The 56,687-nt window shown below is 67.6% G+C and carries 53 protein-coding genes (1 of these 53 running past the window's edge); 25 read left to right on the forward strand and 28 right to left on the reverse strand.

The window, feature by feature from the left end:
• From QZM72_RS29305 to QZM72_RS29330, 6 genes are all read left to right on the forward strand, one after another.
• Positions 1–5,684, forward strand: a 5,684-nt coding sequence (locus QZM72_RS29305) for a YadA-like family protein (RefSeq protein WP_301739803.1), incomplete at its 5' end; no start/stop codon positions are given.
• Positions 5,685–5,835: 151 nt separating this feature from the next.
• The gene (locus tag QZM72_RS29310) at positions 5,836–6,567 is read left to right on the forward strand and encodes an OmpA family protein (protein ID WP_301739805.1); all 732 of its coding nucleotides are present in this window, start codon (positions 5,836–5,838) and stop codon (positions 6,565–6,567) included.
• 110 nt (positions 6,568–6,677) lie between these two features.
• Complete coding sequence (locus tag QZM72_RS29315; RefSeq protein ID WP_301739806.1) at positions 6,678–8,870, forward strand: Ig-like domain-containing protein; 2,193 nt, start codon at positions 6,678–6,680, stop codon at positions 8,868–8,870.
• A 259-nt stretch (positions 8,871–9,129) separates the two neighbouring features.
• On the forward strand, positions 9,130–9,276 hold the full coding sequence (locus tag QZM72_RS29320) for a hypothetical protein (protein ID WP_301739807.1): 147 nt from the start codon (positions 9,130–9,132) through the stop codon (positions 9,274–9,276).
• Entirely contained in the window at positions 9,273–11,615 is a 2,343-nt protein-coding gene (locus QZM72_RS29325; RefSeq protein WP_301739808.1) for a type I secretion system permease/ATPase, read from the forward strand. The genes QZM72_RS29320 and QZM72_RS29325 overlap by 4 nt, the downstream gene beginning before the upstream one ends.
• Positions 11,612–12,862, forward strand: coding sequence for an HlyD family type I secretion periplasmic adaptor subunit (locus QZM72_RS29330; RefSeq protein WP_301739809.1), 1,251 nt, complete (start codon positions 11,612–11,614; stop codon positions 12,860–12,862). Before QZM72_RS29325 ends, QZM72_RS29330 begins: the two co-directional genes overlap by 4 nt.
• On the opposite strand, the gene QZM72_RS29335 is transcribed toward QZM72_RS29330, so the two are convergent.
• Positions 12,849–13,157 carry a hypothetical protein gene (locus QZM72_RS29335; protein WP_301739810.1) on the reverse strand — a complete coding sequence of 103 codons (309 nt, stop codon included), beginning with the start codon at positions 13,155–13,157 and terminating at the stop codon, positions 12,849–12,851. The genes QZM72_RS29330 and QZM72_RS29335 overlap by 14 nt on opposite strands.
• 46 nt (positions 13,158–13,203) lie before the next feature.
• Between QZM72_RS29335 and QZM72_RS29340 the strand changes: the two genes are divergently transcribed.
• Positions 13,204–14,466, forward strand: coding sequence for a TolC family protein (locus QZM72_RS29340; protein ID WP_301739811.1), 1,263 nt, complete (start codon positions 13,204–13,206; stop codon positions 14,464–14,466).
• Positions 14,467–14,511: 45 nt separating this feature from the next.
• Positions 14,512–15,420 (forward strand): hypothetical protein, encoded by a 909-nt coding sequence (locus QZM72_RS29345; RefSeq protein WP_301739812.1) that lies wholly within the window; start codon positions 14,512–14,514, stop codon positions 15,418–15,420.
• A gap of 65 nt (positions 15,421–15,485) precedes the next feature.
• Here the strand turns inward: QZM72_RS29345 and slmA are convergent, their stop codons facing one another.
• Genes slmA through argB form a run of 3 tightly spaced genes read right to left on the reverse strand, consistent with a single transcriptional unit; the run spans position 15,486 to position 17,805 of the window.
• Positions 15,486–16,151: a nucleoid occlusion factor SlmA gene (slmA, locus tag QZM72_RS29350; RefSeq protein ID WP_301739813.1), complete on the reverse strand. Its 666-nt coding sequence runs from the start codon at positions 16,149–16,151 to the stop codon at positions 15,486–15,488.
• The gene (locus QZM72_RS29355; protein ID WP_301739814.1) at positions 16,118–16,909 is read right to left on the reverse strand and encodes a pyrimidine 5'-nucleotidase; all 792 of its coding nucleotides are present in this window, start codon (positions 16,907–16,909) and stop codon (positions 16,118–16,120) included. Before QZM72_RS29355 ends, slmA begins: the two co-directional genes overlap by 34 nt.
• The gene (gene argB / locus QZM72_RS29360) at positions 16,906–17,805 is read right to left on the reverse strand and encodes an acetylglutamate kinase (RefSeq protein WP_027785735.1); all 900 of its coding nucleotides are present in this window, start codon (positions 17,803–17,805) and stop codon (positions 16,906–16,908) included. The genes QZM72_RS29355 and argB overlap by 4 nt, the downstream gene beginning before the upstream one ends.
• A 294-nt stretch (positions 17,806–18,099) precedes the next feature.
• Between argB and QZM72_RS29365 the strand changes: the two genes are divergently transcribed.
• From QZM72_RS29365 to QZM72_RS29375, 3 genes are all read left to right on the forward strand, one after another.
• On the forward strand, positions 18,100–18,324 hold the full coding sequence (locus tag QZM72_RS29365; protein WP_011546466.1) for a cysteine-rich CWC family protein: 225 nt from the start codon (positions 18,100–18,102) through the stop codon (positions 18,322–18,324).
• Positions 18,325–18,415: 91 nt separating this feature from the next.
• Positions 18,416–19,846: an ATP-binding protein gene (locus QZM72_RS29370; RefSeq protein ID WP_301739815.1), complete on the forward strand. Its 1,431-nt coding sequence runs from the start codon at positions 18,416–18,418 to the stop codon at positions 19,844–19,846.
• A 13-nt stretch (positions 19,847–19,859) separates the two neighbouring features.
• Complete coding sequence (locus QZM72_RS29375; RefSeq protein ID WP_021156278.1) at positions 19,860–20,402, forward strand: response regulator transcription factor; 543 nt, start codon at positions 19,860–19,862, stop codon at positions 20,400–20,402.
• A 76-nt stretch (positions 20,403–20,478) separates the two neighbouring features.
• Here the strand turns inward: QZM72_RS29375 and hslU are convergent, their stop codons facing one another.
• The 8 genes from hslU to dapF form a co-directional block, all read right to left on the reverse strand.
• Positions 20,479–21,822, reverse strand: a complete 1,344-nt coding sequence (hslU, locus tag QZM72_RS29380) for an ATP-dependent protease ATPase subunit HslU (protein WP_089468725.1) — start codon at positions 21,820–21,822, stop codon at positions 20,479–20,481.
• Positions 21,823–21,832: 10 nt separating this feature from the next.
• The gene (hslV, locus tag QZM72_RS29385; protein ID WP_047899301.1) at positions 21,833–22,369 is read right to left on the reverse strand and encodes an ATP-dependent protease subunit HslV; all 537 of its coding nucleotides are present in this window, start codon (positions 22,367–22,369) and stop codon (positions 21,833–21,835) included.
• 237 nt (positions 22,370–22,606) lie between these two features.
• Positions 22,607–23,023, reverse strand: coding sequence for an RNA polymerase-binding protein DksA (gene dksA / locus QZM72_RS29390; RefSeq protein WP_006477498.1), 417 nt, complete (start codon positions 23,021–23,023; stop codon positions 22,607–22,609).
• Positions 23,024–23,518: 495 nt separating this feature from the next.
• On the reverse strand, positions 23,519–24,694 hold the full coding sequence (locus tag QZM72_RS29395) for a GTP-binding protein (RefSeq protein WP_301739857.1): 1,176 nt from the start codon (positions 24,692–24,694) through the stop codon (positions 23,519–23,521).
• 103 nt (positions 24,695–24,797) lie between these two features.
• Entirely contained in the window at positions 24,798–26,012 is a 1,215-nt protein-coding gene (locus QZM72_RS29400) for a class I SAM-dependent rRNA methyltransferase (RefSeq protein ID WP_301739816.1), read from the reverse strand.
• A gap of 50 nt (positions 26,013–26,062) precedes the next feature.
• Complete coding sequence (gene xerC / locus QZM72_RS29405; protein WP_301739817.1) at positions 26,063–26,983, reverse strand: tyrosine recombinase XerC; 921 nt, start codon at positions 26,981–26,983, stop codon at positions 26,063–26,065.
• 13 nt (positions 26,984–26,996) lie between these two features.
• A complete protein-coding gene (locus QZM72_RS29410) occupies positions 26,997–27,722 on the reverse strand; it encodes a DUF484 family protein (RefSeq protein WP_301739818.1) in 726 nt (241 codons plus the stop codon).
• A gap of 37 nt (positions 27,723–27,759) precedes the next feature.
• On the reverse strand, positions 27,760–28,704 hold the full coding sequence (dapF, locus tag QZM72_RS29415) for a diaminopimelate epimerase (protein ID WP_301739819.1): 945 nt from the start codon (positions 28,702–28,704) through the stop codon (positions 27,760–27,762).
• Positions 28,705–29,055: 351 nt separating this feature from the next.
• On the opposite strand from dapF, the gene QZM72_RS29420 reads away from it, so the two are divergent.
• Both QZM72_RS29420 and QZM72_RS29425 read left to right on the forward strand, forming a co-directional pair.
• A complete protein-coding gene (locus QZM72_RS29420) occupies positions 29,056–29,334 on the forward strand; it encodes a type II toxin-antitoxin system RelE/ParE family toxin (RefSeq protein WP_226211800.1) in 279 nt (92 codons plus the stop codon).
• A 13-nt stretch (positions 29,335–29,347) separates the two neighbouring features.
• Positions 29,348–29,734, forward strand: a complete 387-nt coding sequence (locus tag QZM72_RS29425) for a HigA family addiction module antitoxin (protein WP_301739820.1) — start codon at positions 29,348–29,350, stop codon at positions 29,732–29,734.
• Here QZM72_RS29425 and lpxL read toward each other — a convergent pair.
• Complete coding sequence (gene lpxL / locus QZM72_RS29430; RefSeq protein ID WP_089468718.1) at positions 29,677–30,561, reverse strand: lauroyl acyltransferase LpxL; 885 nt, start codon at positions 30,559–30,561, stop codon at positions 29,677–29,679. The genes QZM72_RS29425 and lpxL overlap by 58 nt on opposite strands.
• A 265-nt stretch (positions 30,562–30,826) precedes the next feature.
• On the opposite strand from lpxL, the gene metK reads away from it, so the two are divergent.
• Positions 30,827–32,014, forward strand: coding sequence for a methionine adenosyltransferase (gene metK, locus QZM72_RS29435; protein WP_006482984.1), 1,188 nt, complete (start codon positions 30,827–30,829; stop codon positions 32,012–32,014).
• Between the two features lie 111 nt (positions 32,015–32,125).
• On the opposite strand, the gene QZM72_RS29440 is transcribed toward metK, so the two are convergent.
• A complete protein-coding gene (locus QZM72_RS29440; protein ID WP_301739821.1) occupies positions 32,126–32,467 on the reverse strand; it encodes a hypothetical protein in 342 nt (113 codons plus the stop codon).
• Positions 32,468–32,819: 352 nt separating this feature from the next.
• Here QZM72_RS29440 and QZM72_RS29445 point away from each other — a divergent pair, with 352 nt between their 5' ends.
• Positions 32,820–33,593, forward strand: a complete 774-nt coding sequence (locus tag QZM72_RS29445) for a phytanoyl-CoA dioxygenase family protein (protein ID WP_301739822.1) — start codon at positions 32,820–32,822, stop codon at positions 33,591–33,593.
• 198 nt (positions 33,594–33,791) lie between these two features.
• On the opposite strand, the gene QZM72_RS29450 is transcribed toward QZM72_RS29445, so the two are convergent.
• Positions 33,792–33,998 carry a DUF3185 family protein gene (locus QZM72_RS29450; protein ID WP_152860788.1) on the reverse strand — a complete coding sequence of 69 codons (207 nt, stop codon included), beginning with the start codon at positions 33,996–33,998 and terminating at the stop codon, positions 33,792–33,794.
• A gap of 193 nt (positions 33,999–34,191) precedes the next feature.
• On the opposite strand from QZM72_RS29450, the gene mgrA reads away from it, so the two are divergent.
• Entirely contained in the window at positions 34,192–35,235 is a 1,044-nt protein-coding gene (gene mgrA, locus QZM72_RS29455) for an L-glyceraldehyde 3-phosphate reductase (protein ID WP_089468714.1), read from the forward strand.
• 106 nt (positions 35,236–35,341) lie between these two features.
• Here the strand turns inward: mgrA and QZM72_RS29460 are convergent, their stop codons facing one another.
• The 3 genes from QZM72_RS29460 to QZM72_RS29470 form a co-directional block, all read right to left on the reverse strand.
• On the reverse strand, positions 35,342–35,527 hold the full coding sequence (locus QZM72_RS29460; RefSeq protein ID WP_006482800.1) for a hypothetical protein: 186 nt from the start codon (positions 35,525–35,527) through the stop codon (positions 35,342–35,344).
• Between the two features lie 351 nt (positions 35,528–35,878).
• Positions 35,879–36,766, reverse strand: a complete 888-nt coding sequence (locus QZM72_RS29465; protein ID WP_301739823.1) for a DMT family transporter — start codon at positions 36,764–36,766, stop codon at positions 35,879–35,881.
• Between the two features lie 122 nt (positions 36,767–36,888).
• A complete protein-coding gene (locus QZM72_RS29470) occupies positions 36,889–37,218 on the reverse strand; it encodes a hypothetical protein (RefSeq protein WP_301739824.1) in 330 nt (109 codons plus the stop codon).
• Positions 37,219–37,585: 367 nt separating this feature from the next.
• On the opposite strand from QZM72_RS29470, the gene QZM72_RS29475 reads away from it, so the two are divergent.
• Together QZM72_RS29475 and QZM72_RS29480 are read left to right on the forward strand one after the other, a co-directional pair.
• Positions 37,586–37,798: a hypothetical protein gene (locus QZM72_RS29475; protein ID WP_089468712.1), complete on the forward strand. Its 213-nt coding sequence runs from the start codon at positions 37,586–37,588 to the stop codon at positions 37,796–37,798.
• A gap of 39 nt (positions 37,799–37,837) precedes the next feature.
• A complete protein-coding gene (locus QZM72_RS29480) occupies positions 37,838–38,860 on the forward strand; it encodes a serine/threonine protein kinase (RefSeq protein WP_301739825.1) in 1,023 nt (340 codons plus the stop codon).
• A 75-nt stretch (positions 38,861–38,935) separates the two neighbouring features.
• Here the strand turns inward: QZM72_RS29480 and QZM72_RS29485 are convergent, their stop codons facing one another.
• Positions 38,936–40,378: a coniferyl aldehyde dehydrogenase gene (locus QZM72_RS29485; protein ID WP_301739826.1), complete on the reverse strand. Its 1,443-nt coding sequence runs from the start codon at positions 40,376–40,378 to the stop codon at positions 38,936–38,938.
• 725 nt (positions 40,379–41,103) lie between these two features.
• On the opposite strand from QZM72_RS29485, the gene QZM72_RS29490 reads away from it, so the two are divergent.
• Complete coding sequence (locus QZM72_RS29490; RefSeq protein ID WP_301739827.1) at positions 41,104–42,744, forward strand: GMC family oxidoreductase; 1,641 nt, start codon at positions 41,104–41,106, stop codon at positions 42,742–42,744.
• 27 nt (positions 42,745–42,771) lie between these two features.
• Here QZM72_RS29490 and QZM72_RS29495 read toward each other — a convergent pair whose 3' ends face one another.
• Genes QZM72_RS29495 through fliF form a run of 6 tightly spaced genes read right to left on the reverse strand, consistent with a single transcriptional unit; the run spans position 42,772 to position 49,597 of the window.
• Positions 42,772–44,142, reverse strand: a complete 1,371-nt coding sequence (locus tag QZM72_RS29495) for a flagellar hook-length control protein FliK (RefSeq protein ID WP_301739828.1) — start codon at positions 44,140–44,142, stop codon at positions 42,772–42,774.
• Between the two features lie 31 nt (positions 44,143–44,173).
• Entirely contained in the window at positions 44,174–44,632 is a 459-nt protein-coding gene (gene fliJ / locus QZM72_RS29500; RefSeq protein WP_089468707.1) for a flagellar export protein FliJ, read from the reverse strand.
• Positions 44,633–44,637: 5 nt separating this feature from the next.
• Entirely contained in the window at positions 44,638–46,179 is a 1,542-nt protein-coding gene (gene fliI / locus QZM72_RS29505) for a flagellar protein export ATPase FliI (RefSeq protein ID WP_301739829.1), read from the reverse strand.
• Complete coding sequence (gene fliH, locus QZM72_RS29510; protein WP_089468705.1) at positions 46,173–46,856, reverse strand: flagellar assembly protein FliH; 684 nt, start codon at positions 46,854–46,856, stop codon at positions 46,173–46,175. The genes fliI and fliH overlap by 7 nt, the downstream gene beginning before the upstream one ends.
• Positions 46,849–47,844 (reverse strand): flagellar motor switch protein FliG, encoded by a 996-nt coding sequence (gene fliG / locus QZM72_RS29515; protein ID WP_050014223.1) that lies wholly within the window; start codon positions 47,842–47,844, stop codon positions 46,849–46,851. Before fliG ends, fliH begins: the two co-directional genes overlap by 8 nt.
• Complete coding sequence (fliF, locus tag QZM72_RS29520) at positions 47,834–49,597, reverse strand: flagellar basal-body MS-ring/collar protein FliF (protein WP_301739830.1); 1,764 nt, start codon at positions 49,595–49,597, stop codon at positions 47,834–47,836. Before fliF ends, fliG begins: the two co-directional genes overlap by 11 nt.
• Before the next feature lie 248 nt (positions 49,598–49,845).
• Here fliF and fliE point away from each other — a divergent pair, with 248 nt between their 5' ends.
• From fliE to QZM72_RS29550, 6 genes are all read left to right on the forward strand, one after another.
• On the forward strand, positions 49,846–50,190 hold the full coding sequence (fliE, locus tag QZM72_RS29525; protein ID WP_006486991.1) for a flagellar hook-basal body complex protein FliE: 345 nt from the start codon (positions 49,846–49,848) through the stop codon (positions 50,188–50,190).
• A 238-nt stretch (positions 50,191–50,428) separates the two neighbouring features.
• Complete coding sequence (gene fliS, locus QZM72_RS29530; RefSeq protein WP_089468702.1) at positions 50,429–50,863, forward strand: flagellar export chaperone FliS; 435 nt, start codon at positions 50,429–50,431, stop codon at positions 50,861–50,863.
• Entirely contained in the window at positions 50,860–51,192 is a 333-nt protein-coding gene (locus tag QZM72_RS29535; RefSeq protein ID WP_089468701.1) for a flagellar protein FliT, read from the forward strand. The genes fliS and QZM72_RS29535 overlap by 4 nt, the downstream gene beginning before the upstream one ends.
• A gap of 127 nt (positions 51,193–51,319) precedes the next feature.
• A complete protein-coding gene (locus QZM72_RS29540) occupies positions 51,320–52,675 on the forward strand; it encodes a flagellar hook-length control protein FliK (protein WP_301739831.1) in 1,356 nt (451 codons plus the stop codon).
• A complete protein-coding gene (locus QZM72_RS29545) occupies positions 52,672–52,989 on the forward strand; it encodes an EscU/YscU/HrcU family type III secretion system export apparatus switch protein (RefSeq protein ID WP_301739832.1) in 318 nt (105 codons plus the stop codon). Before QZM72_RS29540 ends, QZM72_RS29545 begins: the two co-directional genes overlap by 4 nt.
• Before the next feature lie 269 nt (positions 52,990–53,258).
• The gene (locus tag QZM72_RS29550; RefSeq protein ID WP_301739833.1) at positions 53,259–53,993 is read left to right on the forward strand and encodes a PepSY-associated TM helix domain-containing protein; all 735 of its coding nucleotides are present in this window, start codon (positions 53,259–53,261) and stop codon (positions 53,991–53,993) included.
• Positions 53,994–54,057: 64 nt separating this feature from the next.
• Here the strand turns inward: QZM72_RS29550 and QZM72_RS29555 are convergent, their stop codons facing one another.
• From QZM72_RS29555 to QZM72_RS29565, 3 genes are all read right to left on the reverse strand, one after another.
• The gene (locus QZM72_RS29555) at positions 54,058–55,083 is read right to left on the reverse strand and encodes an XdhC family protein (RefSeq protein ID WP_089468806.1); all 1,026 of its coding nucleotides are present in this window, start codon (positions 55,081–55,083) and stop codon (positions 54,058–54,060) included.
• A gap of 209 nt (positions 55,084–55,292) precedes the next feature.
• Complete coding sequence (locus tag QZM72_RS29560) at positions 55,293–55,796, reverse strand: hypothetical protein (RefSeq protein ID WP_089468698.1); 504 nt, start codon at positions 55,794–55,796, stop codon at positions 55,293–55,295.
• A gap of 543 nt (positions 55,797–56,339) precedes the next feature.
• Positions 56,340–56,687 carry the end of an amino acid permease gene (locus tag QZM72_RS29565; RefSeq protein WP_089468697.1) on the reverse strand. Its footprint extends 1,059 nt past the window's final position, so the window shows 348 of its 1,407 coding nt (coding positions 1,060–1,407); its start codon lies off the right edge, out of view; the stop codon is at positions 56,340–56,342.

A 56,687-nucleotide genomic window follows, 5' to 3' on the forward strand; every position in this document is an offset into this window, starting at 1 on the left:
GCGAGGATGGCAAGACGCTGGCCGCGGTGACGTACGACAAGAACGCGGACGGCACGCCGAACTACAAGTCGGCCACGCTGGCGGGCGAAGGCGGCACGAAGCTGTCGAACGTGAAGGCCGGTACGGCAGACATGGACGCAGTGAACGTGTCGCAACTGAAGTCGTCCGGCTTGATCGGCGAGGATGGCAAGACGCTGGCCGCGGTGACGTACGACAAGAACGCGGACGGCACGCCGAACTACAAGTCGGCCACGCTGGCGGGCGAAGGCGGCACGAAGCTGTCGAACGTGAAGGCCGGTACGGCCGATGCGGACGCGGTGAACGTGTCGCAACTGAAGTCGTCGGGTCTGATTGGCGACGACGGCAAGTCGTTGGCTGCGGTGACGTACGACAAGAAGGCAGACGGTACGCCGAACTACAAGTCGGCGACGCTGGCGGGCGAAGGCGGCACGATCCTGTCGAACGTGGCGGACGGCAAGGCCGACAAGGACGCGGTGAACGTGTCGCAGTTGAAGTCGTCGGGCTTGATCGGTGACGACGGCAAGTCGGTTGCCGCGGTCACGTACGAGAAGAATGCGGACGGTACGCCGAACTACAAGTCCGTGAAGCTGGCGGGCGAAGGCGGTACGACGCTGTCGAACGTGAAGGCAGGCAAGGCCGATGAGGACGCGGTGAACGTGTCGCAGCTGAAGTCGTCGGGTCTGATCGGCGACGACGGCAAGTCGGTCGCCGCGGTGACATACGACAAGAAGGCAGACGGTACGCCGAACTACAAATCGGCCACGCTGGCGGGCGAAGGCGGCACGATTCTGTCGAACGTGGCGGATGGCAAGGCCGACAAGGACGCGGTGAACGTATCGCAACTGAAATCGACGGGCCTGATCGGTGACGACGGCAAGTCGCTGGCCGCGGTGACGTACGACAAGAACGCGGACGGCACACCGAACTACAAGTCGGTGAAGCTGGCGGGCGAAGGCGGTACGACGCTGTCGAACGTGAAGGCGGGCAAGGTCGACACGGACGCGGTGAACGTGTCGCAACTGAGGTCGGCGGGCTTGATCGGCGAGGACGGCAAGTCGGTCGCCGCGGTCACGTACGAGAAGAACGCGGACGGCACGCCGAACTACAAGTCGGTGAAGCTGGCCGGTGCAGGCGGCACGGTTCTGTCGAACGTGGCGGATGGCAAGGCCGACAAGGATGCGGTGAACGTGTCGCAACTGAAGTCGTCGGGCCTGATCGGCGAGGACGGAAAGTCGCTGGCCGCGATCACGTACGACAAGAACACGGACGGCACGACGAACTACAAGTCGGCGACGCTGGCCGGCGAAGGCGGTACGACGCTGACGAACGTGAAGGCTGGCCAACTGTCGGCGACGAGCACGGACGCGGTGAACGGCTCGCAACTGTTCGCGACGAACGAGAGCCTGGGCAAGCTGAACGACGCGTTGGAGAACGGCGGTGTCATCGACGGTACGACCGGTGAATCGCTAGCGGTGGTGTACGACAGCACGTCGAAGGACAAGGTGACGCTGGCCGGCGGCAAGACGGGCACGATCCTGTCGAACGTGCAGGCCGGTACGGCCGACCTGGACGCAGTGAACGTGTCGCAGTTGAAGTCGTCGGGCCTGATCGGCGAAGACGGCAAGTCGATCGCCGCGGTGACGTACGACAAGAACGCGGACGGCACGCCGAACTATGGTTCGGTGACGCTGGGCGGCGGGAAGTCGACGGGCCCGGTGACGCTGTCGAACGTGGCGGCCGGTGTGGCCGGCACCGATGCCGTCAACGTCGACCAGTTGGACGATATGTATGACAGGCTCACCAACGGCGCGATCGATCTCAAGTACATCAAGGTCAAGTCGGCAGGTCTCAAGGCAGTTGCGAACGGCAATGAATCTGTCGCGATCGGTTCGAGCGCGTTTGCAAGCAAGCCTTTTACGCTGGCTTTGGGTTCGGGTTCGCGCGCGACCGGCGACCATTCGGTTGCAATCGGTGCGAACTCCGTCGCCGACGAGGACTTCACCGTGGCGGTCGGCGACACGAGTCAGCAGCGCCGAATCGTCCACCTCGCCGATGGCATCGACGCAACGGATGCCGTCACGATGCAGCAGCTGACCGATGCGATGAAAACCGCCAATACGAACATCGATCAGAAGATGCTGCGGATGACGCGTGACGTCGAATCGAAGCCAGGCACCTTCGTTGCGATCGAAGGGATGGGTGCGGACGGCACCATGCCGAACGTGGCATCGATTGGCGGTGCGGATCCGACGCTCGGAACGGCCGCGGCCATCGGCGTAGGGAGCGCCGCGGGCGGGCTCGATGCGGTCGCGATCGGTCTGCAGGCGGGCGCCCTTTCGGCGAGCTCGGTTGCGCTCGGCAGCTTTGCGCAGACGGGGGTCGATCAACCGTTCTCGGTCGCGATGGGCAGCATGGTCACGACGAACGGCGCCGGTGCGCTCGCCATCGGTTCCCACGCGAAGGCCAATGCGGAAAACGCGGTGGCGGTCGGTAACAACGGCGTGATGGCCGTTGGCAAGAGCTCGATTGCCCTGGGCGACAAGGCGACGACGCTGAGCGGGAGTGTGAACGGCATCGCCATCGGCACGAACGCGAACGTGGCCAAGAACGTGGCTGACGCCGTCGCGCTCGGCGCGAACGCGAAGGCGACTCAGTCGAACAGCATCGCGCTGGGTGCCGGCTCGCTCGCGGATCGTGCGAATGCGCTGTCGATCGGCTCGGCAGGCGCCGAGCGTCAGATCATCCACGTGGCGAAGGGCACGCAGAACACCGACGCGGTGAACCTCGCGCAGCTCAAGGGTCTCGCGGACGTGGTCGGCGGCGGTACGGGCTTCGACGCGAACGGCGACGTGACCGCGCCGACGTACACGATCGACGGCAAGGAGTACCACAACGTCAACGACGCGCTGCAGGCTGCGGCGAAGAGTGGCAGTGATGGCGGTAACGGCACGGATCCGAATGCGGTCGCCTATGACGGTGCGCAGAAGGACTCGGTGACGCTGGCCGGCCAGAACGGTACGACGTTGTCGAACGTGGCGGCGGGCAAGGCCGACATGGACGCGGTGAACGTGTCGCAGCTCAAGTCGTCCGGCCTGATCGGCGAGGACGGCAAGTCGGTTGCCGCAGTGACGTACGAGAAGAACGCGGACGGCACGCCGAACTACAAGTCGGTGAAGCTGGCGGGCGAAGGCGGCACGGTTCTATCGAACGTGGCGGCGGGCAAGGCCGACACGGACGCGGTGAACGTGTCGCAGCTGAAGTCGTCGGGCTTGATCGGTGACGACGGCAAGTCGATTGCCGCGGTGACGTACGACCGTAACCTGGATGGCACGACAAACTACGGCTCGGTGTCGCTGGGCGGCGGGAAGTCGGCGGATCCGGTGACATTGTCGAACGTGGCCAAGGGTAAGGCTGGCACCGACGCGGTGAACGTCGATCAACTGACGGACGCAATCCGCGACGTGGAAGGAGGCATGAACCCGCTGGCGATGGCGTACGACAGCGTGAGCAAGGACACGGCGACGCTGGGCGGCCAGAGCGGCACGACGCTGTCGAACGTGAAGGCCGGTACGGCCGACATGGACGCGGTGAACGTGGCGCAGCTGAAGTCGTCGGGCCTGATCGGCGAGAGCGGCAAGTCGCTCTCGGCCGTGACTTATGACACGCACGCCGACGGCACCACGAACTTCGCGTCGGTGACGTTCGGGGGCACGAACGCCGGTATCCCTGTCGCATTGCATAACATCGCAAACGGCAAGGCATCGACGGACGCGGTCAACGTGTCGCAGCTGAAGGGCGTGACCGATGCAATCGGTGGCGGCCTGGGCATCGACGCGGACGGCAAGATCACCACGCCGGTGTATACGGTCGACGGCAAGGATTACGCGTCGGTCGGCGATGCCATCAAGGCGCTCGAGCAACGTGACGGCGGTTCCGGCAACGGCACGGACCCGAACGCGGTCGCCTATGACGACGCCACCAAGGCATCGGTGACGTTGGCGGGCGCGAAGGGCACGGTGATTCGCAACGTCGCGGACGGCTCGCTGGCGCTGGACAGCACCGAGGCAGTCAACGGTGGCCAGATGAATTTCGCGTTGTCCAGCATCGCGGACAGTCTCGGCGGTGGCGCCAAGTTCGATCCGGTGACCGGCGATATTTCGGCGCCGACGTATGAATTGACCGGGGCGGACGGGTTCAAGGACACGTACGACAACGTCGGCGATGCGTTCACACATGTCGACGAGCGTATGAACGAGAGCGCGAAGCAAATCGAGACGCTGGCTCAGGGCGTCAAGAACGCGGTTCGGTACGACGACGACAACCACACCTCCGTCACGCTCGGTGGCGTGGGTGCGGCGGCGCCGGTCAAGCTGAAGAACGTCGCGGACGGTACCGACGAAACCGATGCGGTCAACGTGCGGCAGTTGCGCTCGGCCGGCCTGGTCGGTGAAGACGGCAAGCTGCAATCGGCGGTCGTGTACGACAAGAACGACGACGGCACCACGAACTACGGCTCGTTGACGCTCGGCGGCAAGGGTGCCGCAGCACCGGTCGCACTGCATAACGTGGCGGCGGGTACGGCCAAGACGGATGCGGTGAACGTCAGCCAGTTGAGTGGCGTGACCGATGCGCTCGGCGGCGGTGCCAAGATCGACGAGACCACCGGCGAGATCGTTGCGCCGACCTACAAAGTGGATGACAAAACTTTCCACAATGCAGGCGACGCGCTGACGAACATCGACAGCCGGGTCACGCAGATCCAGAACAATCTCGGTGAAGCCACGAAGCTGGTCGGCGCGGTCGCGTACGACAAGAACGGCGACGGCACCGTGAATTGGGGCAAGGTGACGCTTGGCAACGGCTTGTCGACGGGGCCGGTGGTGCTGACGAATGTCGCGGACGGCAAGACCCAGTACGACGCCGTGAACTACGGCCAGTTCTCGAAGCTGGAAGGGCGCGTCAACGATATCGACGAACGTCTGACCGTGGCAACCAAGCCCGGTGACGACAACAACGGCGGTTCAGGCAAGAACGGCAACGACCTGATCAGCGGCACGGGCGGCAGCGGCAAGGATAGCGGTGAAGTCGTCGCCGCGAAGCCGGGCACCGGCAACGGCAACATCGCTGTCGGCTCCGGGTCGCAGATCGCCGATGCCAAGAACAACGGCACGGCAATCGGCGCCGGCTCGAAGGTGCAAGCGGACGACGGCACGGCGCTCGGCCACGGTGCGACCGTGTCGTCCAGCGCGACCAACTCGGTTGCGCTGGGCAGCGGGTCGAAGGCAACCGAAGCCAACACCGTGTCGATCGGCTCGGACGGCCACGAGCGCCGGCTTGTCAATGTCGCGGACGGCATCAAGAAAACCGATGCCGTCAACAAGGGGCAGCTCGACCGGGCGATCGGCGGGATGCAAGGTCAGATCAATGACATGGCGCGCAATGCCTACTCGGGTATTGCGGCAGCCACGGCGTTGACGATGATTCCGGGTGTCGATCCGGGCAAGACCTTGTCGTTCGGTGTGGCCGGTGCGTCGTACAAGGGCTATCAGGCGGTTGCGATGGGCGGTGAAGCGCGCATCACGGAAAACCTGAAGATGCGTGCCGGCGTCAGCCTCAGCAGCGGCGGCAACACCTTCGGTGCAGGTGCGTCGTATCAGTGGTAAAGCGGCAACGCGGGCCGTTCGGCCCGCGCCGTCACCCCCTGCGTGGCCGAGCGGGCGCTTGTCGTCCGCCACGCCACGCACCACGCCACACGACCAGCTTCATTTCCATCCGTCAATTTCCAGGAGTCCGCCTCGAGCGGACCGAATCATCATGAATAAACCACAACACTTCGTCCGTCGGGGTCTGCTCGGCGCATTCGTCGTCGTGCTGAGCGCATGCACGACGCAATCGGGCCCGACCTATACCGTCCGGGCGATCAAGGCGTCCGATCAGCCGGCGCCGGTCTTTCGCGTGACCTGCGAGGGGCTCGTCTCCAGCACGAAATCGTGCGAGGCAGCCGCGCAGAAGTTCTGCGCCGGCAAGCCGGTCACGCCGCTGCAAACGGTCGATCGCGTGCGTCGCGGCGCCGCGATGGGCGATCCGCGCGAACTGACGTTCATGTGCGGCGTGCCGCCTCAAGCACCCGTCCAGCCGCCTGTCGCCGCGCAACCGCAACCGGTCGAGCAGCCGCAGGCGGTCGCCGCGCCGATTGCGCAGCGCCAGGTGCTGCTGCAAGGCAGTGCGAACTTCGCGTTCGACAGCGCAGTGCTGACCCCGAGTGCCCGCCAGGAGCTCAATCGCTTCCTGGACATGAATCGCGACGCCCGGTTTCGCCGTGTGACGGTCACGGGCTATACGGATTCGCAGGGCGCGCACGCCCATAACGTCCGACTGTCCGAGGCGCGGGCTCGCGCGGTTGCCACGTACTTGCGTACGGGCGGATTGCGTGCCGAACACGTCACGACCGTCGGCAAGGGGGCGGAAGAGCCGGTTGCGACCAATTCGACGGCGGAAGGACGTGCGCAGAACCGGCGCGTCGAGATCGAACTCGAGGCCGGGTAACGAGCGGCGAACGATGGCTCCGCGGCAAGCGGTGGTGGTTGCCGCGGAGCCAAATGATTGAACTGTCCGGATGGCTCCGGGACATCCAGGACTGACACGAGAAAGTAACCATGGCAGAGCAGAAAGCAACGACACGTCCATCGCGTCCGACGATCGATACAGTGACCGACAACGTACCGCCGCACACCGGCGTGATCGAAAAAGGCGGGTTGACCAACGATCCGCGCCCGACGGTGAGCGGCCGCGGCGACCCTGGTGCGACGATTCACATTCTGGTGGACGGCGTGCAGGTCGGCACCGCGGTAGTCGGCGCGAACGGCACGTGGAGCTTCGCGCTCACTCAGCGGCTGAGCGACGGCGAGTATCGCCTGACGGCGCGCGCGAGCAACGAGATCGGCATGAGCGTGCCGTCGGCGTCGTACGGCATCCAGCTCGACACGACGCCGCCGTCGCAGCCGAAGATCGACGCGGCGACGGAAGGCACGCAACCGATGCTGTCGGGGCAGGCCGAAGCGTATTCGACGGTGACGATCTACGACGGCGCGACGGTGCTGGGCACGGTGAAGACGAGCATCGACGGCACGTGGACGTTCCAGTTGCCGTCCGGCCTGTCGAACGGCAGCCACGCGTTGACGGTGACGGCCCAGGATCCGGCGGGCAATACGAGTATCCGGTCGGCCGGCTTCGACGTGACCATCGGTCCGGTTGCGCCGCCGTCACCGCTGGCGAAGGCACTGCTGGACGACATGGGGCGCGACAGCGGCAACTTCAACTTCGACCGATTGACGAACGACGGCACGGCAGGTCGTTTGCTGAGCGGCCATCTGGTGGGTGCGCTCGCGGCGGGCGACAAGGTGCAGGTATCGACGGACGGGGGCCGGACGTGGATTGACGCGTTGATGAAGTCGGACGGCACGTGGGTCGCGATCGATCCGAACACGCACACCGGCAACTGGACGATCCAGACGCGTGTGGTCAATGCGGTCGGAAACGCCGGTGAGGTTGAGTCGACGGATGTCGCGCTGAAGATGTTCGTGTATCCGCCGACGTTCGTCGAGTTTGTCGACGGCGCCGTCATGGTGAAGTTCGTGGGGGCGCAGCTCGAGGCAGGCTCAAGGCTGTCCGTGATGGTTGGCGATCGGTTTTTCATGCATACGCTGACTGCGGCAGAAATCGCGACCGGCACAGCGAAGTTCGTTTTGCCGAACGATGCGTCGGGCATGCCGGCCGCGGCTATCGTCGACACGGCAGGCAACATCTCTCAGTATCGGCAACCTGCGACGATCGAGTTTGGCGAGAACTTCAACGCGGCGAGGTCGGCATCTTTGTTCAAAGGAGAATCCGTTTCTTTTGCGCATTTCACGCTGACTGGTATCGAAGACCTCGGACATACATACTGGAGTCAGGGAATTTATAGCGGAAACGGCTTCAAGATCGATCCGACCTACGGCCTTTCGTCGCCTCCGTCGACGATGGCACTCGGCATTACCGGCAAAGTCAGGCTCGACCTGAAGGACGGCGCCGGCGCGACGCACTTCGCTTTCGACGTGGGGGACGTCACGGGAGGTGAATACCTGGTCCTGACCTTTCGTGATGGCACTGGCAAAGTGATTTATACGAGTAAGCCGATTACGACGGGGGAGGGCATCCTTCAGCACGTCGAGATCGATATGCCAAAAGGACTAGCATTCACCTCGATCGAATTCGATCAACAATGGCGAACCGTGCCGAACGGAGCGCTGACATGGATCGACAACTTCCAGTTCTCGAGGCCTGTTCCTGATCAATTGATTGATCCGCCTGCGTTCCTCGAGCTTGCCGGCGATACCGCCTACTACGGCGGGAGTGGCGATACCGTATTCACCGTCGGCGACGTTTCGTACTTCACGCGCAACTCGAGCGGTGTCCACGGTGGTGCTGGAGTCGATACGTTGAAGCTGACCGGAAGCGGTCAGACACTGGATCTTGCAACGCTGATGGACGTAGGCGGCCACTGCAAGATCTCGTCCATCGAGATTGTCGACATTACCGGCACCGGCAACAACGCGCTGAAACTGTCGATGCGCGACGTGCTGGAACTCGGCCATGAAAACGTGTTCCGGAGCGACGGCCATACGCAATTGATGGTCAAGGGCGATGCCGGCGACCGGGTCGAATTGTCCGGCATGAAAGGGCTGGATGCCGGGCAGTGGACGAAGCACGGGCTGGTCGCGGTCGATGGACTGGCTTTCATGCTTTACGAGAACGCCGCGATGAACGTCGAACTGCTGGTGCAGGCTATCGTCACGACTCAATTGGGTTGATGTGTAGAGCCCTGAAATGCGCGTCGGTGCATTTCGGGGTTTTACTTCCGTTGGTGTTACCGCGTCACCCCGGCTTTCTTCCCGAGGGCGTCCGGTGTTGCCTCTACCCGGAAAATTCGGAATTCAAACTTGTCCTATTCGACCGGTATTTTCTTTCGGTCGTGTCCCATTTGAGGCCGCGGAAACATTCCGTAAAGTTGTTTCCTCTCGAGTGCGATCCTGCCGATGGCCATCGCATGTTCCGTCGGCCGAAGCCGCCATGGTCAAGCTGGCGGAGCAGGCGTGTTTTGGCACCATCGTCTCGCGGTTCGCCGAATGGGCGCTGCCCATGAATCTCGGTACTTCGCCTCAGTCTTCCGTCAATTCTCTCGGCCACGCAGTGGCCGCATCGTCCGTTTCGATATGAATGCTCAACCTTCCGATGCTGGTAGCGATAGCGAACCGGTCCTGCCTGATTCCCTCACCTGCGACAGCCTGCTCGATTCGATCGCCTGGCTTTGCGCACATTACGGGTTCGGTAGAAGTCATGCGGTCCTGACTGCCGGTCTCGCCAGGTACGGTGCGCTGACGCCGTCGCTCGCGATCGAGGCGCTCACGCATGCTGGGCTAGCCGCGAAGCTGGTGGCGCGTCCGCTCGCGCAATTGCCCGAGCATCTGTTGCCGGCCGTGCTGTTGCGCCGCAACGGCAGTGCCTGCGTGCTGCTCGGCTGGCGCATCGACGATGCGGCGGCGCCCGAGCCGCAGGTCCTGTTTAGCGTCGTGATGCCTGAACTCGGCGACGCGCCGGTCGAATGCACGGAAGCCGAGCTGAACGACGCCTACTCCGGTCACGCGCTGCTCGTGAAGCCCGCGGCGAAGGTCGACGCGCGTCCGGACGACCTGCCGACCGAATCGGCCGGCCACTGGTTGCTGCGCACGCTGTGGCGCTATCGCAGCTACTACGCGAGCGCGGCCCTCGGCGCGTTTCTGATCAACGTGCTCGGCCTCGCCAGCGTGTTCTTTACGATGAACGTGTACGACCGCGTCGTCCCGAACCAGGCATACGTGACGCTCTGGTCGCTCGCGATCGGGGTGGCGTTCGCGATGCTAATGGAAGCCGTATCGCGGCATGTACGCGCGCACGTGCTCGACACCGCCGGCAAGAAGGCCGATCTGGTGCTCGGCAGCCTGCTGTTCCGGCAGGCGCTGGCGATCCGGCTGGAGCGCCGGCCGGCGTCGGCCGGATCGTTCGCGCACCGGCTGCGCGAGTTCGAGTCGGTTCGGGACTTCGCGACGTCGGCGACGCTGTCGGCGATCTCCGATCTGCCATTCGTGTTCCTGTTCGTCGCGGTGGTGTTCGCGGTTGGCGGTCCGCTCGGCTGGATTCCGCTGCTGATGATTCCGCTGATCGTCGGCCTCGGTGCGATCGTGCAGTGGCCGCTCGCGCGAGCGATGCGCGAAAACCTGCGCGAGGCGTCGCTCAAGCAAGGCGTGTTGATCGAATCGATCGACGGGCTCGAGACGCTCAAGGCGGTCGGCGGAGAAGGCGCGATGCGCCACCGCTGGGACGCGTTCAGCGCGAAGACGGCGGCCTCGTCGATGCAGTCGCGGCAGCTGTCCAGCATGGCGACCAGTTGCGTTGCGTTCCTGCAGCAAATGCAGACCGTGGTGATCGTGATCGCGGGCGTGTACTTGATCGGCGAAGGCAAGCTGACCCAGGGCGCGCTGATCGGCTCGGTGATGCTCGCGGGCCGCGTGACGGCGCCGCTCAGCCAGGTGATGGGGCTCGCGCTGCGTTTCCAGCAGGCGAAGACGGCCCTGTATTCGCTCAACGAACTGATGGCGATGCCGGTCGAGCACGAGCCGGGGCAGGACTATCTGGCGAAGCCGCCGCTCAGCGGCCACGTGAAGCTCGACGGCGTGTCGTTCGCGTATCCGTCGGCCGGGCTGCAGGAAAACGCACCCGCGCTGGACAAGGTGTCGGTGGAGATTCGGCCGGGTGAGCGCGTCGCGATACTCGGACGGGTCGGCAGCGGGAAATCGACGCTGCTGCGTCTGATCGCGCGGCTTTATCAACCGACAGAGGGCAAGCTGCTCGCCGACGGGCTCGACGCTGCACAGATCGCGCCGGCCGACTGGCGCCGTGCGTTCGGCTACGTCGGTCAGGACAGCCGGCTGTTTTACGGGTCGCTGCGCGAGAACATCACGATCGGTCGTCCCGACGTGCCGGCCGCGGAATTGCTGCGTGTGCTGCAACTGACGGGGCTCGATGCGCTGGTCGCCCGGCATCCGATGGGCGTGAACCTGCAGGTCGGCGAGAACGGGCGCGACCTGTCGGGCGGCCAGCGTCAGCTCGTCGCGCTGGCGCGCAGCCTGATCGCGCGGCCGCGCACGTTGCTGCTGGACGAGCCGACGAGCGCGATGGACACCCAGACGGAATCGCTCTTCATCGAGCATCTGAAGCAGGCGAGCGCCGGCCAGACGCTGGTCGTGGTGACGCATCGCACGTCGTTGCTGACGCTGGTCGACCGGATCGTGATCGTCGATCAGGGCAAGGTCGTGATGGATGGGGACAAGGCGCGCGTGCTGGCGGCGTTGTCGGGGCAGCCCGAGCCGGTTGGGCCGACCGGGCATCACGCGTCGCCCGACGAGCCGCAGCGAAGCCGGGCGCCGAAAGTGCGCGTGGTCGAGCGCGGCGCGGGAGCGGTGGCCACGGATCAAACAGCGGCGTCGGCACCGGCGGCCATGACAGCGGAGGCATCGTGATGCATCGGATTCGATCGATGCTGGGCCGCAAGCGGGCGCCGTGCCTGAGAGCGGCCGATGTCGCGTACATGAGCGACATCCGCGAGGCGCTGCTGGTGCGCTCGTCCGCCGGCGCGCAGTTGACGCTCTACGTGGTTGCCGTGGTGCTGGTCGCGGGGCTCGTCTGGGCGCACTTCGCTCGCGTCGAGGAGGTCACGCGCAGCGATGCGACGGTGGTGTCGCCGAGCCGCGAGCAATGGATTCAGAGCCTCGAGGGCGGCATCGTCCAGTCGGTGGCGGTGCACGAGGGCGAGGTGGTCGAGAAGGGACAACTGCTCGCGAAGATCGATCCGGCGCGCGCGCAGGCGAGCTATCGCGAAGTGTCGACCAAGGCGCTGGAGTTGCAGGCGAACGTGTCGCGCGCGCGCGCCGAGGCGTATGGGGCGCAGCTGACCTTTGCGGAAGAGGTGAAGCGTGAACCGGGCCTCGTCGCGCAGGCAACCGCGACCTACCGTGCGCGCCGCCAGGCGCTCGACGAGCAGGTCGCCGCGTTGCGGCGGAGCCAGGCGCTGGTGCGGCGCGAGATCGCGATGTCGGAGCCGCTCGCGGCGAAGGGGCTGGTTTCCGAAGTCGAGATGCTGCGCATGCGGCGTCAGGCGACGGACATCGATGCCCAGATCGCGGAACGCCGGAGCCGGTTTACCGCGGATGCCAGCACCGAGCTGTCGCAGCTCGAGCAGGAGCTCGCGCAAACCAACGAGGTACTGGCCGGCCGCGCGGACGTGCTGGCGCGCACCGACGTCGTCGCGCCGATGCGCGGCGTGGTGAAGAACATCCGCATCCGCACGGCAGGCGGCGTCGTGCAGTCGGGCGAGCACATCATGGAGATCGCGCCGCTCGACGGCCGCGTGCTGATCGAGGCACGGATCAAGCCGTCCGACGTTGCGTTCCTGCGGCCGGGATTGCCGGTGCTCGTGAAGCTGAGCGCGTACGACTTCGCGATCTACGGCGGGCTGTCCGGGCACGTCGTCAGCGTCGGTCCGGACACGTTGAAGGACGATCAGAAGGCGGCGATGGGGCGTCCCGATGCGAATTACTACCGGCTCATGGTCGAGACGGATGCGGACGCGCTGGTCGCGGCCGGCAAGCATCTGCCCGTCTTGCCGGGCATGCAGGCGACGGTCGATATCCGCACCGGCGAGAAGACGGTGCTCGATTACCTGCTCAAGCCGATTTTCAAGGCCCGCGAGGCCTTCAGGGAGCGGTGATCATGAGCGGCCTTCGAGTTATCCGCGCACCCGTCGGTGTGCGCGAACGGGGCTGGGTGTGCCGGGGCGCCGTATCGGCGGTGCTGCTCGCGCTGTCGGTGTGGCAGGTGGTTGGGGTGGCGCATGCCGCCAGTGTCAGGGAGCCGCATATGGTGGCTTCGACGTCGGTTCCGGTATCGACATGGGTGTCTCCTGCATCGGCATCGGCGCCTTTGACGTCGGCTCCGGCGTCGACTTCGATGGAGAGTGAGTCGGTCGAGGCTGCGTCGCGGTCGACGGCGAGCGATTCGCGCACCGTATCACGCGCATCCGGCGCCGCGGATTCGCGCGCAGGTGTTCTCGTGTCAGTGCCCGACGATGCCGCATCGGGCTCGGCCCCTGCCTCCGCGATGACGGAGCGTGACCTGCGGCGGATGCTGTACACGGCGGCTGAAGCGGCGGTCGACGTCAGCCCGCAGGTGCGGCGCTTGTACGCGGAGTACCAGGCTGCGCAATCGGACGTCGATCAGGCGAAGGGTGCGCGCTGGCCGCAATTGCAGTTGAGCGGCCAGACGCGTGCCGCGCAGTTCGGCTCGAACGCTGGCAGCGCGTACGATCCGGGCAACGCACTGAGCGTGAACCTGACGACGACGCTGTTCGACTGGGGACGCACCGATAAAACGATCGGCAGCCGGCAGGATCTGGCGAGCGCCGGCCAGGAACGCTACGTCGCGCAGATGGAGGATTCCGCCTATCAGGTCGCCGCCACGCTCGTCGAGCTTTCGAAGCAACGCAACATTGCCGCGCTGAGCCAGCGCTTCGTCGACCGGATGTCACGCCTCGTGCGAATGCTCGACGAAATCGTCGCGGTCGACCGCGGCCGCGGCAGCGAGCTGACGCAGGCGAAGGCCCGCTTGCTGCAGGCCGAAGCGAGCCGCGACGCGGCACTGGCGAAATGCCGAACGGCCGAGCTGAATCTTCGCAAGCTGGTGGGGGAACGGCCGGTGCCGATTCCGGCGGAATCGAGCTGGCCGCTGCATCCGGGCAATCTCGACCGGCTGATGTCCGCGCTCGACGAGAATCCGCGACTGCGGCAGGCACGTGCCGAGGCCAGCGCGGCGGAGCTGAACCGCGATGCGGTGCGGGCGGCGTCGAAGCCGCAACTGAACTGGGTCGTCAGCACGAATACCGGACGCGACTCGATCGGACGCCGGATGCCCTGGCAGACGATGCTCACGCTGACGTGGAACGCGTTCACGGGCGGTGCCGCAACCGCGGCGACCGATGCGGCGACGTATCGTGCGTCGGCAAGCTGGCGCGGGGTCGAGCAGATGCGCCTGGATCTGGAGTACCAGGTGCGCAGCGCCGAGGAAGATGCGCATGCATTCGGCGAGCGCGCGGACCAGTATCGCGACCTGTCGGTGGAATCGGCGCGCGTGCGCAGCGCATTTTTCGATCAGTGGTATCACCTCGGGCGCCGCTCGCTGCTCGACGTGCTGATTGCCGAAAGCGACGACTACAACAATCGCGTCAACGAGGTGGCGTACCGCTTTGACGGCTATGCCGCGACGCTGCGCGGCTACGCATCGGCCGGCATGCTCGTGCAATGGCTGCGTGAAGGATGACGCATCGCGCGGTGCCTGGCGTCGCGCCGGGCAACGAGGGAAATCATGAATCCTGGATCGATCGATAACTGGTTTGCATTGCCGCCGCCGCGGGCGGCTTCCTATCTGCCTGCGCCTTATGGCGTCCGGCGCGGCGTCCCGGGTCAGTTCGCGCATCTGTCGCCGGGGGGCGTCTATCTGCCGGCGCCACGGTCGCGCCGCGGTGTGGCTGTCGCCGCGGCCGCAGGGGCTGCCGATTTCGGGCACGACAATCTTGCATGGAGTCGCACACCGCCTCCGCGCGGCCGTGGCCGCGTCATGTTGGCTGCGATCGGGGGCGCATTGCTCGGTACAGCGTTGACGGTGCTTTTCGGCGGGATGCTGGCGGACCGCTGGGCGGAATTCGGTCGAATGGCGCGAGGAAGGCTGCCCGAAGGGAGCGCGGGATCCGCATCGATCGTGGCGGCGGCTGCCGAGTCGGCTGCGACGCTGCGCCCGGCATCGGCCTCGGATCCTGCGTCGGCGTCGAGCCTGGCATCGGCTTTCCCGGCCGCTTCGGCACCCGCATCGATTTCTATGCCGAGCGCCGGTCAATCCGGGATGCCGCCCGATCCGCCGCGCCGGAAGGGTGCCCACGCGGTGCCGGCGTTGCGCTTGCCGCCGCCAAGGACGTCCGACATGGCGGGCATGTCGGTTCGCGAGCGGCAGAGGATGCGCCCGGTACCCGTGCGAACCGTATTGCCTAGCATGCCGGCGAAGCTTCGCTCGACGGCGCCCGTCGATACGTCCGATACGACCTCATCGGGTGCGCCCGCCCCATGCGGTGCCGACTGGCCGTGCGGCGACGCATTGCGATCGTTGCAGGCCGAGTTGAAACAATGGGAAGCTGCCCGACAGTCGTCGGCGCCGGCCGATAGCCGAGCGGAGCAGATGCCGGTTCGTCTGACCGATCACCCGCGTGTGACGGAGTGGTGATTCAGGCAGAGCCGCCGGCGGAAGCCAGGGCGCGCGGTCGCCAGGCCATGGCTCGTCTCATGCGTTCACTGCAGGATCAACCGCAAATGCGCATCGGCCTGCTCGCCGGGCGGCTTCTGAAACCCGCCTTTGGCAAACCGATGCCACCTGCCGATCACGTAGCTGACGAGCAGGCTCGCCCGCGCACCGGGATCGTAGTCGGCCGGCAGCGCGAACGGCGTCGCGCCGTCCTGCGGCGCATTCGCCTCGGTGCGCGCGACCCGCAGGCATTGCTTGACGGTCGCCTCGATCCGATCGAGCAACTGGTTCACGCGTTCGGTGAGCCGCTCGTCCTCGCCGACCAGCGCCTCGCCGGTCAGCACGCGTGTCATTCCCGGGTTTTTCGCGGCGAAATTGAGCATCGTCAGCGCGATCGTGCGCGCCTGCAGCACGCCGTTCGGCTCCTTCGCGACGATCTGGTTGACGAGCCCGAACAGCGCCTGCTCGATGAACTCGATCAGCCCTTCGTACATCTTCGCCTTGCTGCTGAAGTGCCGGTACAGCGCCGCTTCCGACACGTCGAGCCGGGCCGCGAGCGCGGCTGTCGTGATTTTTTCCGGCTTCGGGGCCTCGAGCATCGCCGCGAGCATCTGCAGGATCATCACGCGGCGCTCGCCCGGCTTGGGGCGCGGGCGGGACGGCGTGGCCTTGTCTTCCGTTACGGCTTGGTCCTGCGGGTAAGTCGGCTGCATTTTTGTCGCCCCGATCGTGTGCCCAGTCGCAGCGATTTTAACGAACGAATGCGCTGGTCGACATAATGCGGCCGTCCGGTTGCCGGCAAATGGCCGGGCAGGTGGCCCGTGATCCATACCGTGCGGATGCCCAGACGCTTGTAGCGCTTCAGGTGGCTCCGCGTATCCTCGACGAGGATCGCGTCGGCGAACCGCGCATGCGCGGCGCGCAGCGTCCGGCGCAGCATCGCATGGTCGGGCTTCGCGCGCCACGCGCGGCGGTCGCGCATGTGCTCGATCGCGATCACGCGCTCGAACAGCCGCTCGATGCCCAGCTCGTGCAGCACCGCGCGCGCATAGTTTTCCGGCGCGTTGGTCAGGATCAGCTTGCGGCCCGGCAGCGCGGCGACGATGCGCGCCAAGCCGCGCTCGGCGCGCACCATCGCGGGCAGGTCGGAAAACGTGTGGACCACGCGCAGGAAGTCGTGCGGGTCGATCGGATGATGGCGCGTGAGGCCGAGCAGCGCGGCGCCGTAGCGCTCGGTGTAGCCGTTGCGCAGGCGATCGGCTTCGGTGCGCTCGACCTGCAGCGCGTCGACGATGTATTGCGTCATCGCACGGTTGATCTCGGGAAAGATCGCATGCGATGCGTGGTGAAGCGTATTGTCGAGATCGAACAGCCAGACGGGCGCGCCGGCGCGCGGCCGGCTGCGGGAGATGCGCCGGCGTCGCAATGACGCCGGCAGGTCGGTGCGGGAGGGTGGGCGGCGCGCGCTCAATGCGAGCGGATCATCGTGCCGAACGGCTGCTCGGTCAGGATTTCCAGCAGCACCGAGTGCTCGATCCGGCCGTCGACGATGTGCACCGACTTCACGCCGCTCTTCGCGGCGTCGAGCGCCGACGAGATCTTCGGCAGCATGCCGCCCGAGATCGTGCCGTCCTCGAACAGCGCGTCGATCTCGCGGGCGGACAGGTCGGTCAGCAGGTTGCCGTCCTTGTCCATCACGCCCGGGATGTTGGTCATCATCAGCAGCTTCTCGGCGTTCAGCACCGTGGCGAGCTTGCCCGCGACCAGATCCGCGTTGATGTTGTACGACAGGCCGTCCTGGCCGAGGCCGATCGGCGAGATCACCGGGATGAACGCATCGTCCTGCAGCGCCTTCACGACCGCCGGATTGATCGCCTCGACTTCGCCGACCTGGCCGATGTCGATGTACTGGCCCGGGTTGTCGCGGTCCGGCATCAGCAGCTTGCGTGCATGGATCAGGCCGCCGTCCTTGCCCGTCAGGCCAACCGCGTGGCCGCCGAAGTGGTTGATCAGCATCACGATGTCCTGCTGCACTTCGCCGCCCAGCACCCATTCGACGACTTCCATCGTCTCTTCGTCGGTGACGCGCATGCCCTGGATGAAGGTGCCGGCCTTGCCGATCTTCTTCAGCGCGTGATCGATCTGCGGACCGCCGCCGTGGACGATCACCGGGTTGATGCCGACCAGTTTCAGCAGGATCACGTCGCGTGCGAAGCCCTGCTTGAGCCGCTCTTCCGTCATCGCGTTGCCGCCGTATTTGATCACCACGGTCTTGCCGTGGTAACGGCGGATGTACGGCAGCGCCTCCGCGAGGATTTCTGCTTTCAGCGTGGGGGCGATCTGCGAGAGGTCGATGGGCTCGGACATGGCGGCGGCTCTGGCTGGGAACGGTTGAAACAGGGCGAATTGTACAGGAGTGGCGCAGCGCAGCATCGGGTTTTTGGGCGGGGCGGAACCCCCGGCGGCGCGACGCGGCATCGCACGCGGCGGCCCGCCGGCTATGGCGCGGCGCGATTCGGGAGGAACCGCGCGGGTGGCTTCGGCCGGCCGCCACGCGCGCATTTGCGACGGATCCCGGCCAGGCGGCCGGCGTGCAAAATCCTTCCACCGCGCTATGCTTGTCGCGTGGGGCGATGTCCCGCCCGTTTCCGCGATTGCGCCATGACCGATTCCGCCGCCGACGCTCGTTCCGCTCCGCGCCGCGCGCGCTGCCCGCACTGCGGGCGCGGCTTCGACTGCGGCGCGCATACGCAGCCGTTCGACTGCTGGTGCGCGGCGATGCCGGTGCCGCCCGGCGGCACGCCGCCCGCGGCCGGTGCGCGGTGCCGATGCCCCGAATGCCTGGCCGACGAGATCGCGCAGCGCATGGCCGGCGCGGCCGGTTGACGAGGCCGCGCCACGCACGCGCGTCGCCCGTTCCTGCGAGCGGATCCGGCCCCGCTAGAGGCGCCGCCCGCTAAACGGGTAAACTGCCCGGATGCAACGAATCACCACCACCGGACGCGTCAACCTCAGTCACCTGTTCTGGCTCCGCAATCTCGCGATCATCGGCCAGCTCGTGACGATCGGCGTCGTGCAGACCTATTTCGGCGTGCATCTGCCGTTGCCGGCGATGCTGATGGTCATCGCGCTCGAAATCGTTTTCAATGCGCTGACCTGGGTGCGCGTGCTGCGCGCGCGGCCCGAGACCAATTTCGAGCTGCTCGGCCAGCTGTGGGTCGACCTCGGCGCGCTGTCCGCGCTGCTGTTCCTGTCGGGCGGCACGACCAACCCGTTCGTGTCGCTGTACCTGCCGTCGCTCGCGATCGCGGCGGCCGTGCTGCCGTGGCACCTGATGATCTGGCTCGCGGCGTTCGCGGTCGCCTGCTACGCGGCGCTCGGCTTCGATTCGGTGCCGCTCAACATGGACAACCCGGCGAATCTGTTCGATTACTACCGTACCGGCATGTGGGCGAACTTCATGGTCAGCGTCGGGCTGATCGCGTGGTTCGTCGCGCGCATGTCGAACGCGCTGCGCCAGCGCGATGCGGCGCTCGGCGAGGCGCAGCAGCATCTGCTGCGCGACGAGCGGGCCGTCGCGCTCGGCGTGCAGGCCGCCACCGTCGCGCATGAAATGGGCACGCCGCTGTCGACGATCGCGATGCTGGCCGAGGAGTTGCGCGACGCGGCGCGCGCCGATCCGGGGCTCGCGCGCTACGAGGCCGACCTGAAGGTGCTCGAGGAGCAGATGTCGCTGTGCACGTCGGCGCTCGCGCGCCTGCGCAGTCGCGCGAGCGCGCCGGCCAGCCGCCAGCCGGTGGACGACTGGCTCGACACGTTCGTCGAGCACTGGCGCCTGCGGCATCCGCACGTGCAGTTCGAGTTGCTCGGCGCGCGCCCGGCGGGCGTCGCGCTCGACGATACGGTCGCGGCCGGCCAGATCCTGACGATCCTGCTCGACAACGCCGCGCGCGCGAGCCCGCAGCGGGTGACGCTCGCCGCGAAGGTCGCGCATGGCGGCACGGCCGACGAAATCGAATTCGAGGTATGCGACGACGGGCCCGGCATTCCGGCCGCGCTGCGCGAATCGCTCGGCGCGATGCCGGTCGACAGCACGCAGGGCGGGCACGGCGTCGGCCTGTATCTGGCGTTCAGCGCGGCCGCGCGGCTCGGCGGCGAGATCGAACTGTCCGATGTGACGCCGCGCGCGGCGGGCGGTAACGGGCGGGCCGGCGGTGCGGCGAATGGCCACGCAGCGGCCGCATCGGGACAACGCGCGGGCTCGCGCACGGGTGCACATCCAGCCGAACGGCCAGCCGGCGCGCCGGACAGCCGCGCGGCCGGCACCGCGACCGGGCGCGGCACGCGGGCCGTGCTGCGCCTGCCGGTCGTGCGCGTCGCGCTGCCGGCTGTCTCAACCAACACGTAGACGGAGAAACCACATGAGCGAGAACAATTTCCTGGTGATCGACGACAACGAGGTGTTCGCGGGCACGCTCGCGCGCGGCCTCGAGCGCCGCGGTTACGCGGTCCAGCAGGCGCACGACAAGGAGGCGGCGCTGCGGCTCGCCGCGGGCGGCAAGTTCCAGTTCATCACCGTCGACCTGCATCTCGGCGAGGATTCGGGGCTGAGCCTGATCGCGCCGTTGTGCGACCTGCAGCCCGATGCGCGGATTCTGGTGCTGACCGGCTATGCGAGCATCGCGACCGCCGTGCAGGCCGTGAAGGAAGGCGCCGACAACTACCTCGCAAAGCCGGCGAACGTCGAGTCGATCCTCGCCGCGCTGCAGACCAACGCGACCGAAGTGCAGGCCGACGAGGCGCTCGAGAATCCGGTCGTGCTGTCGGTCGACCGGCTCGAATGGGAGCACATCCAGCGCGTGCTGGCGGAGAACAACAACAACATTTCGGCGACCGCGCGGGCGCTGAACATGCACCGCCGCACGCTGCAGCGCAAGCTCGCGAAGAAGCCGGTGCGGCAGTAAGGTAAGCGGCGCACCAACGAAAACGGGCGGCCCCCGACGAAAGGGGCCGCCCGTTTTTCATCCGGCGACGCGCGCGTTACAGCACGTAGCGCGACAGGTCCTCGTCCTGCGACACTTCGCCGAGCGCGCGGTCGACATACTGCGCGTCGATCGTCACGCGTTCGCCGGCGTGGTTGCCGGCCGAGAACGACACTTCCTCGAGCAGCTTCTCGATCACCGTGTACAGCCGGCGCGCGCCGATGTTCTCGGTTTTCTCGTTGACCGCGAACGCGATCTCGGCGAGGCGCCGGATGCCGTCGTCGGCGAATTCGAGCTGCACGTCCTCGGTGGCGAGCAGCGCCTGGTATTGCTTGACGAGGCTCGCGTCGGTGGCATCGAGGATCGCCTCGAAATCTTCGACCGACAGCGAATCGAGTTCGACGCGGATCGGGAAGCGGCCTTGCAGCTCCGGAATCAGGTCGCTCGGCTTCGCGAGGTGGAATGCGCCGCTCGCGATGAACAGGATGTGATCGGTTTTCACCATCCCGTACTTCGTATTGACCGTCGTGCCTTCGACGAGCGGCAGCAGGTCGCGCTGCACGCCCTGGCGCGACACTTCGCCGCCGCTGCCTTCGTTGTTGCGCGACGTGATCTTGTCGATCTCGTCGAGGAACACGATGCCGTTCTGCTCGACGTTCTGCACGGCCTTCGTCTTCACTTCCTCTTCGTTGAGCATCTTCGCCGCTTCCTCGTCGGTCAGCAGCTTCAGCGCTTCCTTGATCTTCACCTTGCGGCGCTGCTTCTTGCCGCTGCCGAGGTTCGAGAACATCGAGCGGATCTGCTCGGTCATCTCTTCCATTCCGGGCGGCGCCATGATGTCCATGCCGACCGACGGCTGCTCGAGGTCGAGCTCGACTTCCTTGTCGTCGAGCTGGCCTTCGCGCAGACGCTTGCGAAACGTCTGGCGCGTCGCGTTGTTGTCGTCGTTCGCGTGCTCGGCATTGCCGCCGAAGCCCACCGCGCGCGGCTGCGGCAGCAGGATGTCGAGGATGCGGTCTTCCGCCTGGTCGGTCGCCTTGCTGCGCACCTTGCGCATTTCGGATTCGCGCGTCTGCTTGACCGAGATCTCGATCAGGTCGCGCACGATGCTGTCGACGTCGCGGCCGACGTAGCCGACTTCGGTGAACTTGGTCGCTTCGATCTTGATGAACGGCGCGTCGGCGAGCTTCGCGAGGCGGCGCGCGATTTCCGTCTTGCCGACGCCCGTCGGCCCAATCATCAGGATGTTCTTCGGCGTGATTTCCTGGCGCAGCGGCTCGGCGACCTGCTGGCGGCGCCAGCGGTTGCGCAGCGCGACGGCGACGGCCTTCTTCGCCTTTGCCTGGCCGATGATGTGCTTGTCGAGTTCCGAGACGATCTCGGCAGGGGTCATGGTGCTCATGGGGCTGTCCTTACTCGATCGTTTCGATGATGCGGTTGTGGTTCGTGTAGATGCACATGTCGCCGGCGATCCCGAGCGACTTCTCGACGATCTCGCGCGGGGACAGCTCGGTGTTCTCGACCAGCGCGCGGGCCGCGGCCTGCGCGTACGCACCGCCCGAGCCGATCGCGCAGATGCCGCCTTCCGGGTCGAGCACGTCGCCGTTGCCGGTGATCACGAGCGTGGTGGTTGCATCGGCCGTGATCAGCATCGCCTCGAGGCGGCGCAGCATCCGGTCGGTGCGCCAGTCCTTCGCAAGCTCGACGGCCGCGCGGGTCAGGTTGCCCTGGTGCTTCTCGAGCTTCGCCTCGAAGCGGTCGAGCAGCGAGAACGCATCGGCGGTGCCGCCCGCGAATCCGACCAGAACCTGGTTGTTGTAGATCCGCCGCACTTTCCGCGCGCCACCCTTCATGACGATGTTGCCGAGGGTTACCTGGCCGTCGCCGCCGAGCGCGACCTGGTCGCCGCGCCGGACCGAAACGATGGTCGTGCCGTGAAATTGCTCCATCTGCGTTCCTTGAGAAAAACGGGGAAGAGTCGGGCGGCGCGATGCGCCGCCGCGTGAATCCGCAGTGCGCCGGGGAGCGGCCCGGCGCGCGTCCGTTTCATTTTAGGGCGGGCGCCGGGATATCAAGAGGGGAAGGCAAATCGGCCGGCGGCCGGGAACCGGTGCCGGGAAAACAAAAAGCGCGCGGCAGGCCGCGCGCTTTCGGGAAGCAGCGTGTCTGAGCGGAGCGCCGCTCGATCAGTCGCCGAACAGCTTCTGGCGCAGCTCGCGGCGCTCCTGCGCTTCGAGCGACAGCGTGGCGGTCGGGCGCGCGAGCAGGCGCGGAATGCCGATCGGTTCGCCGGTTTCCTCGCACCAGCCGTAATCGCCGGAATCAATGCGGGCGAGCGACTGCTGAACCTTCTTGAGGAGCTTGCGTTCGCGATCGCGCGTACGCAGCTCGAGCGCGTGCTCTTCCTCGATCGTCGCGCGGTCGGCGGGATCGGGGACGATCACCGTCTCGCGCAGGTTCTCGGTCGTCTGGCCTGCATTCTTGAGGATGTCCGCCTGCAACTGTTCGAGCCGATTTTTGAAGAAGGCGAGCTGATCCTCATTCATGTAATCCTTGTCGCTCATCTTCAGGATTTCGGCTTCGGTCAAGAGTTTCTTCGTCATCTGCTTGCTTCTTCAATGTGCGGCAAATCGAGAGATATTGCCTGCACTTTGGGATTACCCGCAACCGCCCTTGCAATCATTTGCGATTTGCCGCCGCGGGGCCGAAAGCCTCTGGAAAACCGGTTCTCAAATACCAGGATAGGCCTGGCGCGGAGTTGCGCGCGCTGCGAACCGGGGTGCTGCGCGGCACATCGCATCGGCCGCGGCCGGGTGGCGGATGGGCGATCCGGCGCGGTTGCGATGCCCGGAAAACTGGTTCAGCAAGAACCGGGCCTGTTTGTTACCGTACTCCAGCGGGCACGTATTGTAACTGAATCGCAAGCGGGCGCCGTATCGGGTCGATCCCCGTCGGCTGCGCCAATATCTAGAAAATATAACGCGCAAATCGCGAAAAAGCGATGACGGCGAAACCCTGCCCGAAAAAGGCGCCACGCGGCGGCCGCGGCCGCCTGCGCTGGCGGCCGGGCAGCGGGGCGCGGCGGGCGCCCGCGCGGGTCAGGCGAGGCAGGCGTCGAGGCCGTCGGTGATCAGGTCCTGCGGCAGGTCGACGCCGATGAACACCATCTTGTTGGTCTTCTTCTCGACCGGCAGCCACTTCGCCGCGAGGTCGCTGCCCATCATCTGGTGCACGCCCTGGAACACGACCTTGCGGTCGACGCCCTTCATGTACAGCACGCCCTTGTAGCGCAGCATCCGCTCGCCGTAGATCTGCAGGATGCCGCCGAGGAAGTCTTCCAGCTTGTTCGGGTCGAACGGGCGGTCGTTGCGGTACACGAACGACTTGATCTTGTCGTCGTGGTGCGCGTGGTGGTGGTTGTGGTGGCCGTGGTCGTGATCGTGCGCGCATTGGCCGTGATCGTGGTCGCAATTCGCGTGATCATGGTCATGGCCGTGATCGTGGTGGTCGTGCGCGTGATCGTCCTCGGCGAGGAAATCGGGATCGATCTCGAGCTTCGCGTTCAGGTTGAAGCCGCGCAGGTCGAAGATTTCCTTGATGTCCGCTTCGCCGAAATTCACGAGCTTGATCACGGCCTTCGGGTTCATGTGCATCAGGCGGTGCTTGAGGCCCGCGACGGTCTGGTCGTCGACCAGGTCCGACTTCGTGATGAACAGGCGATCGGCGAAGCCCACCTGGCGCTGCACCACTTCGTGTTCGTCGAGCTGCGCGTTCGCGTGCTTCGCGTCGACCAGCGTGATGACCGCGTCGAGCAGGAAATCGTCGGCGATCTCGCTGTCGATGAAGAAAGTTTGCGCGACGGGGCCGGGGTTCGCGAGGCCGGTCGTCTCGATCACGATGCGGTCGAAATCGAGCTTGCCTTCGCGCTTCTTCGCGGCCAGATCGCCGAGCGCGCGGGCGAGGTCGCCGCGGATCGTGCAGCAGATGCAGCCGTTGCTCATCTGGATGATCTGCTCGTTCGAATCCTGCACGAGGATTTCGTTGTCGATGTTCTCTTCGCCGAACTCGTTCTCGATCACGGCGATCTTCATGCCGTGCTGTTCGTTCAGGATGCGCTTGAGCAGCGTCGTCTTGCCGCTGCCGAGGAAGCCGGTAAGGATGGTGACGGGAGTGGCCATGTCGGTCGCCTGTGGTTCGTGAATCGGGGTCAAAACGAGGATGTGCGTCGCGCCCTCGCGCTGCGAGCCGGGGCGCACAACCATCCATTGAAACATACCTGTCAAGCCCTCGCCCGTCGTCCGAACGACAGGCGGGAGCGCGGATCCGCCGGGCGCCAGGCCGCGGCCGACGGACGGTCACGCGCCAAGATCGGGGCGGTCAGACGATTTGCAACAGCAGGCCCTTCAGATATTCGCCTTCCGGGAACGCGGCGAGCAGCGGATGATCGACGCCCGCGCCGAGCCGTTTCAGGATGCGCGCGTCGACCTTCGCGTCCGCGGCGGCGCCCGCGACGATCTTCTGGAACAGGTCCATGTCGATCGCGCCCGAGCACGAGTACGTGAACAGCAGTCCGCCCGGGCGCAGCAGCTTGAAGCCGCTCAGGTTGATGTCCTTGTACGCGCGCGCCGCGCGATCGACGCTGTCGCGTGTCGGCGCGAACTTCGGCGGATCGAGCACGATCAGGTCGAAACGCTCGCCTTCGTCGACGAGGCGGCGCAGCGTCTTGAACGCATCGGCGTCGAGCCAGGTCGCGCGTTCGGCGTCGAAGCCGTTGGCCGCGACGTTCTGCTGCGCAAGCGCGAGCGCATCGCCCGACGAATCGATCGACACCACGCGTTTCGCGCCGCCCTTGAGCGCCGCGAGCGAGAAGCCGCCCGTGTAGCAGAAGCAGTTCAGCACGTCGCGGTCGGCCGCGTACTGCGCGACGAGCGCGCGGTTGTCGCGCTGGTCGACGTAGAAGCCCGTCTTGTGGCCGTTGGGCACGTCGACGTGATAGCGCACGCCGTTTTCGTTCGCGATCAGCGTCGCGGGCGGCGCGTCGCCGGCCAGCACGCCGGTCGTCTGTTCGAGCCCTTCCTTGTCGCGGATCGACACGTCCGAGCGCTCGTACACGTTCGGGCAGCCGGTCGCGCCGGTGAGCGCCGCGACGATCGCGTCCTTCCACGCTTCGACGCCCGCGGCCATGAACTGGCAGACGAGCTGGCCGCGCGGCGCCGCGCCGGCTTCGGCGGTGTCCGCGACGTAGTAGTCGACGATCAGCCCCGGCAGCCCGTCGGCTTCACCGAACACGAGCCGCACCGCGCCCGTGCCCGACACCATCGTCGTGCGGTGCGCGACCGCGCGCTGCACGCGGCGCTTGAAGAACGCGTGGTCGATCGGCTCGTGCTCGTCGAAGCTCCACGCCCGCACGCGGATCTGCGACTGCGGGCTGTACGCGCCGCGCGCGAGGAAGCGGCCGTCGTGCGCGCGCACGAGCACGGTCGCGCCGGGCGCGGGCTTGCCGTCGACGCGGTCGATCGCATTGGCGTAGATCCACGGATGGCGGCGCAGCAGCGATTTTTCCTTGGACGGCTTGAGGGTGACGGTTTGCATGATGAGATCGAAAGGGGGAGCCGCGCGCGGCGGATAACACGGGACGCGCGTCAGTCGCGCTTCTTCGCGCGCGGATGCGCGCTGTCGTAAATCTTCGCGAGATGCTGGAAGTCGAGCGACGTGTAGATCTGCGTCGCGGCGACGCTCGCGTGGCCGAGCAGTTCCTGCACCGCGCGCAGGTCGCCGCTCGACTGCAGCACGTGCGTCGCGAACGAGTGGCGCAACACGTGCGGGTGGACGTTGGCGGGGATGCCGGCGGCGAGCGCCGCGCGCTTCACGCGCTCGCGCACGACGCCCGGCGACATCCGGTTGCCGCGCACCGACACGAACAGCGGATGCGGATCGTGCTTCACGAATTGATCGCGCACCGCGAGCCATGCGTTCAGCGCGTCGATTGCCTTGCGGCCGACCGGCACCTTGCGCTCCTTGTTGCCCTTGCCGCGCACGGTGACCTCGGCTTCGGCGAGATCGAGCCAGCCGGCCGAGCGATAGCCGTCGGCCTGCGTGTACCGGACGTCGAGCCCGACCAGTTCGGCGAGGCGCAGCCCCGACGAATAGAACAGCTCGAGGATCGCGTGGTCGCGGATACCTTCGGTCGTGTCGGGCAGCGGCGTGTCCATGAGCGTGACCGCATCGTCGACCGACAGCGCCTTGGGCAGCGATTTCTCGCGCTTGGGCGCGCGTACCCCGGCGACGGGGTTCGCGGGCATCTCGACGCGCTGCGCGAACCAGCGATAGAACGCGCGCCATGCGGAAAGCCGGTGCGAGATCGAGCGCGCGGACAGCCCGGCCGCGTGCGCGCGCACGACCGCGCCGCGCATGTCGGCGGCGGTCAATGCGTCGAGCGGCCGGCCGGCCGCGAGCTTCTTCAGTTCGTCGAGTTCGTGCGTGTACGCGCGCAGCGTGTGTTCCGACAGTTGCCTGACGTGCTTCAGGTTCGACAGGTAGGCGGCGATCGGATCGTCGGTCATCGCGTGCGGCGGATCAGTGCGGCAGCAGGCGCGTGAGCGCGGCGCTCGCGAGCGTCGCGATCCGCGCGAGGAAGTCGGTGGCCATCCCGTCGTGGAAGCGGCGCGGATCGGGCGAGCCGAGCACGAGCAGGCCGAACGCGGGCGCGTCGTTGCCGGCGAGCGGCGCGCGCAGCGCGAGCAGCGCGACCGATGCGGCCGCGGCGTCGCCGGCCGGCGCGGCTTCGGCGCCTTCCGCCGCGCTCGCGGCCGGGGCGGCGAGCGCGGGGGCGAGCCACTGGGCGGCCTCGAAGCCCGTGTTCGCGCCGCAGTACGGCGTCGACAGGCCGTTCGTGAACAGGCGCACTTCCTCGCCGACCTGGCGGGCGAAATCGGCCTGCGCGTAGGTGTCGGCCACGTCCCACACGCGCAGCGCCGTCTGCGGCACGTCGAACACGTCGGCGATGCCGTCGGCGATCGTGCGCGGCAGCGCGTACGGATCGCGCTCCGCGATCACGCGCGCGGTCCAGCGGCTGAACTTCGCGGACAGGCTGTCGTTCTCGTGGCCGTAGCGCACCAGTTCGGCGAGCCGGCGCTCGAGATGCTTGTTCTTGTCGCGCAGCATCTCCATCTGCCGCTCCTGCAGCGAGATCGCGGCCTTGCCGTGCGGATTCGCGAGACGGATCGTCGCGAGCAGCTCGGCGTGCTGCGCGAAGAATTCGGGATTGGCGAGCAGATAGTCGGCGACTTCGCGATCGTTCATGTGGCTGGAGCGTTCAGTTATCAAGGACGTTGCAGGGTCAGGCGTTCAGGTCGATCTCGCCTTCGAACACGGTCGTGGCGGGGCCGGCCATCATCAGCGCGGCGGCTTCGTCGCGCGCGCCGTCCCAGCCGATCGTCAGCGTGCCGCCGTGGGTGTGCACGGTCACGGGCGAATCGAGCAGGCCGCGCCGGATGCCGGCCGCGACCGCCGCGCACGCGCCGGTGCCGCACGCGAGCGTCTCGCCCGCGCCGCGTTCGTACACGCGCAGCTTCACTTCGTTGCGCGACACGATCTGCATGAAGCCGGCGTTCACGCGCTGCGGGAAGCGCGCGTGGCGCTCGATCAGCGGGCCTTCTTCCAGCACCGGATACGCTTCGACATCGTCGACGACCTGCACCGCGTGCGGGTTGCCCATCGACACCGTCGAGATCCAGCGCGTCGCGCCGCCGACGTCGAGCGGCCACAGCGTGTCGTTGCCTTCGTTGCGGCCGTCGAGGCTCGTCGCGCCTGGACCGGCCGTATCAAATGGCACCTGCGCCGGCGCGAACACGGGCGCGCCCATGTCGACGACGACTTCGCCGTTGTCCTGCAGCGTCAGCGTGATCAGGCCCTTCATGACCTGCACGCGCACGCTGCGCTTGTCGGTCAGGCCGCGGTCGCTGACGAACTTCACGAAACAGCGCGCACCGTTGCCGCAGTGTTCGACCTCGCCGCCGTCGCAATTGAAGATCCGGTACTTGAAATCCGCGCCGTCGGTGGTGGGTTTCTCGACCAGCAGCAACTGGTCGGCGCCGATGCCGAAGTGGCGGTTGGCGAGTGCGCGCACCTGCGCTTCGGTGAGCGGCGGCAGCGCGCGCGAGTAGCCGTCGAGCACGACGAAGTCGTTGCCCGCGCCGTGCATCTTGGTGAACGAGAGTTTCACTGGGTCCGGAATTCCATGGCGAACAAGGCGGTCGGCACGACACGAACGGCCGGCGGCCATGCCGGGCGGCCTCGTTCGTCGTGCTGATCTCAACCGCAAATGATACATGCAGCCGACAGGGGCGTCCTGCGCGGGGACGGTGCTTCGGGTCCCGGCTGCGGGCCGGGTGTGCGGCATATGTCGATGGGTCGACTGGTCGGGCACGTGGCGAGCGGACAAATTGGCGTGGTGTAGCGCGCGCAACGGAGGTGGGACCGGCGATGCGTGCCCGAACACAGGACGAAGGTATGAGGTGACCCGGACGAACGTTTTCGTACGGGTCAGATTGACGAGGAAATCAAGTGATTCGTATAGTTTGGCTATACACAGTCGGGCCATGCTGTCGACGTCGCGCTCGAGTGTGGGAGGTCCATGATCAAGTCATGGGTACACAAGGGACTGGAAGCGTTTTTCGTCACCGGGAGCAAGGCGGGCATTCGGCCCGATCATGCGCCCAGGCTGCGGCGCATGCTGGCGCGTCTCGACGTCGCGGGCAAACCGCACGACATGAATGTGCCCGGCTGGCGTTTTCACGGCCTCGTCGGCGGGCTGGACGGATATTACGCAGTCGGCGTCAATGGCAACTGGCGGCTGACATTCCGATTCGAGGGCCCCGACGTCGTTCTGGTCGATTACCAGGACTACCACTAAGGTGATTCAAGCGATGACCCGCATCTTCAATCCGCCCCATCCGGGCGAAACGCTGCGCGACGACGTGCTGCCGGCGCTCGGCCTGACCGTCACCGAGGCCGCGTCGCAGCTCGGCGTGACACGTGCCGCGCTGTCGCGAATCCTGCACGGCCATGCCGGCATCTCGCCGGAAATGGCGTTGCGGCTCGAAGCGTGGCTCGGCGAGGAAAACGGGGGAAAGGCCGATCTGTGGCTCGCGCAGCAGTCGGCCTACGATCTCGGGCAGGCGCGCGCGAAGGGTGCGCCAAAGGTGGCGAGGGCGCGGGCGCGCATGACGGCGCACCCGCGAACGTCGCGGCAGGGTCAGTACAGGCTCGGCTCGCCCGGCGGGCGCGTCTTGAAGCGCTTGTGCACCCAGTAATACTGCTCGGGCATCAGCGGAATCTGCTCCTCGAGGAATGCGTTCATCCGCCGCGCGTCGAGATCGTCGTCGCCGGTCGGGTAGTGATCCCACGGCTTGAATACCTTCAGACGGTAGCCCTTGTAGTTCGGCAGCACCTCGCCGATGAACGGCACGACCTGCGCGCGGCCCGTCTTCGCGAGCCGGCCGACGGCCGTCAGCGTGCAGGCCGGCACGCCGAAGAACGGGACGAACGTCGAGTTGCGCAGCCCGTAATCCATGTCCGCGCCGAGCATCACCGGCTTGCGGTCGCGCAGCCAGCGCAGCACGACGCGCGCGCTGTCCGCGCGGCCGACCATCTCGGCATCGAAGCGCCCGCGCGCCTTCTTCGCCTCTTCCTCGAGCACCGCGTTCGAGAACGGCTGGTACAGCGATCCGCAGCGGCGCTGCAGCGACCGGTTCAGCCAGATCGAACCGGCCTCGATGCCGACGAAGTGCAGGCCGAGGAACAGCGTCGGCGGCAGGTCGGGATCGGTGAGATCGACCGCGCTGTCGACCTGGATCAGCTTCGCGAGTTTCTTCTCCGAGCCGAACCACTGGACGCTGCGCTCGACGTAGCTGCGGATCGCATGACGGAAATGCTGGCCGGCCACTTCCTCGCGCCGCTCGTCGCTCCAGTCGGGGAAGCAGAGTTTCAGATTCGTATGTACGATGCGTTTTCGCCGGCTGGGGATCTGATACAGCAGCCAGCCGAGGCCATCGCCGAACCGTGCGGTCAGACCGTACGGCAGCACGGCGAGCAGCTTCAGCAAGCCGATGGCGAGGTGCGTGCCGAGGCGGCCTAGCATGCGGAATCTCCGTAAGGCCGGCTGGCCGGCACGTTGCGAACAGGGTGGTAAGACAGCGGAAGATGCAGCACGGGCGGCGCTCTGTGACAATTCAGGAAAGCCGCTATAATACGGGCTTCGCCGAGTTAACTGACAACTTGCGGGGCGAAGCCGGCTGGCGCGACACACGCTGCCCGGTCCTGGTAATCCGCTAAAGCGTCGCCGCTTCAGGCCCAACGAAGCTGGCTACGTGAAATCCACCGTAACCACACAGGAGCCTGAAAAAGTGGCAAACGATTATCTCTTCACGTCCGAATCCGTCTCCGAAGGCCATCCGGACAAGGTCGCGGACCAGATCTCGGACGCGATTCTCGACGCCATCCTCGAGCAGGACAAATACTCCCGCGTTGCGGCCGAAACGCTGTGCAACACGGGTCTCGTCGTGTTGGCCGGTGAAATCACCACGACGGCCAACATCGACTACATCCAGATCGCGCGCGATACGATCAAGCGCATCGGCTACGACAACACCGACTACGGCATCGACTACAAGGGGTGCGCGGTGCTCGTCGCGTACGACAAGCAGTCGCCGGACATCGCGCAGGGCGTCGATCGCGCACACGACGACAACCTCGATCAAGGCGCGGGCGACCAGGGCCTGATGTTCGGCTATGCGTGCGACGAAACGCCGGAGCTGATGCCGCTGCCGATCTACCTGTCGCACCGCCTCGTCGAGCGTCAGGCCAGCCTGCGCCGCGACGGTCGCCTGCAATGGCTGCGTCCGGACGCGAAGTCGCAGGTCACCGTCCGCTACGTCGACGGCAAGCCCGATTCGATCGACACCGTCGTGCTGTCGACGCAGCATGCTCCGGACATCGAGCTGCCCGCGCTGCGCGAAGCGGTGATCGAGGAAATCATCAAGCCGACGCTGCCGGCCGACCTGATCAAGGGCGACATCAAGTTCCTCGTGAACCCGACCGGCCGGTTCGTGATCGGCGGCCCGCAGGGCGATTGCGGCCTGACCGGCCGCAAGATCATCGTCGATACCTACGGCGGTGCCGCACCGCACGGTGGCGGCGCGTTCTCGGGCAAGGATCCGTCGAAGGTCGACCGTTCGGCTGCGTATGCCGGCCGTTACGTCGCGAAGAACATCGTCGCGGCCGGCCTCGCGTCGCGCGCGCTGATCCAGGTGTCGTACGCGATCGGCGTGGCCGAGCCGACCTCGGTGATGGTCAACACGTTCGGCACGGGCCGCGTGTCGGATGCGGTGATCACGAAGCTCGTGCGCGAGCATTTCGACCTGCGTCCGAAGGGCATCATCAAGATGCTCGACCTGCTGCGCCCGATCTACGAGAAGACGGCAGCTTACGGCCACTTCGGCCGCGAAGAGCCGGAATTCTCGTGGGAAGCGACCGACAAGGCGCTTGCACTGGCCGAAGCGGCCGGCGTGGAGCCGACGGCACGCGTCGCGTAAGCGTCGTTCGCCCGAAATGAAAAACCCCGGCCAAGCCGGGGTTTTTTTATGCGCTTCGATCGCCGGCGTAACGGCGGCGATCGGCGCGGGCCGTGCCCGCCGGGTACTCGCTCAACGCGCGCCGAACCCGAACCAGCCGTTGCTGGCCGCGAGGCGGCGCGGGCGGTTGATACGGCGCTGCGGGCCGAGCTTGCGGCGCAGCGCGAGCGCGCGCAGCGACGACGGCTTTTGCAGCAGCGAGCGCAGGCCGGCGCGGCGAGTGAACGCCTGCGCGCTCATCATCGAGAAAAACGCGTGGAACCACGCACGGATGCCGTCCAGCCGGCTGTGCGTGTGCGTACGTTCGGCCAGCGCCTGCGTGCGTGCGCGGTGGTGGCGCAGCGAGCGGGCGGGAGCGGACGGCACGACACGCTTCGCAGCGCGGTTGAAACGGGAAGTCAGACGGAATGGCATGTGAACGATGCTTCGCTTGTATGGGTGGCGCCCTGCAGAGCGCACTGGTATGAACGGCCTCGGATGACGCAACGGATCTTACCGAACCCCGTTGCGTGCCGCGCCCGCCAGAATTGACAGGCCGCGTCAGGCTACAGGGGATTCGTGACGGGCAAAAGTCGCGACAAACCCTTGTGCCGCAAGGCGTGTGCCGCACACCGCCTGACGCTGAGGCAGGTGCCGCGTCGCACAGTTCCCTTGCGCTGGATCAAATCCGCGATTGGCATGCCCCTGCGCACGACAATGGCGCTGTTCGCGGTATCCGGCGCCGATTTACAATCGTCACATTCACACGATAAACGTCTGGCATCCCATGTCGTCTCCATTGCAGTCGGAATCGATCCGCGCGCAAGTCGCGGAATTGCGCGAGCGCGGCTTCGTCGTCGCGCGCGGCCTCGTCGGCGAAGCGCAGTGCGCGGCGCTCAGGCAGATCGCGGCGCGCCAGTTGCGGGAGGCCGCCGAGCCGATCGAGTTCGAGGCCGACTTGCGTTATCCGGGCGCGCCCGAGTCGAAGCACGCGCCGGGCGGGCATACGGTGCGACGGCTGCTCGATGCGTACTCGCGCGATCCGGCGTTCGCCGAGCGCGCGATCGCGCCCGAAATCGGCGCATGGATGCGCGAGTATTTCGGTGAAGAGCCGGTGCTGTCGCGCGCGCATCACAACTGCATGATGACGAAGCACCCGGCGTACGGCAGCCTGACCGGCTGGCATCGCGATTTCCGCTACTGGGCGTTCGAGCGCCCGGACATGGTGTCGGTGTGGCTCGCGCTCGGGCCGGAGACCAACGAGAACGGCGCGCTGTGGCTCGTGCCGGGTTCGCATACGGCCGAATTCGGGCCGGAAGCGTTCGACGACGCGAAATTCTTCCGCAGCGATCTGCCGGAAAACCGCAAGATGATCGACGCGGCCATGTGCCCGTCGCTGCAGACGGGCGACGTCGTGTTCTTCCACAGCAACACGCTGCATTCGGCCGGGCAGAACCGTTCCGATCAGGTGAAGTTCTCGCTCGTATATACGTATCACGGCGCGAGCAACCGGCCGGTGCCCGGCACGCGCTCGGCGTCGAAGCCGGAAGTGCAGTTCTAGGCCGATCGGCGGCCGGCGAAGCCGCCGCGATCGCGCGATGCGGCGCGTCGCGGGCGAATGAAACGACGGGCGGCCTGGCCGCCCGTTTCGTTTAACCCGGCTCGCGCGCGTGATGTCGGCACGACGAGCCGGCCACCGTAGGCCGGATCGTCGACCGCGCCGCTCCCGATGCAATCGCGAGCGGTGCGTGCGGCGCGATCAGCGTTTGCCGCCCGGCATCGCGAGGCCGATCAGGCCGGCGAACGACGCAACGGCGCCGCCGACGATCAGCAGGATCGTCTTCGTCGCGGGCGAGCCGGTGAAGAAGCGCGACACGTTGTCGTTGATCGAATGGAACGACTGGCCGCCGAAATACAGCAGCACGACGCCGCCGACGAGCAGTGCAACCGAGATGACCCGGGACATACCAACCTCGCTGAAACGGTGATTCGAGACGCCGCAGTGTAGGCGAGTGCCGCGGTCGCGTCCATCGCCGTGCCGCCGTGCGCGATCCGGCCGGTTTCGCTACCATAGTCGTCGTATGACTCCTTCGCCGCCGTCGCGCCATCGGTGCGGCCGGCGCGCGTCCCTTCCCCCGATGTCCTGACGGAACAGACTCATGGCCTACGAAGCAGCTTCCGAACGTTATGCCGGCATGCAATACCGCACGTGCGGCAAATCCGGGCTCAAACTGCCCGCCCTGTCGCTCGGCCTGTGGCACAACTTCGGCGATTCGACGCCGATCACGACGCAGCGCGAGATCCTGCGCACCGCGTTCGACCTCGGCATCAACCACTTCGACCTCGCGAACAACTACGGGCCGCCGTACGGCAGCGCCGAAATCAACTTCGGCCGGCTGCTGAAGGAGGATTTCCGGCCGTATCGCGACGAGTTGCTGATCTCGACGAAGGCCGGCTGGGACATGTGGCCGGGGCCGTACGGCAGCGGCGGCGGATCGCGCAAGTACGTGCTCGCGAGCCTCGACCAGAGCCTGCAACGGATGGGGCTCGACTACGTCGACATCTTCTACTCGCACCGTTTCGACGCGCATACGCCGCTCGAGGAAACGGCGGGCGCGCTCGCATCGGCCGTGCAGCAGGGCAAGGCGCTCTACATCGGCATTTCGTCGTACTCGGCCGCGAAGACGCGCGAGATGGCCGCGCTGCTCGCGCAATACAAGGTGCCGCTGCTGATTCACCAGCCGTCGTACAACATGCTGAACCGCTGGATCGAAGAGGATCTGCTCGGCACGCTCGACGACGTCGGCGCGGGGAGCATCGCGTTCACGCCGCTCGCTCAGGGCCTGCTCACGTCGAAGTACCTGAACGGCGTGCCGGCCGACGCGCGCGTGAACAAGCCGGGCGGCGGCTCGCTGAAGCAGGACCACCTGAGCGCGGACAACCTCGAGCATGTGCGCAAGCTCAACGCGATCGCCGAGCGGCGCGGGCAGAGCCTCGCGCAGATGGCGCTGGCGTGGGTGTTGCGTAATGGCCGCGTGACGTCCGCGCTGATCGGCGCGAGCCGGGCGGAGCAGGTGCGCGAGAACGTCGGTGCGTTGAGCAACCTCGAATTCTCCGCGGAAGAACTCGCGGAGATCGATCGTTACGCGACGGAAGGCGGCATCAATCTGTGGGAAAAGCCGTCCACGGATCAGGCGATCTGACCGGAAGTCGATACGGCATGCGAAACATCGCGTGCCGTGTCGGCCATGCGCATGCGGTACGTCGCCTCGCTGCGGTGCAGCGAGGTGCGGCACGCGCGGGTGGGCGCTAGATCAGTGCAGGCAGGCCTTCAACGAGCAACACCGCGACGCCGACGCCGAGAATGACGCCGAGTACGCGCAGCAGGTTGTGACGGAATTGCGTGGCGCACGGCACCGCGCCGAGAAATAGCGCTCCGGCCAGCGCCATCGGAATCAACAGGATGAAGTCGCCGATCGTGAAATAGGTCGTCATGCGTGTCTCCAGTGTCGACCGAAGTGGGCGCTTCAGCGCTTGCCTGGGCGTCATCCTTTCGGGATATCGGCCGAAGTCGGCACGCATGCGCTCACCCCGGCCCCATGCCGGGTGTTTCTAGTTGGGCCGGCCCGTCGTACGCAGGCCGGTCAATTCGAGTATAGGCAACCGGCGGCGTTTTTCGCTATCCGAACCATTAAAAATCAGCGGAAAGCCCCGGGAATCCCGCGTTTTTCGGGCAAACAAGACGAACGCCTTGCACGCATCTTTCCCGTTGCTTTCGGTTTTCGCGGAATCGTCGTATGTGTCCGATGCGGGCCGCCACACCCGCGGGCGCGGCGGCCCGCCCGCTCACGCGCGGTCGGGTTGCGGACGGGCGGCCGGCGCGCGGAATACGAGCGCGAGCCCGGCGATGATCGCGCCCATGCCGGCGAGCGCGAGCGGCTCGGGCCGGTTGCCGAGCCACACGGCGTCCATCAGCGTGGTGACGACGGGCACGAGATAGAACAGGCTCGTCACGTTGACGAGATCGCCGCGCTGCATCAACCGGTAGAACAGCAGTTGCGCAATCACCGAAATCACGATGCCGAGCCACAGCAGCGGCACGACGAACGCCCAGCCCAGGTCGAACGACACCGGCCGGAACGGCACGATCGCGACGCACAGCGCGAGGCCGATCGCATTCTGCAGCGGCAGCACGTCGGCGGGCGCCGCGCGTACGCGCTTTTGCAGCAGCGAGCCGACGGTGAGCGCGACGAGCGCCGTGAGCGCGCACGCGATGCCGGCAGCCGACAGGCCGCCCGTCCCGCCGCTCACACCGCGACCCACGACGAGCGCGAGGCCGGCGAGCGACAGCGCGAGCCCCGCGATGCGCACCGGTTGCCAGCGACGCTCGACGATCGCGAGCGTGAGGATCGGCTGCACGCCGAGGATCGTCGCGAGCACGCCGGGCGCGATGCCGCGTTCGAGCGCGAGCAGATAGAAGATCGAATAGCCGCCCATCATCAGCAAGCCGGTCAGCGCGGCCATGCGCCGCTCGCCGCGCGGCGGCAGCCAGCGTTTGCGCACGAAGGCCAGCGCGAGCAGCACGAACGACGCGAGCGCGAAACGGGCAGTGAGAAAGACGAACGCGGATGCGTGACGCAGACCGAGTTCAGCGAAGATCGCGCCGCTGCTCCACAGCAGCACGAAGAGCGACGTCGCGCCATGCGCGGCGCGCGCGCGTTTGAACGAAACCATGTGAATCCACCTGTCGAACGGATCGAAACGTTCCATCCGCGCGCGGCAACACGCCGTGCGTCATGACGCACGTACCTGCGGCCAACGGGGCGAATGGAAGACGAAAACGAAAAGCCGGCGAGTCAGCCGGCGCGTGCCGCCGGCGGGGGCGGCGCAGCGCGGCCGAGCGGCGGTGCGACAGGAGGAGGAAGGACCGACGGATGCGCGCACGCCCGCGGCCGCGAGTCGAACTGCGGCCGGGATTTTGCGAGGGCGGACGTGAGCGGATGCATCGTGTCGGAATGCGATTGAACGCGAATGAAAACCAAAGGTACCGCAAGGCAGCCGTCGCGCGCAACTGCTGTCGGCGGCTGCGCATCGCGGGCGATCGTGTCGTGTCGATGCAGGCCGACGCCGGTGCGCCGGCCGCCGCGCATGCAAGCATTCGACGAACGGAAGAATGCGATCGCCATGCGACGTGCGCGATGCGATGCCGGCGGGGCGACGGGCATCCTCCGATGATCCCGCACGGGCGAGGCGAAGCGGTACGTGTATTGCGTCGATCGCGTGCGCGCGGCGTGGCCCGACGGTTTCGGCGGGCAGTCACATTCGACAGGGTATGATGGGGGTAACCGGGCGGGCAAGTGCGTGTCCGGCGCAGTGGTTGATTGGAGACATTCGACGAATTCGCGGCACTTCGCCTGCTTCTTCTTCTTTTCGCGCTTCGATAAACCGTGAACAATGGGATCACGCGCAACGCTCCGCCGAGGGCGGCGCGGATCGCGCATTTGCCGGCTCGCCAGCGGGCCGGGTTTCAAGATTCAAGAGTGGGGAACCATCATGCATATCGGGTCGATTGTCTGCACTACCCATATCGCGGTGCCGAAGGGCGCACGCGGCATCGTCCAGCGCCTCCTGGGCGACATGGCCATGGTGACCTGGTACGCGGGCGTGCCGGGTGAGTCGAAAGAACTCAACACCGAGCCCTTCTTTCTCGAGGACCTGATCGACACCGGCGAATCCGTTCTGCCGGCCGGCGCGGCGCTTCACTAAGGCTCGTCTTTCGGTCCGGCTGGCGGCACAATGCGGGGCATGACAGACGCCACTTCCGCTCCCGCTTCTCCCGCCAGCCCGCCGTTCGCCGGCCTCACGCCCGAATGCGTGCTCGACGCGCTCGACAGCGTGCTGATGCCGGCCGGCCTGCGCACCGACGGGCGCCTGCTCGCCCTCAACAGCTACGAAAACCGCGTCTACCAGGTCGGTATCGAAGACGGCCCGCCGGTCGTCGCGAAGTTCTATCGTCCGGCGCGCTGGTCCGACGACGCGATTCTCGAAGAGCATGCGTTCGTCGCCGAACTCGCCGCGCGCGAGATTCCGGCGGTGCCCGCGCGAGCCTTCGACGGCCGCACGCTGCACGCGTTCGACGGCTTCCGTTTCTCGATCTTCGAGCGGCGCGGCGGCCGCGCACCCGATCTCGACCGCAGCGACACGCTCGAATGGCTCGGCCGCTTCATCGGCCGCATTCATGCGGTGGGCGCGACGCAGCCCTATGTCGCGCGCCCGGTGCTCGACATCGGCACGTTCGGCTACGAGCCGCGCGACTACCTGCTCGCGCACGATTTCATTCCGGATGACGTCAGACCGGCATATGAGACCGCGGTCGCGCTCGCGCTCGAAGGCGTCGAGGCCGCGTTCGAGCGTGCGGGTGAGATTCGCCTGCTGCGCACGCACGGCGACTGTCATCCGAGCAACGTGCTGTGGACCGATGCCGGCCCGCATTTCGTCGACTTCGACGACAGCCGGATGGCGCCGGCCGTGCAGGATCTGTGGCTCTTGCTGCCCGGCGATCGCGAAGGCGCGTCGCGCGCGCTCGCGGACCTGCTCGCGGGCTACGAGGATTTCTGCGAATTCGAGCCGCGCGAGCTGCATCTGGTCGAAGCGCTGCGCACGCTCCGGCTGATCCATTACGCGGCGTGGCTCGCGCGGCGCTGGGACGATCCGGCGTTTCCGGCCGCCTTCCCGTGGTTCAACACGCATCGTTACTGGGAAGCGCGCGTGCTCGAATTGCGCGAGCAGATCGGCGCAATGCAGGAAGGGCCGCTCTGGCCCGTGTGACGTGTAACGGCTGCGCGCGCGGCATCCATGCCGCGCGGCAGGTTGGCCAGGGCCGCGACGCGCGGCTCCTGCGGCTCAGAACTTCAGCATCAGCTTGATCAGCGCGGCGAAGCGCTTGCCGTACGGAGGCGCGAGCAGGTTGCGCGCGTTCATTCGCGCCTGCGTGAGCACCGGCTTCATCTTCGAGAACGTCACGAAGCCGTCGTAGCCGTGATACGCGCCCATGCCGCTCGCGCCGACGCCGCCGAACGGCAAGCTGCCGCACGCGATGTGCATCAGCGTTTCGTTGATCGATACGCCGCCCGAGACCGTTTCGCGCATCACGCGGTCGATCGTGCCGCCATCCTCGTCGAACAGGTACAGCGCGAGCGGACGCGGGCGCGCATTGACGTACGCGATCGCTTCGTCGAGCCGCTCGTACGGCACGAGCGGCAGCAGCGGCCCGAAGATTTCCTCCTGCATCAGTTGCGACGCGGCCGGCACCTGCGTGAGCGCGCACGGCACGAAGCGGCGCGACGCGGGATCGGACTGTGCGTCGGACAGCGGATGCAACTGCGCGCCGGCGGCCTGCGCATCGCTCGCGAGTTGCTGCAGGCGCGCGTAGTGACGCGGCGACACGATCGTCGTGTAGTCGCCGTTGGTCGACAGGTCCGGATACAGCTTCGCGAAGCGGGCGCGCGCGCGTTCGATGAACGCGCCTTCCATTCCGCGCGGCAGCAGCACGTAGTCGGGCGCGATGCAGGTCTGGCCGGCGTTCAGCGTCTTGCCGGCGACGATCGCGTCGACGGCCGCGTCGAAGCGCGCATTCGGTCCGACGATCGCCGGCGACTTGCCGCCGAGCTCCAGCGTGACGGGCGTCAGGTTGTCGGCGGCCGCGCGCATCACGTGGCGGCCGACCTGCGTCGAACCGGTGAACAGCAGATGGTCGAACGGCAGCGCGGTGAATGCGGCGCCGACTTCCGCGTCGCCGTTCACGACCGCGACGTGGTCGCGCGTGAAGGTCTTGCCGATGAGTTGCTCGAACAGCGCCGACGTGTGCGGCGTCAGTTCGGACATCTTGACGATCGCGCGGTTGCCGGCGGCGAGCGCGCAGATCAGCGGGCCCGCCGCGAGCAGCACCGGGTAGTTCCACGGCACGACGATGCCGACCACGCCGAGCGGTTGCGGAATCACCTTCGCGCGCGCCGGGCGCAGCCACTTGTTCATCGGCTTGCGCATCGGCTTCATCCAGCGCTTGCCGTGCTTCAGCGCATCGTCGATCTCTTCCTTCGCCATCCAGATTTCCGACAGCAGCACTTCCTGCTTCGCGCGATGGCCGAAATCGGCGCTGATCGCGTCGGCGAGCGCATCGGCGTGGTCGATCAGCATCGTGCGCAGCGCGCGCAGGTGCTGCGCGCGCGTGTCCCATGCCGGGTACGGTGCGCGCAGGTACGCCGCGCGCTGGTCGTGCAGCAGCGACGTCAGCGCATCGACCGACGGCAGTGCTTGCGGGGCCAGTTCGGGCAGGTCGTTCTTCATGTCGTCTCCTCCAGTTGGGCCTGGCTGATCGGCCGGCCGTCACGCCGCACGCGCACGCTCGGCGAGCGCGGCAACGCGGATCGGGTAATGCGTGTCGCGCGGCGCGGGCCGGATGCGACGGATGCTCGAAAAAGCGGTTTCTGCATGCGGCAGGCGTCGTATCCACGCGACGGTTTCCGCGTCCGAACGTCGTGCCGCACGGCATGCGCGCACGCGCCGAGACGGTGACGCGCGGGCACGCGATGCCGTCTTGCGATCGTCTGCCGGTGCATCGCGGCAGCGCAGCGCGAGCTGGCCGCGACGGCGTGGCGCCGCGCATCGTGCGGCGGCGGCGACACACCGTCCAAACGGTCGGCGACGACGCGTGCCGTTCGATTTCGACCGACTGCGCGCATGACGCCGCGCATCGTCGCGCGGGCCGCCGTTTGAAATGAAATGCGGACCGTGCGCGCGACTTCCGGATCACCCGGCCGGCACGCCGCCTGCGGGATCTGGCGCTGCATCGTCGTTCCTCCCGTTTCGCGACGAATCGGCTTCTCGTGGCCGGTACATCGCGCGATGCGCATCGATACATCTTAAATTTAGTTCACGCGGGCGTTTAGAGGAATCGCTCTTGAATCGGCGCGCCGCGCACGGGACGGCCCTTCCTACAATGCCCGAACACAAGAGGAGACACGCTCGCGCGGCGGTGCCGGGCGCCTTCCATGACACGACGGAGACGTGACATGCAATACGACTACATCATCGTCGGCGGCGGCTCGGGCGGTTCGAGCCTCGCCGGCCGTCTCGCCGATGCCTGCCCCGATGCGACGATCGCGCTGATCGAGGCCGGCTCCCATACGGAGCGCAACCTGCTCGTCAACATGCCGGTCGGTATCGCCGCGTTGGTGCCGTTCAAGCTCGGCACCAACTACGGTTACGAGACGGTGCCGCAGCCGGGCCTCGGCGGGCGGCGCGGTTACCAGCCGCGCGGGCGCGGGATGGGCGGCTCGAGCGCGATCAACGCGATGATCTACACGCGCGGCCACCCGGGCGACTACGACGAGTGGGCGCAGCTCGGCGCGACGGGCTGGAGCTGGCAGGACGTGCTGCCGTATTTCCGCCGCGCGGAAGGCAACGAACGCGGCGCCGACGCCTGGCACGGCGCGGACGGCCCGCTGTCGGTATCGGATCTGCGCTTTCGCAATCCGTTCTCCGAACGATTCATCCAGGCCGCGCACGCGGCCGGCTATCCGCTGAACGACGATTTCAACGGCGCGACGCAGGAAGGCGTCGGCTTCTATCAGGTCACGCATCGCGACGGTTCGCGCTGCAGCGTGGCGCGCGCGTACATCTACGGCCGCAACCGGCCGAACCTGCACGTGGTCCCCGATGCGACGGTGCTGCGCGTCGGCTTCGACGGCAAGCGTGCGGTCGGCGTCGTCGTATCGCGCAACGGGCGCGTCGAGACGCTCGGCGCGCGCGCGGAAGTGATCCTGTCGGCCGGCGCGTTCAATTCGCCGCAACTGCTGATGTGTTCGGGGATCGGCCCGGCCGATCAGTTGCGCCGGCACGGGATCGCGGTCGTGCAGGATGCGCCGGACGTCGGCGCGAACCTGATCGACCACATCGACTTCATCATCAACACGCGCGTGAATTCGTCGGAACTGGTCGGCGTGTGCCTGCGCGGGATCGCGAAGATGACGCCGGCGCTCGTGCGCTATTTATCGAGCCGCACGGGGATGATGACGAGCAACGTCGCGGAGGCCGGCGGCTTCATCAAGAGCGATCCGTCGCTCGCGCGGCCCGACCTGCAACTGCATTTCTGCACGGCGCTCGTCGACGATCACAACCGCAAGATGCACTGGGGTTTCGGCTATTCGCTGCACGTGTGCGCGCTGCGGCCGTTCAGCCGCGGCACGGTCGCGCTCGCGAGCGGCGATGCGCGCGACGCGCCGTTGATCGATCCGCGCTTCTTCAGCGATTCACGCGACCTCGACCTGCTGGTGCGCGGCACGCACGCGATGCGCCACATCCTGTCGCAGGCGCCGCTCGCGTCGCAGGGCGGGCGCGAGCTGTACACGCGGCCGGACCAGAGCGAAGCGGAGCTGCGCGCGACGATCGTCGCGCATGCGGACACGATCTATCACCCGGTCGGCACCTGCCGGATGGGCTCGGACGTGCGCGCGGTCGTCGATCCGCAACTGCGCGTGCGCGGCGTCGACGGGCTGCGGGTGGTGGATGCGTCGGTGATGCCGACGCTGGTCGGCGGGAACACGAATGCGCCGTCGGTGATGATCGGCGAGCGCGCGGCGGACTTCATCGTCGCCGCGCGCAAGGGCGGGGTGCCGCGCGGCGAGGCGGCTGCCGCGGTGCACGGCCGCTGAACGCGGCGCGTGCGGCCACGGCCATGCTCAGGCAAACGTATCGACGAGGCCGGCGCGGCTCGCGCGCGCGGCGACCGGTGCGGATTGCGCGGCGTCGACGGGTGCATCGACGGCTGACGATCCGCCGTTTCCGCGTCGCGGCGACTGGCCGTGGGCGAAGGTCTGCTGCGGGTTTTGCTGCTGTTGCTGCGACGCGAGGCCGCCGTCGCTGACGGTCGCGCTGCCGAGCCCGAGCCCGCCCGCTTCCATCGCCTCGCGCAGCTTCGGCAGCGCGGCTTCGACCGCGTCGCGCACCTGCGCGTGCTGCGACACGAACAGCGCGTGCGCATGGTTGTCCGCGACGCGCAGCACGACCTGCAGCGGCCCGAGATCGGGCGGGTTGAGCGTCAGCTCGGCGCTCTGCTGGTGCGCATTCGACAGGAACACCACTTTCTGGCTCAGTGCGTCCGTCCAGTCGGCCGTGCCGACGTGCGGCGCGAGCACGTGCGCGTTGGCCGCGGCGATCGCGCCGGCGGCCGGCGACAGTTGCAGGTTCGCCTGCGCGGCGGCGGCAGCCGTTGCGCCGGCCGCAAGCGTCGCGCTGGCGGCCGGGTCCGTCGCGTTGGCGGCCGCCGCGAGCGCATGCTGGGCGCCGGACTGCGCGTTCGCGTCGGCCTGCAGGGCCTGCGCGGTGATCTGTGTCGGCGTCTGTTGCGTGGCGAGCGCGCCTTTCGCGTCGGCGAGCGTGCGGTCGAACGTCGGGACTTTCGGCGTCAGCGGCGCGGCGGCGTTCGACGCGGTCGCTGCCGGCGCCGTCGGCGTGGCGGCGCTCGCGCCGGTCGCCGGCATCGCAATCGCGCCCGCACCACCCGCCAGCTTGGCGAGCGCCGCTTGCAGCGCGTCGCGGCTCGATGCCGGGTCGGTCGGCTGGGCGGCCGCATCCGCGGTTGCATGATTGGCGAGCGTCGCCGTGGCGTCCGGCTGGCCGGACACGGCCGTCTTTTGCGTGGTGGCCGCGGCGGCAATGGCCGCGGTGGTCGCCGCGTCGGCCGGCGTCGCGGTGTCCGGGCGCGCCTGCAATTGCGCCTGCACGGCCGCGGCGGCCGCGAGTGCGGCGGCGTCGGGGTTGACGGTGGCGGCGTTCGCGGCCGTGTCGTCGGTCGCCTTGTCGTCGTCCGTGCCGGACGGTTTCGCGCCGGCGGCCGGCTTCGACGCGGCCTGATTGGTCGACGCGTCCGGCGTGCCGGCGTGGGCCGTATCGTCGCGCGTGGCGACGCTTTGCTTGAGCGTCTGCGCGAACGGCACGGCGCTCGTGGCGGCGGACGTATCGTTGGTGGCGGACGCACCCGAGCCGCGGGCGGCCTTGAGTGCGGCGCCGGCGGTGTCGAGCAGCGCGCCGAGCAGGGGCAGGGGAGGCATGACGGGTCTCTCGTTCGAATGCGGTGGTCGGTTACGACGAACGGGCCGCGTCGGCCCGCATGCGCAGGATCTTCGCAGCATGTTCGTCGGCGTCGCGCTGTTCGCGCCGGGCGTCGCGCTGCGCTTCCTGCGCGACGCCGCGCGCCTGCAGGATTTCATACGAGCCGACGGTCCGTTTCTTCTGCTGCCAGTTCGGGCGCGCCTCGTCGATGCGGACTTCGGCCGCCGCGAGCACGGTGCGCTGCTGCGCGATCGCGGCATCGAGCGTGTCGATGAACGCCTGGAAATTGCGCCAGTTGCCGGCCGGCATCCCGCTCTGCGCGGATTGCGCGAAGCGCGCGTGATACTCGTCGCGATAGCGCAGCAGCGCGTCGAGCTGTTCGGCCGCCGCGGTGCGGTCGCGCTGCGCGGTGCCGAGCTGCTTCGCGGCCGAGTCGAGGTCGTCCTGCGCACGGTCGAGCAGCAACTGAAGGGGAAAGCCGTGGGCCATCGGGATCAGCCTCCGTAAGCGTCGAACAGCGCATCGAGCGCAGTGAGGCTCGATGCGAACGGCGCGCATTCGCGAAAGCCCTGCTGCAGGAACGCCTCGATGCGCGGGTAGAGCGCGATCGCGCGGTCGAGTTGCGCGTCGCGGCCGGGTGCGTACGCGCCGACCGCGATCAGGTCGCGGTTGCGCTGGTAGCGCGACAGCATCTGCTTGAACTGCCGCACGTGGTCGAGATGCGTTTCGTCGATCAGCGCGGTCATCGCGCGGCTGATCGACGCCTCGATGTCGATCGCGGGATAGTGGCCGGCCTCGGCGAGCGCACGCGACAGCACGATGTGGCCGTCGAGGATCGCGCGCGCCGAATCGGCGATCGGATCCTGCTGGTCGTCGCCTTCGGTCAGCACCGTGTAGAACGCGGTGATCGAGCCGCCGCCTTCGGGCCCGTTGCCGGTGCGCTCGACGAGCGCGGGCAGCTTCGCGAACACCGACGGCGGATAACCCTTCGTCGCGGGCGGCTCGCCGATCGCCAGCGCGATCTCGCGCTGCGCCATCGCGTAGCGCGTCAGCGAATCCATCAGCAGCAGCACGTGCTTGCCCTGGTCGCGGAAATACTCGGCGAGCGACGTCGCGTACGCGGCGCCCTGCATCCGCAACAGCGGTGACACGTCGGCCGGCGCCGCGACGACGACCGAGCGCGCGAGCCCGTCCTCGCCGAGGATCTGTTCGATGAATTCCTTCACTTCGCGGCCGCGTTCGCCGATCAGGCCGATCACGATCACTTCCGCGCTCGTGTAGCGCGCCATCGTGCCGAGCAGCACCGACTTGCCGACGCCGGAGCCCGCGAACAGGCCCATCCGCTGGCCGCGGCCGACGGTGAGCAGCGCGTTGATCGCGCGCACGCCGACGTCGAGCGCGTGGTGGATCGGTTCGCGGTCGAGCGGGTTGATCGACGGCGCCGACAGCGGCGCATCGACTTTCGACGCGAGCGGGCCGAGGCCGTCGAGCGGGCGCCCCGACGCGTCGACGACGCGCCCGAGCATTTCCCAGCCGACCGGCAGCCGCTTCGCGCCCGCGAGCGGATCGGTGACCGGCGCGCTTTCGCGCGGCCACACGCGTGCGCCGGGCAGCACGCCGGCGACGTCGGTGGTCGGCATCAGGAACAGGCGGTCGCCGGCGAAGCCGACGACTTCGGCTTCCGCGTGCGTCAGCGTGCTGCCGGGCGGCAGTTCGATCGTGCATTCGGCGCCGACCGACAGGCGCAGCCCGATCGCCTCGAGCACGAGGCCGGCCGCGCGCGTGAGGCGCCCGCACGGCCGCAGCGGCAGTGCGTGGTGGCTGCGCGCGGCGAGCCCGTTCAGGTGCGTGCGCCAGTGGGCGAGATGCGGGTTGTGCGGCGCGCGCGGGACGGCGGCGGCCGAGGCTGCCCCACGCGGCGTGGCGCCATCCGCGGCATCGGACGCGGCCGCCGGCCCGAACGACGCGAGCGCGAGCTCGCGTTCGAGCGGCGTCATGCCGTCGTGCGCGAGCGCGTCGGGCGAGCGCGTCACCATGTGCTCACCTTGCCGATCGCGGCGGCGACGCGCTGCCAGCGCGTGGGCAGCGTCGCGTCGACCTCGCCGGTCGCGGCGTGCGCGCGGCAGCCGCCGCGCTCGATCGACGCGTCGGTACGCACGTTCCAGCCGAGCGTATCGAGGTCGTCCTGCAGATACGCTTCGACGACGGGCAGGTCGGCCGGATTCACCGCGAGATGCGGCGCGCCGGACAGCGCAGGTTCGGCCGCGAGCACGTCGCGCACGGCGGCGACCAGCGCGGCCGGGTCGTGCTTCACGTGCTGGCGCACGACCTGTTGCGCGATGTCGAGCGCGAGCTGCGCGAGGTCGGACGCGAGATCGTGTTCGACCGCCGACACGGCTTCGCGGAACGACGCGGCGAGCGTCGCGAGCTGCGCGGCCTGTTCGCGTGCGTCGGCCTGGCCGGCCTCGAAACCCTGGGCGCGGCCCTGCTCGAAACCGGCCTGGTAGCCGAGCGCCTGGCCTTCGACGTGGCCGGCCGCATGGCCTTCGGCGTGCGCGGCGTCGCGCACGCGCTGCAGTTCCTCGGCGAGCGCGGCGGCGGCGGCGGCCGCGTCGTCGGGCGGCGGCGGGGGCGGCGGCGGGTCGAACGACGCCATCTCCCACCGCTGGTAAGCGGTGAGGGTGCCCACGCGATCGCTCGCCGAATCAGACATACGCGTCTTCCGCCTTGCCGCCGATCGCGATCGCGCCGCTCTCGGCCAGGTTGCGCACGATCTGCAGGATGCGGCGCTGCTGCGTCTCGACGTCGGACACGCGTACCGGGCCGCGCGCGTCGAGATCCTCGGCGAGCAGTTCGGCCGCGCGTTGCGACATGTTCGCGAGGAACTTCTGGCGCAGCGCGGGCGGCGCGCCCTTCAGCGCGATGATCAGCGTTTCCGACTCGACTTCCTTGAGGATCATCTGGATCGCGCGATCCTCGAGGTCGAGCAGGTTCTCGAACACGAACATCTGGTCGATGATCTTCTGCGCGAGATCGGCGTCGTACTGGCGCACGCTTTCGAGCACGCCTTCCTCGTGCACGCTCGTCATGAAGTTCAGGATCTCGGCCGCGGTGCGGATGCCGCCCATCGGGCTGCGCTTCAGGTTGTCGCTGCCGGACAGCAGGCCCGTCAGCACGTCGTCGAGCTCGCGCAGCGCGGCCGGCTGGATGCCGTCGAGCGTCGCGATCCGCAGCAGCACGTCGTTACGCAGCCGTTCGGTGAAGCACGACGCGATTTCGGACGCCTGGTCGCGGTCGAGGTGCACGAGGATCGTCGCGATGATCTGCGGATGCTCGTTCTTGATCAGTTCGGCCACCGCGGCCGAATCCATCCACTTGAGACCCTCGATGCCGCTCGTGTCGCTGCCCTGCAGGATGCGGTCGATCAGCACGCCGGCCTTGTCCTCGCCGAGCGCCTTCGTCAGCACCGAGCGGATGTACTCGTTCGAATCGAGCGACAGCGCGGTGTGCTGCTCGGCTTCCTTCACGAACTCCTGCAGCACGTCCTCGACCTGCTCGCGCGTGACGTTCTTCAGCGCGGCCATCGCCACGCCGATCTTCTGGACCTCGCGCGGCGCGAGGAACTTGAATACCTGCGCGGCTTCTTCCTCGCCGATCGACATCAGCAGCAGCGCGCTCTTGGTCAAGCCTTCAGCGTTCATCGGACACCCAGTTCTTCACGACGGTGGCGACGATCTTCGGATCCTGGCGAGCGATCGTGCGCGCGTAGTCGAGGTTGCGTTCGTAGCGGTTCTTCTCGTTTTCGAAGCCGAGCAGCAGCGGATCGGGTTCGTCGGCGGCCTTCTCCAGCGCGGGCAGGCCGTCGAGCGCCACCGTGTCTTCCGGCGCCGCGAGCGCCGGCGCGGCCGGCTCGGGCGGCGGGAACGCGCGGCGCATCGCCGGGCGCACGAACATGAAGTAGAGCGCCGCCGCGGCCGCCGCGATGCCGAGCCACTTCGCGGCTTCCTTCGCCATCGCGATCATGTCGGGCTGGCGCCACCACGGCAGGTCGGCGTACGGGTCGCTCACGGTCGAGAACGCGCTGTTCACGACGTTGACCGAGTCGCCGCGCTTCGCGTCGTAGCCCATCGCATCCTTCACGAGCTGTTCGACCTGCGCGAGTTTCGCGGGCGGCAGCGGCTGCATCGTCACGTGGCCCTTCGCGTCGGCGACCGGCTGGTAGTTGACGACGACCGCGACCGACAGCCGCTTCACGCTGCCCATCGGCTGTTCGGTATGGCGGATCGTCTTGTCGAGCTCGTAGTTGGTCGTCTGGTCCTTGCGGTCGCTGATCGGCGTGGTCTGCGGCGCGTTCTGACCGTTGCCGGCGACGATCGGCGCGGAAGCCGGCTGCGGCGGCGTGTTCGACAGCGCGCCCGGCACGCCCGACGCGCCGCCCTGCGCGAGTTCGGTCGAGCTGCTGGTCTGCTGGCTGCGGATCGCGGATTGCTGCGGATTGCCGTTCGGGCCGTAGCTTTCCGACGTCTGCTCGATTTTCGAGAAATCGAGATCCGCGCTGACCTGCGAGCGTGCGTTGCCGGCGCCGAAGATCGGCGCGAGGATCGCGTCGATGCGCTTCTGCGTGTTGTGCTCGACCTGCTGCACGTACTTGAGCTGGCTCGCGTCGAGGCCGGACGCGGATGCGGTCTGGGTCAGCAGGTTGCCGTCCTGGTCGACGATCGTCACGTTCTTGGCCGGCATGTCGGGCACGCCGGACGACACCATCCGCGTGATCGCCTGCACCTGGCCCTCGTCGAGCACGCGGCCCGGATAGAGGTCGACGAACACCGACGCGCTCGGCGCTTCCTTGTCGCGCACGAACACCGACGGCTTCGGGATCGCGAGATGCACGCGCGCGCTGCGCACGGCGTTGATCGATTCGATGGTGCGCTGCAGCTCGCCTTCGAGCGCGCGCTGGTAGTTGATCTGCTCGGCGAACTGGCTGATGCCGAATTTCTGGTTGTCCATCAGCTCGAAGCCGACCGAGCCGCCCTTCGGCAGCCCCATCGCGGCGAGCTTCAGGCGCGTTTCGTGCACCTGGTTCGACGGCACGAGGATCGCGCCGCCGGCATCGGCGAACTTGTAGGGAACGTTTGCCTGCTGGAGCGCGGCGATGATCGCGCCGCCGTCGCGGTCCGACAGGTTGCTGTACAGCACGCGGTAGTCGGGCGCCCGGCTCCACAGCACGAGCGCGGTGATCGCGGCGATCGCGAACGCGACGGCGATCACGAACGGCAGCTTGGGGTTGCCCTTCATCCGCGAGATGCCGGGAATGCGTTCGGCGAAGCCGCCCAGCCCGAAGTCCGCGCCTGCGCCGCCCGCGCCCGGCAACGCGGCGGCCGCGGCGGCGCCTGGCGCCGGGCTGAGGCCCGCGCGGGCGTCTGGGTTGATCAGCGAGTTGGCCTGCGAATCCATGCGTCGAGTTTCTCCGGAGCGGGACGACTGAGCTCGCTCGGACGAGCGGGCGGACAATGACACGATGCGATTATCGTGACCCGCGGCGCACTCCGATCGACCGAAAAGAGCGGGGTTTCCCCCGTACTTTCGCGGCTTTGACGCGCGCCGCGCTGCTATCCTTTTTCGCGATCCGGCATGGTGCGCGTGGTGCGGCGCCGGCGGGTCGCCCGGTGCGTCCGGGTCTCTTCTCTATGTCTGGGGACAGCATGACTGCGAACGTCAGCGGAATCGGTTCGGTGTTGCAACAGATGCAGTCGATGGCCGCGCAGGCGTCCGGCGGCGTCGCGAGCCCGACGGCGGCGCTGGCCGGCTCGGGCGCGGCGACGGCCGGCACGTTCGCGAGCGCGATGAAGGCGTCGCTCGACAAGATCAGCGGCGACCAGCAGCACGCGCTGGGCGAGGCGAAGGCGTTCGAGGTCGGCGCGCCGAACATCTCGCTGAACGACGTGATGGTCGACATGCAGAAAGCCAACATCGGCTTCCAGTTCGGGCTCCAGGTCCGCAACAAGCTAGTGAGCGCTTACAACGACATCATGCAGATGTCGGTTTGAGCGGCCATCCGGCGACGGGCATCCGGGGGCGGGCATTCGGGGACGGCTAACGGCGACGGGCATCCAGAGACGGTTCCAGGCTTGCACGACGGGGCCGGCGAACCGGCATCGGACGCCGGCGCGGCGCCCGCGCACCTAAAGCTTTCCAAATCCCTTCCGATAACTCCGGTGAAAGCCGCACCGTGCGACGCACGGCGGCGGCTCCCGACTAGCCAAGGCAAATAACAAGGAGAAGCGCATGTTTTCCCCAGGACACGCTGGAGCCAATGCGTATGCGCGTGTCGGCGTCGAGACCGGGGTGATGGGCGCCTCCCCGCACCGGCTGATCGCGATGCTGTACCAGGGCGCGCGGCAGGCGATCGCGCTGGCGCGCATGCATTTGCAGCAGGACAACGTCGCCGGGCGCGGCGAAGCGATCGGCAAGGCGATCCGGATCGTCGAGAGCGGCCTGCAGGCGTCGCTGAACCGCGACGCGGGCGGCGAGATCGCCGAACGGCTCAATGCGCTGTATGCGTATATCGGCCGGCGGCTGCTGGAAGCGAACGCGCAGGCGAGCGACGCGATGCTGGTCGAGGTCGACGGCTTGCTCGCGACGCTCGAGGAAGCATGGACGGGCATCGCCCCGGAAGTCGCGCGGATGGCCGCGCAACAGGTAGCGGAAGCAACACGATGAATCACAAGGCCGAATACTTCGAGCGTTACGAGGCGCTCGCCGCCGTGTCGGGCCGGATGCTGTGCGCCGCGCGCGGCGCCGACTGGAACGCGTTGCCGGAGTTGCAGGCCGAATTCATGCAACTCGTCGACGGGTTGAAGCAGGCCGATCCGGGCGTCGTGCTCGACGAATCGGATCTCGGCCGCAAGCTCGACCTGATCCGTCGCATCCTGGCCGACGACGCCGCGATCCGCGATCTCGCGAGCCCGGACGTCGCGCGGCTGTCCGCGCTGTTCGAGGCGCGGCGCTCGACCCAGGTATTGACCGATCTCTATCGCGCGCGCGGGTAGGGCCGTTCGCCGGGAAACCGGCGCGAGGCATCCGGCGCCGCACGCGGCGCGCGCTGTTCCCGTGCGCGGCACCGGCGTGCCGCGCACGGATTCGCAACCCGTTGGCTGAGCTGAGCAGGCCCCGATCATGACCGGTATCGACTCCGTTGCGGCCGCGCTGCTGGCGAGCCGCCTCGACAGCCTGCTGACCGGCACCGTGGCGGCGCCCGCCGGCGGCGGCGCGACCGCGCAGGTCGGCACGCCGGGCGCCGGCGCGTCGTCCCCGCCGCCGGCCGGCAGCCCGCCCGCCGCCCCCCCGGCTTCCACGCAGACCGCGCTGTCCGAGGTCGGACGCGTGCTCGACGCGATCTCGCGCTCGGGCGGCGACGCGACGCCGGCGATCGTCGGCCGGCTCCCGCTGCTCGCCGATCCCGCCGTGCTGCTCGCCGATACGCCGGTGCCGGCGCGCGCGCCGGCTGCGCCCGGTCCCGCAGCGTCGTCCACGCCGGCTGCCGATCCGGCATCGTCCGCCACGGCGGTGCGCGAAGCGGCCGGGCCGCCGCCGGTCGCGGCGTTGCGCGCGGCGTTGGCGCAGGCCGTGAGCGAAAGCGGCCTCTTCTACGAATCCCATCTCGCGCAGTGGCTGGCCGGCCAACGTCCGCTCGCGGCGCTCATGCGCGAGCCGCAGGCACGCCTCGCCACCGCGCTCGCGCCGGCCGACCCGGCAGCCGTCCCGCATGAACCGACCGACGTGCTCGACGAACTGCTCGCGCAGCGCCCGCCGCCGCTGCCGGCCGCCGCGCGGGCCAGCGCGCCACCGCCGGCCCAGGGCGGCGCTCCTGCGCGCGACCCGGGGCAGGCCCCACCGGCCGCGACCCGGCCGGGCGCGTCGTTGCCGCCCGATACCGCCGATCCGCTGGCCGCGCACGCCGATACGCGCTGGACGCCCGCGCGCGCCGAGCTGGCCGCCGCATCGTCCGATCCGCAGGCGCAGCCGCTCGCGACCGTGCATCCGGCCGCCGTGCCGCTCGTTCGGCAGCAGCTCGATGCGCTCGCGACCGACCAGTTTCGCTGGACCGGCGAGGCGTGGCCCGGCGCGCGGCTCGACTGGACGATCGAACCGGACGACCCGGGCCACCGCGCACCGCGCGGCGGCGGCGACGACACGGGCGACGGCATCGCGTGGCGCACGCGCCTCACGTTGACGCTGCCGTCGCTCGGCACGGTCGATGCGGAACTGGTGCTGAACGGCGCGCAGCTCCTCGCCCGGCTGCGGGCGAACCAGACGGGCGCCGATCGCCTCACGCGCCACGAAGCCGCGCTGCGGCAGCGGCTCGAAGGCTCGGGGCTCAAGGTGGGCGGGCTGTCGATCCGCGCGGTCGACGACGGGCCGGACGGCTTCGACCTGTTCGCCGCGCAGACGGCCGCCGCCGCGTATGCGCGCGGCGCGGCCGGCGGCCCCGACGCGCGGGTGCCGGGCGACGATGACGAGGCGCTGCGATGAGCGTGACGTCCCGCAAGCGCGCGGCCGCGCTCGTCTACGACCCGAAAGGCGGCGATGCGGCGCCCCGCGTGGTCGCGAAGGGCTATGGCGTGCTCGCCGAGATGATCGTCGCGCGTGCGCACGATGCGGGGCTGTACGTGCACACGGCGCCGGAGATGGTGTCGCTGCTGATGCAGGTCGATCTCGACGACCGGATTCCGCCGCAGCTCTATCAGGCGGTTGCCGACCTGCTCGCGTGGCTGTACGCGCTCGATCGCACCGAGCCCGCGCCGGACGCCGCCGCGCCGCGTTTCCCGTTGCCGCCGTTGCGCTGAACGGCCTGCCGCCGGGTGGCTTCCGACGGACGGCCGTCCGTGGTCGGCGGGATCATTCGGTCGACATGTTGCGTCTATCGGTCGCCATCGGGTCGCAATGCATCCTTTTTTCCGCGTTCGTGCGCGGCGTGCGTCCTGCCGGTCCGTACGCGCACGGATTGAGCCGCCTTCCGATTTATGTAATGATATCCATTCTCATTTTCATGTTGCCCGGGCGGCGCGCATTTCCTGCGCGCCGCCCGTCGTTTTGAACGAATGGATACCTTCGCGTGAACGCGCCCGAAACGATCGACCCGCCCAAGACGGGCATGCCGCGCGGCGGCGTCACCGTGCTGCACCCGGCGGGCCGCCCGCTGAACGACGACGAGCTGGCCGCGCGCCGCCGGCGCTCGCGCCGCGCGACCTTCATCAAGTGGCTGCGCAAGGTGCACGGCTGGGTCGGGCTGTGGGGCGCGGTGCTCGGGTTGCTGTTCGGCGTGACCGGCGTGGTGCTGAACCACCGCGCGCCGCCGCTGAAGATCTCGACCGGCGAGCCGCAGGTCGAGGAGATGCAGATCGCGCTGCCGGATCCGGTGCCGAAGACGCCCGCCGCGATGACGAAGTGGCTGCAGCAGGAGCTGCATTTCGACGGCAAGCCGGGCCGCATGCGCAAGGAGCCCGCGCAGGCCGTCGCGTGGGGCGACAAGCGCGTGATGCAGCCCGAGCACTGGCAATTCGGCGTGTTCGGGCCGCACCAGAACCTGCAGGGCGAATACTGGGTCGGCAACGGCTACGTGTCGGTGAAGCGCACGGGCAACACGTTCCTGACGACGCTGAACAACCTGCATCGCGGCGTCGGGATGAATCTCGGCTGGGTGCTGCTGATGGATACGATCGCCGGCTCGCTGATCCTGCTGTCGCTGACGGGCGTGCTGCTGTGGACCGAGCTGAACAAGCGCCGCACGGTCGGCGTCGTGCTGGTGGTCGGTTCGGTCGCCGCCGCGCTGGCTGCCGGCCTGACCTGATCGACGTTCGCGCCGGCCGCGGCCTGCGCCCGACGGCGAGCGCGCGGCCGCCCGCCGCCGTGGGTCAGAGGCCGCAGGCCGCGCCGCTGTTCGCCGCGATTTCGCGCGCGGCCTTCGCGCCTTCGACCTGCAGGATCGTCGGCAGCGACACGTTGTTCTTCGCGGCGGTGATCTCGGCGAGGATCGAGATCGCGATTTCCGGCGGCGTCCGGCTGCCGATGTAGATGCCGGCCGGCCCGTGCAGCCGCGCCAGTTCCACTTCGCTCAGATCGAATTCGCGCAGCCGCTCGCGCCGCGCCGCGTTGTTGCGCCGCGAGCCGAGCGCGCCCACGTAGAACGCGGGCGTCTTCAGCGCCTCCATCAGCGCGAGATCGTCCAGCTTCGGGTCGTGCGTGAGCGCGATCACGGCCGAACGCGCATCGAGCTTCATGTCGAGCACCGTATCGTCGGGCATCGTATGCACGACGCGCGTGCCCGGCACGTCCCACGCATCCGTGTATTCGTCGCGCGGATCGCATACCGTCACCTGGTAGTCGAGCCCGACCGCGATCTGGCACAGGTAGCGCGACAACTGGCCGGCGCCGATCACGAGCATCCGGTAGCGCGGCCCGTGGATCGTCACGAGCCGTTCGCCGTCGAACGCGAGCCCGTCGGTCGCCTGCGCGGGCGACAGCGACGCGCGGCCGGTCGCGAGCGTCATCGTGCGCGTGACGAGGCGGCCGGCCTCGACTTCCGCGCACAGCGCGGCGACGCCGCTGTCGCGCGTGAGCGGTTCGAGCACGAGCTGGATCGTGCCGCCGCACGGCAAGCCGAAGCGGTGCGCTTCCTCGGCCGTCACGCCGTACTTGAGCGCTTCCGGGCGCGCATCGGCCGCGATGCCGCTCGCGTGCACGCGGGCGATCAGGTCGTCCTCGATGCATCCGCCGGACACCGAGCCGACCACCAGGCCGTCCTCGCGCACCGCGAGCATCGCGCCTTCGGGGCGCGGCGACGAGCCCCACGTCTTCACGACCGTCACGAGCAGCACGCGACGCCCTTCTTCGAGCCAGCGCGCACTGGATTTCAATACATCGAGATCGACGCTTTCCATCATCTTCTTCCTGTTGCCGGGCGACACCGCCGATGCGGGCCGCCGTTCGATGGCGCGATTATGAACCGGCCGGGGCAAGCGTGCAGGCGACGGGGAAGAGGCAAGACGGGGAAGGGCGCGGCGCGGCGGCAAGGAAGGCGGGCAGCGCGGCTCGTGACGGGGCGGTCGGCAGGCGCCGGGCGGATGCATCCGCCCGGCGGGGCGATGCGTCAGAGCGAGCCCAGGTACTGCGTCAGGTTGCGGATGTTGGTGTCATACGCGCTCGGCGAGCCAAGCTCGACGCCGCCGCTGCGCACGTAGTACTCGAACGGCACGGAGCGGGTGCCGAAGAACGGCAGGAAGTTGTCCGGCTGCAGCGTCGTGCCGTTCAGGCCGATCGCCCAGTTCCTCGACTTGTACAGCTCGAGCTCGCGGATCGTCGCCTGGACGAGGTTCGTCTCCGATGCGCGAATCGCGTTGATGTGCTGCGTCAGCGTTTCGATATTCGCCTGGTACGCGCTCGGCTCCCCGACCGAGACGCCACGCGCGCGGACGTAGTAGCTGAACGGCAGGTTGCGCTCGGTGAAGAACGTCAGGAAACCGTCCGGTGCCAGCGTATCCCCGTTCAGCCCGATCGCCCAGTTCTTGCTCTGATAATCCTTGAGCCCCGTAATCGTCTGGTTGGTCGCGCTGATTTCGACCTTCGCCGTGACGTTGACCAATGTATTGCTCATGAAAGACCTCTCAGGTTTTTGTTGAACTTCGGACAGGTGCAGCGACATGCCTCCGGATGGAGGCAATTCAATACCAGCGACCGGATTTATCCGGTTTTATTTTTTAATTAAAAAGGTTCTGAAAAATTCGCTTGTGAACGTGCAATGAATTTCCGTTTGATGAAAAGACGCTTCGATTGAATCGATTGCATCGCGTTGCGCCCGCTGCGGCGCAGAACCCCGTCTGATCGGGGCTGGGCGAGGAACGCGGCCAGCCGACTGAATACTAGTTTGGCCGATGCAAGAGTTCAATGCTGGGCGCGATATTATTTTCTTCTATTTATATTCAATTCAATGACATTTTTGATCGATCGATTTTTCGATCGAAATCGAATATACCGGCATTCGAAAAACGGCAAATGGAAATCGGAATTGACGCGCGGATCGTTGCAGGAAAGGCAACGTGGCGTGATGCGTGAAACAGAAGAAGGGATGGCGAGCGGGGCCGGTAACCGGCCCCGCGGGTGCGCACCGTGCCGCGTGCCGCGTGCGGCACGGCGGCGATCAGTGCGCGTCGGGGTGGCCGTGCGCGAGCTTCGAGTGGTGCCGCGAGTACAGGAAGTAGATCACGAGGCCGATCACGAGCCAGATGCCGAACGCGGCCCACGTGACGGGCTGCAGGTTCAGCATCAGGAACAGGCACGACGCGACCGCGAGGATCGGCACCACGGGCACGCCCGGGCAGCGGAACGCGCGCGGCAGCTCCGGGTGCGTGCGACGCAGCACGAGCACGGCGATCGACACCATCGAGAACGCCGCGAGCGTGCCGATGTTGATCAGCTCGGCGAGCACGTTGAGCGGCACGAGCGCGGCGATCAGCCCGAAGAACAGGCCGACCAGCCAGGTCGTCAG

The organism is Burkholderia sp. AU45388 (assembly GCF_030481585.1).
In the GTDB taxonomy this organism is placed as follows: domain Bacteria; phylum Pseudomonadota; class Gammaproteobacteria; order Burkholderiales; family Burkholderiaceae; genus Burkholderia; species Burkholderia sola.

Bases quoted from the DNA above. Each gene is read 5' to 3' on its own strand.
- QZM72_RS29310 (WP_301739805.1), top strand. From the start codon at position 5,836: ATGAATAAACCACAACACTTCGTCCGTCGGGGTCTGCTCGGCGCATTC.
- QZM72_RS29315 (WP_301739806.1), top strand. From the start codon at position 6,678: ATGGCAGAGCAGAAAGCAACGACACGTCCATCGCGTCCGACGATCGAT.
- QZM72_RS29320 (WP_301739807.1), top strand. From the start codon at position 9,130: ATGGTCAAGCTGGCGGAGCAGGCGTGTTTTGGCACCATCGTCTCGCGG.
- QZM72_RS29325 (WP_301739808.1), top strand. From the start codon at position 9,273: ATGAATGCTCAACCTTCCGATGCTGGTAGCGATAGCGAACCGGTCCTG.
- QZM72_RS29345 (WP_301739812.1), top strand. From the start codon at position 14,512: ATGAATCCTGGATCGATCGATAACTGGTTTGCATTGCCGCCGCCGCGG.
- slmA (WP_301739813.1), bottom strand. From the start codon at position 16,151: ATGCAGCCGACTTACCCGCAGGACCAAGCCGTAACGGAAGACAAGGCC.
- argB (WP_027785735.1), bottom strand. From the start codon at position 17,805: ATGTCCGAGCCCATCGACCTCTCGCAGATCGCCCCCACGCTGAAAGCA.
- QZM72_RS29365 (WP_011546466.1), top strand. From the start codon at position 18,100: ATGACCGATTCCGCCGCCGACGCTCGTTCCGCTCCGCGCCGCGCGCGC.
- QZM72_RS29370 (WP_301739815.1), top strand. From the start codon at position 18,416: ATGCAACGAATCACCACCACCGGACGCGTCAACCTCAGTCACCTGTTC.
- QZM72_RS29375 (WP_021156278.1), top strand. From the start codon at position 19,860: ATGAGCGAGAACAATTTCCTGGTGATCGACGACAACGAGGTGTTCGCG.
- hslU (WP_089468725.1), bottom strand. From the start codon at position 21,822: ATGAGCACCATGACCCCTGCCGAGATCGTCTCGGAACTCGACAAGCAC.
- hslV (WP_047899301.1), bottom strand. From the start codon at position 22,369: ATGGAGCAATTTCACGGCACGACCATCGTTTCGGTCCGGCGCGGCGAC.
- dksA (WP_006477498.1), bottom strand. From the start codon at position 23,023: ATGACGAAGAAACTCTTGACCGAAGCCGAAATCCTGAAGATGAGCGAC.
- QZM72_RS29395 (WP_301739857.1), bottom strand. From the start codon at position 24,694: ATGTTTCAATGGATGGTTGTGCGCCCCGGCTCGCAGCGCGAGGGCGCG.
- QZM72_RS29400 (WP_301739816.1), bottom strand. From the start codon at position 26,012: ATGCAAACCGTCACCCTCAAGCCGTCCAAGGAAAAATCGCTGCTGCGC.
- xerC (WP_301739817.1), bottom strand. From the start codon at position 26,983: ATGACCGACGATCCGATCGCCGCCTACCTGTCGAACCTGAAGCACGTC.
- QZM72_RS29410 (WP_301739818.1), bottom strand. From the start codon at position 27,722: ATGAACGATCGCGAAGTCGCCGACTATCTGCTCGCCAATCCCGAATTC.
- dapF (WP_301739819.1), bottom strand. From the start codon at position 28,704: ATGGCCGCCGGCCGTTCGTGTCGTGCCGACCGCCTTGTTCGCCATGGA.
- QZM72_RS29420 (WP_226211800.1), top strand. From the start codon at position 29,056: ATGATCAAGTCATGGGTACACAAGGGACTGGAAGCGTTTTTCGTCACC.
- QZM72_RS29425 (WP_301739820.1), top strand. From the start codon at position 29,348: ATGACCCGCATCTTCAATCCGCCCCATCCGGGCGAAACGCTGCGCGAC.
- lpxL (WP_089468718.1), bottom strand. From the start codon at position 30,561: ATGCTAGGCCGCCTCGGCACGCACCTCGCCATCGGCTTGCTGAAGCTG.
- QZM72_RS29440 (WP_301739821.1), bottom strand. From the start codon at position 32,467: ATGCCATTCCGTCTGACTTCCCGTTTCAACCGCGCTGCGAAGCGTGTC.
- QZM72_RS29445 (WP_301739822.1), top strand. From the start codon at position 32,820: ATGTCGTCTCCATTGCAGTCGGAATCGATCCGCGCGCAAGTCGCGGAA.
- QZM72_RS29450 (WP_152860788.1), bottom strand. From the start codon at position 33,998: ATGTCCCGGGTCATCTCGGTTGCACTGCTCGTCGGCGGCGTCGTGCTG.
- mgrA (WP_089468714.1), top strand. From the start codon at position 34,192: ATGGCCTACGAAGCAGCTTCCGAACGTTATGCCGGCATGCAATACCGC.
- QZM72_RS29460 (WP_006482800.1), bottom strand. From the start codon at position 35,527: ATGACGACCTATTTCACGATCGGCGACTTCATCCTGTTGATTCCGATG.
- QZM72_RS29465 (WP_301739823.1), bottom strand. From the start codon at position 36,766: ATGGTTTCGTTCAAACGCGCGCGCGCCGCGCATGGCGCGACGTCGCTC.
- QZM72_RS29470 (WP_301739824.1), bottom strand. From the start codon at position 37,218: ATGGCGATCGCATTCTTCCGTTCGTCGAATGCTTGCATGCGCGGCGGC.
- QZM72_RS29475 (WP_089468712.1), top strand. From the start codon at position 37,586: ATGCATATCGGGTCGATTGTCTGCACTACCCATATCGCGGTGCCGAAG.
- QZM72_RS29480 (WP_301739825.1), top strand. From the start codon at position 37,838: ATGACAGACGCCACTTCCGCTCCCGCTTCTCCCGCCAGCCCGCCGTTC.
- QZM72_RS29485 (WP_301739826.1), bottom strand. From the start codon at position 40,378: ATGAAGAACGACCTGCCCGAACTGGCCCCGCAAGCACTGCCGTCGGTC.
- QZM72_RS29490 (WP_301739827.1), top strand. From the start codon at position 41,104: ATGCAATACGACTACATCATCGTCGGCGGCGGCTCGGGCGGTTCGAGC.
- QZM72_RS29495 (WP_301739828.1), bottom strand. From the start codon at position 44,142: ATGCCTCCCCTGCCCCTGCTCGGCGCGCTGCTCGACACCGCCGGCGCC.
- fliJ (WP_089468707.1), bottom strand. From the start codon at position 44,632: ATGGCCCACGGCTTTCCCCTTCAGTTGCTGCTCGACCGTGCGCAGGAC.
- fliI (WP_301739829.1), bottom strand. From the start codon at position 46,179: ATGGTGACGCGCTCGCCCGACGCGCTCGCGCACGACGGCATGACGCCG.
- fliH (WP_089468705.1), bottom strand. From the start codon at position 46,856: ATGTCTGATTCGGCGAGCGATCGCGTGGGCACCCTCACCGCTTACCAG.
- fliG (WP_050014223.1), bottom strand. From the start codon at position 47,844: ATGAACGCTGAAGGCTTGACCAAGAGCGCGCTGCTGCTGATGTCGATC.
- fliF (WP_301739830.1), bottom strand. From the start codon at position 49,597: ATGGATTCGCAGGCCAACTCGCTGATCAACCCAGACGCCCGCGCGGGC.
- fliE (WP_006486991.1), top strand. From the start codon at position 49,846: ATGACTGCGAACGTCAGCGGAATCGGTTCGGTGTTGCAACAGATGCAG.
- fliS (WP_089468702.1), top strand. From the start codon at position 50,429: ATGTTTTCCCCAGGACACGCTGGAGCCAATGCGTATGCGCGTGTCGGC.
- QZM72_RS29535 (WP_089468701.1), top strand. From the start codon at position 50,860: ATGAATCACAAGGCCGAATACTTCGAGCGTTACGAGGCGCTCGCCGCC.
- QZM72_RS29540 (WP_301739831.1), top strand. From the start codon at position 51,320: ATGACCGGTATCGACTCCGTTGCGGCCGCGCTGCTGGCGAGCCGCCTC.
- QZM72_RS29545 (WP_301739832.1), top strand. From the start codon at position 52,672: ATGAGCGTGACGTCCCGCAAGCGCGCGGCCGCGCTCGTCTACGACCCG.
- QZM72_RS29555 (WP_089468806.1), bottom strand. From the start codon at position 55,083: ATGGAAAGCGTCGATCTCGATGTATTGAAATCCAGTGCGCGCTGGCTC.
- QZM72_RS29560 (WP_089468698.1), bottom strand. From the start codon at position 55,796: ATGAGCAATACATTGGTCAACGTCACGGCGAAGGTCGAAATCAGCGCG.